At 40.1% G+C, this 57,671-nt stretch carries 57 protein-coding genes, 3 tRNA genes and 6 pseudogenes (2 of these 66 running past the window's edge); 15 read left to right on the top strand and 51 right to left on the bottom strand.

The window, feature by feature from the left end; translation table 11 throughout:
* The 11 genes from ACZ1G6_RS09785 to ACZ1G6_RS09835 all read right to left on the bottom strand — a co-directional run.
* On the bottom strand, nucleotides 1-411 hold the start of the coding sequence (locus ACZ1G6_RS09785; RefSeq protein ID WP_472616140.1) for an AAA family ATPase. The gene continues 855 nt to the left of window position 1, outside the view; only the first 411 of its 1,266 coding nucleotides appear in the window; the start codon lies at nucleotides 409-411; the stop codon falls past the left edge of the window.
* Between the two features lie 478 nt (nucleotides 412-889).
* Nucleotides 890-1,738 (bottom strand): helix-turn-helix transcriptional regulator, encoded by an 849-nt coding sequence (locus ACZ1G6_RS09790; protein WP_472616141.1) that lies wholly within the window; start codon nucleotides 1,736-1,738, stop codon nucleotides 890-892.
* Entirely contained in the window at nucleotides 1,731-2,465 is a 735-nt protein-coding gene (locus ACZ1G6_RS09795) for a DUF7281 domain-containing protein (RefSeq protein WP_472616142.1), read from the bottom strand. The genes ACZ1G6_RS09790 and ACZ1G6_RS09795 overlap by 8 nt, the downstream gene beginning before the upstream one ends.
* Nucleotides 2,466-2,605: 140 nt before the next feature.
* Nucleotides 2,606-3,859 carry a hypothetical protein gene (locus ACZ1G6_RS09800; protein WP_472616143.1) on the bottom strand — a complete coding sequence of 418 codons (1,254 nt, stop codon included), beginning with the start codon at nucleotides 3,857-3,859 and terminating at the stop codon, nucleotides 2,606-2,608.
* On the bottom strand, nucleotides 3,856-4,497 hold the full coding sequence (locus ACZ1G6_RS09805) for a condensin complex protein MksE (RefSeq protein ID WP_472616144.1): 642 nt from the start codon (nucleotides 4,495-4,497) through the stop codon (nucleotides 3,856-3,858). The genes ACZ1G6_RS09800 and ACZ1G6_RS09805 overlap by 4 nt, the downstream gene beginning before the upstream one ends.
* On the bottom strand, nucleotides 4,490-5,929 hold the full coding sequence (locus tag ACZ1G6_RS09810; RefSeq protein WP_472616145.1) for an ATP-binding protein: 1,440 nt from the start codon (nucleotides 5,927-5,929) through the stop codon (nucleotides 4,490-4,492). Before ACZ1G6_RS09810 ends, ACZ1G6_RS09805 begins: the two co-directional genes overlap by 8 nt.
* Nucleotides 5,926-8,142 carry an ATP-binding protein gene (locus tag ACZ1G6_RS09815; protein ID WP_472616146.1) on the bottom strand — a complete coding sequence of 739 codons (2,217 nt, stop codon included), beginning with the start codon at nucleotides 8,140-8,142 and terminating at the stop codon, nucleotides 5,926-5,928. Before ACZ1G6_RS09815 ends, ACZ1G6_RS09810 begins: the two co-directional genes overlap by 4 nt.
* A gap of 378 nt (nucleotides 8,143-8,520) precedes the next feature.
* A complete protein-coding gene (locus ACZ1G6_RS09820) occupies nucleotides 8,521-9,252 on the bottom strand; it encodes a hypothetical protein (RefSeq protein ID WP_472616147.1) in 732 nt (243 codons plus the stop codon).
* Between the two features lie 48 nt (nucleotides 9,253-9,300).
* Nucleotides 9,301-9,699 (bottom strand): hypothetical protein, encoded by a 399-nt coding sequence (locus ACZ1G6_RS09825; RefSeq protein WP_472616148.1) that lies wholly within the window; start codon nucleotides 9,697-9,699, stop codon nucleotides 9,301-9,303.
* A gap of 1,385 nt (nucleotides 9,700-11,084) precedes the next feature.
* The gene (locus ACZ1G6_RS09830; protein WP_472616149.1) at nucleotides 11,085-11,381 is read right to left on the bottom strand and encodes a hypothetical protein; all 297 of its coding nucleotides are present in this window, start codon (nucleotides 11,379-11,381) and stop codon (nucleotides 11,085-11,087) included.
* A gap of 117 nt (nucleotides 11,382-11,498) precedes the next feature.
* The gene (locus ACZ1G6_RS09835) at nucleotides 11,499-12,344 is read right to left on the bottom strand and encodes a hypothetical protein (protein WP_472616150.1); all 846 of its coding nucleotides are present in this window, start codon (nucleotides 12,342-12,344) and stop codon (nucleotides 11,499-11,501) included.
* Nucleotides 12,345-12,524: 180 nt separating this feature from the next.
* On the opposite strand from ACZ1G6_RS09835, the gene ACZ1G6_RS09840 reads away from it, so the two are divergent.
* From ACZ1G6_RS09840 to ACZ1G6_RS09850, 3 genes are all read left to right on the top strand, one after another.
* Nucleotides 12,525-12,764: a helix-turn-helix domain-containing protein gene (locus ACZ1G6_RS09840; protein WP_472616151.1), complete on the top strand. Its 240-nt coding sequence runs from the start codon at nucleotides 12,525-12,527 to the stop codon at nucleotides 12,762-12,764.
* A 193-nt stretch (nucleotides 12,765-12,957) separates the two neighbouring features.
* A complete protein-coding gene (locus ACZ1G6_RS09845) occupies nucleotides 12,958-13,743 on the top strand; it encodes a type IV toxin-antitoxin system AbiEi family antitoxin domain-containing protein (RefSeq protein WP_472616152.1) in 786 nt (261 codons plus the stop codon).
* Nucleotides 13,744-13,775: 32 nt separating this feature from the next.
* Complete coding sequence (locus ACZ1G6_RS09850; RefSeq protein WP_472618969.1) at nucleotides 13,776-14,702, top strand: nucleotidyl transferase AbiEii/AbiGii toxin family protein; 927 nt, start codon at nucleotides 13,776-13,778, stop codon at nucleotides 14,700-14,702.
* Nucleotides 14,703-15,176: 474 nt separating this feature from the next.
* On the opposite strand, the gene ACZ1G6_RS09855 is transcribed toward ACZ1G6_RS09850, so the two are convergent.
* The 23 genes and pseudogenes from ACZ1G6_RS09855 to ACZ1G6_RS09965 form a co-directional block, all read right to left on the bottom strand.
* Nucleotides 15,177-15,851 carry a site-specific integrase gene (locus ACZ1G6_RS09855; RefSeq protein WP_472616153.1) on the bottom strand — a complete coding sequence of 225 codons (675 nt, stop codon included), beginning with the start codon at nucleotides 15,849-15,851 and terminating at the stop codon, nucleotides 15,177-15,179.
* Nucleotides 15,841-16,392, bottom strand: coding sequence for a site-specific integrase (locus ACZ1G6_RS09860; protein ID WP_472616154.1), 552 nt, complete (start codon nucleotides 16,390-16,392; stop codon nucleotides 15,841-15,843). The genes ACZ1G6_RS09855 and ACZ1G6_RS09860 overlap by 11 nt, the downstream gene beginning before the upstream one ends.
* A gap of 29 nt (nucleotides 16,393-16,421) precedes the next feature.
* Nucleotides 16,422-17,312, bottom strand: a complete 891-nt coding sequence (locus ACZ1G6_RS09865) for a hypothetical protein (RefSeq protein ID WP_472616155.1) — start codon at nucleotides 17,310-17,312, stop codon at nucleotides 16,422-16,424.
* A gap of 112 nt (nucleotides 17,313-17,424) precedes the next feature.
* A tRNA-His gene (locus ACZ1G6_RS09870) sits at nucleotides 17,425-17,516 on the bottom strand.
* Nucleotides 17,517-17,645: 129 nt separating this feature from the next.
* A complete protein-coding gene (gene nadA, locus ACZ1G6_RS09875) occupies nucleotides 17,646-18,704 on the bottom strand; it encodes a quinolinate synthase NadA (protein ID WP_472616156.1) in 1,059 nt (352 codons plus the stop codon).
* A gap of 145 nt (nucleotides 18,705-18,849) precedes the next feature.
* Nucleotides 18,850-18,925, bottom strand: a tRNA-Lys gene (locus tag ACZ1G6_RS09880).
* Between the two features lie 26 nt (nucleotides 18,926-18,951).
* Nucleotides 18,952-19,027 (bottom strand) — tRNA-Lys (locus ACZ1G6_RS09885).
* A 166-nt stretch (nucleotides 19,028-19,193) separates the two neighbouring features.
* Nucleotides 19,194-19,961, bottom strand: coding sequence for a tol-pal system protein YbgF (ybgF, locus tag ACZ1G6_RS09890; RefSeq protein WP_472616157.1), 768 nt, complete (start codon nucleotides 19,959-19,961; stop codon nucleotides 19,194-19,196).
* Nucleotides 19,962-19,964: 3 nt separating this feature from the next.
* Nucleotides 19,965-20,543 (bottom strand): peptidoglycan-associated lipoprotein Pal, encoded by a 579-nt coding sequence (gene pal, locus ACZ1G6_RS09895; protein WP_472616158.1) that lies wholly within the window; start codon nucleotides 20,541-20,543, stop codon nucleotides 19,965-19,967.
* Between the two features lie 33 nt (nucleotides 20,544-20,576).
* Nucleotides 20,577-21,953, bottom strand: a complete 1,377-nt coding sequence (gene tolB / locus ACZ1G6_RS09900; RefSeq protein WP_472616159.1) for a Tol-Pal system beta propeller repeat protein TolB — start codon at nucleotides 21,951-21,953, stop codon at nucleotides 20,577-20,579.
* Complete coding sequence (tolA, locus tag ACZ1G6_RS09905) at nucleotides 21,953-22,891, bottom strand: cell envelope integrity protein TolA (protein WP_472616160.1); 939 nt, start codon at nucleotides 22,889-22,891, stop codon at nucleotides 21,953-21,955. The genes tolB and tolA overlap by 1 nt, the downstream gene beginning before the upstream one ends.
* A gap of 1 nt (nucleotide 22,892) precedes the next feature.
* On the bottom strand, nucleotides 22,893-23,315 hold the full coding sequence (tolR, locus tag ACZ1G6_RS09910) for a protein TolR (RefSeq protein WP_472616161.1): 423 nt from the start codon (nucleotides 23,313-23,315) through the stop codon (nucleotides 22,893-22,895).
* A gap of 5 nt (nucleotides 23,316-23,320) precedes the next feature.
* A complete protein-coding gene (gene tolQ / locus ACZ1G6_RS09915; RefSeq protein WP_472616162.1) occupies nucleotides 23,321-24,040 on the bottom strand; it encodes a protein TolQ in 720 nt (239 codons plus the stop codon).
* A gap of 4 nt (nucleotides 24,041-24,044) precedes the next feature.
* Nucleotides 24,045-24,434: a tol-pal system-associated acyl-CoA thioesterase gene (ybgC, locus tag ACZ1G6_RS09920; protein ID WP_472616163.1), complete on the bottom strand. Its 390-nt coding sequence runs from the start codon at nucleotides 24,432-24,434 to the stop codon at nucleotides 24,045-24,047.
* A gap of 401 nt (nucleotides 24,435-24,835) precedes the next feature.
* A pseudogene (ruvB, locus tag ACZ1G6_RS09925) lies at nucleotides 24,836-25,839 on the bottom strand (Holliday junction branch migration DNA helicase RuvB).
* A gap of 30 nt (nucleotides 25,840-25,869) precedes the next feature.
* Complete coding sequence (ruvA, locus tag ACZ1G6_RS09930; protein ID WP_472616164.1) at nucleotides 25,870-26,490, bottom strand: Holliday junction branch migration protein RuvA; 621 nt, start codon at nucleotides 26,488-26,490, stop codon at nucleotides 25,870-25,872.
* Nucleotides 26,491-26,529: 39 nt separating this feature from the next.
* On the bottom strand, nucleotides 26,530-27,051 hold the full coding sequence (gene ruvC, locus ACZ1G6_RS09935) for a crossover junction endodeoxyribonuclease RuvC (RefSeq protein WP_472616165.1): 522 nt from the start codon (nucleotides 27,049-27,051) through the stop codon (nucleotides 26,530-26,532).
* Nucleotides 27,048-27,488, bottom strand: a complete 441-nt coding sequence (gene nudB, locus ACZ1G6_RS09940; RefSeq protein ID WP_472616166.1) for a dihydroneopterin triphosphate diphosphatase — start codon at nucleotides 27,486-27,488, stop codon at nucleotides 27,048-27,050. Before nudB ends, ruvC begins: the two co-directional genes overlap by 4 nt.
* A 5-nt stretch (nucleotides 27,489-27,493) precedes the next feature.
* Nucleotides 27,494-29,261, bottom strand: a pseudogene (gene aspS, locus ACZ1G6_RS09945) (aspartate--tRNA ligase).
* Nucleotides 29,262-29,402: 141 nt separating this feature from the next.
* The gene (locus ACZ1G6_RS09950; RefSeq protein ID WP_472616167.1) at nucleotides 29,403-30,461 is read right to left on the bottom strand and encodes an ABC transporter ATP-binding protein; all 1,059 of its coding nucleotides are present in this window, start codon (nucleotides 30,459-30,461) and stop codon (nucleotides 29,403-29,405) included.
* Nucleotides 30,454-30,975, bottom strand: a complete 522-nt coding sequence (locus tag ACZ1G6_RS09955; RefSeq protein ID WP_472616168.1) for an ABC transporter permease — start codon at nucleotides 30,973-30,975, stop codon at nucleotides 30,454-30,456. The genes ACZ1G6_RS09950 and ACZ1G6_RS09955 overlap by 8 nt, the downstream gene beginning before the upstream one ends.
* A 240-nt stretch (nucleotides 30,976-31,215) precedes the next feature.
* Nucleotides 31,216-32,091, bottom strand: coding sequence for an ABC transporter permease (locus tag ACZ1G6_RS09960; protein ID WP_472616169.1), 876 nt, complete (start codon nucleotides 32,089-32,091; stop codon nucleotides 31,216-31,218).
* The gene (locus tag ACZ1G6_RS09965) at nucleotides 32,082-33,077 is read right to left on the bottom strand and encodes an extracellular solute-binding protein (RefSeq protein WP_472618970.1); all 996 of its coding nucleotides are present in this window, start codon (nucleotides 33,075-33,077) and stop codon (nucleotides 32,082-32,084) included. The genes ACZ1G6_RS09960 and ACZ1G6_RS09965 overlap by 10 nt, the downstream gene beginning before the upstream one ends.
* A gap of 254 nt (nucleotides 33,078-33,331) precedes the next feature.
* On the opposite strand from ACZ1G6_RS09965, the gene yciH reads away from it, so the two are divergent.
* The 4 genes and pseudogenes from yciH (at nucleotide 33,332) to ACZ1G6_RS09985 (ending at nucleotide 37,138) form a co-directional block, all read left to right on the top strand.
* The gene (gene yciH / locus ACZ1G6_RS09970; protein ID WP_472616170.1) at nucleotides 33,332-33,655 is read left to right on the top strand and encodes a stress response translation initiation inhibitor YciH; all 324 of its coding nucleotides are present in this window, start codon (nucleotides 33,332-33,334) and stop codon (nucleotides 33,653-33,655) included.
* A 46-nt stretch (nucleotides 33,656-33,701) separates the two neighbouring features.
* On the top strand, nucleotides 33,702-34,499 hold the full coding sequence (locus ACZ1G6_RS09975) for a response regulator (protein ID WP_472616171.1): 798 nt from the start codon (nucleotides 33,702-33,704) through the stop codon (nucleotides 34,497-34,499).
* Nucleotides 34,500-34,593: 94 nt separating this feature from the next.
* Nucleotides 34,594-35,776, top strand: a pseudogene (pheA, locus tag ACZ1G6_RS09980) (prephenate dehydratase).
* A gap of 123 nt (nucleotides 35,777-35,899) precedes the next feature.
* Nucleotides 35,900-37,138: a GGDEF domain-containing protein gene (locus ACZ1G6_RS09985; RefSeq protein WP_472616172.1), complete on the top strand. Its 1,239-nt coding sequence runs from the start codon at nucleotides 35,900-35,902 to the stop codon at nucleotides 37,136-37,138.
* 7 nt (nucleotides 37,139-37,145) lie between these two features.
* Here the strand turns inward: ACZ1G6_RS09985 and tyrA are convergent.
* From tyrA to rpsP, 11 genes and pseudogenes are all read right to left on the bottom strand, one after another.
* Nucleotides 37,146-38,292, bottom strand: a pseudogene (tyrA, locus tag ACZ1G6_RS09990) (bifunctional chorismate mutase/prephenate dehydrogenase).
* Nucleotides 38,293-38,298: 6 nt separating this feature from the next.
* Nucleotides 38,299-39,387, bottom strand: coding sequence for a 3-deoxy-7-phosphoheptulonate synthase (locus ACZ1G6_RS09995; protein WP_472616173.1), 1,089 nt, complete (start codon nucleotides 39,385-39,387; stop codon nucleotides 38,299-38,301).
* A gap of 311 nt (nucleotides 39,388-39,698) precedes the next feature.
* Nucleotides 39,699-41,238: pseudogene (locus tag ACZ1G6_RS10000) on the bottom strand (AbgT family transporter).
* A 142-nt stretch (nucleotides 41,239-41,380) separates the two neighbouring features.
* Nucleotides 41,381-42,526: an ATP-binding cassette domain-containing protein gene (locus tag ACZ1G6_RS10005; RefSeq protein ID WP_472616174.1), complete on the bottom strand. Its 1,146-nt coding sequence runs from the start codon at nucleotides 42,524-42,526 to the stop codon at nucleotides 41,381-41,383.
* Nucleotides 42,523-43,209 carry a molybdate ABC transporter permease subunit gene (gene modB / locus ACZ1G6_RS10010; RefSeq protein WP_472616175.1) on the bottom strand — a complete coding sequence of 229 codons (687 nt, stop codon included), beginning with the start codon at nucleotides 43,207-43,209 and terminating at the stop codon, nucleotides 42,523-42,525. Before modB ends, ACZ1G6_RS10005 begins: the two co-directional genes overlap by 4 nt.
* Nucleotides 43,206-44,096, bottom strand: coding sequence for a molybdate ABC transporter substrate-binding protein (gene modA, locus ACZ1G6_RS10015; protein WP_472616176.1), 891 nt, complete (start codon nucleotides 44,094-44,096; stop codon nucleotides 43,206-43,208). Before modA ends, modB begins: the two co-directional genes overlap by 4 nt.
* The gene (locus ACZ1G6_RS10020; protein ID WP_472616177.1) at nucleotides 44,089-44,610 is read right to left on the bottom strand and encodes a sugar O-acetyltransferase; all 522 of its coding nucleotides are present in this window, start codon (nucleotides 44,608-44,610) and stop codon (nucleotides 44,089-44,091) included. The genes modA and ACZ1G6_RS10020 overlap by 8 nt, the downstream gene beginning before the upstream one ends.
* Before the next feature lie 146 nt (nucleotides 44,611-44,756).
* Entirely contained in the window at nucleotides 44,757-45,116 is a 360-nt protein-coding gene (gene rplS, locus ACZ1G6_RS10025) for a 50S ribosomal protein L19 (RefSeq protein ID WP_472616178.1), read from the bottom strand.
* A 45-nt stretch (nucleotides 45,117-45,161) separates the two neighbouring features.
* Nucleotides 45,162-45,932, bottom strand: coding sequence for a tRNA (guanosine(37)-N1)-methyltransferase TrmD (trmD, locus tag ACZ1G6_RS10030; RefSeq protein ID WP_472616179.1), 771 nt, complete (start codon nucleotides 45,930-45,932; stop codon nucleotides 45,162-45,164).
* Between the two features lie 12 nt (nucleotides 45,933-45,944).
* Nucleotides 45,945-46,475, bottom strand: a complete 531-nt coding sequence (gene rimM, locus ACZ1G6_RS10035; protein WP_472616180.1) for a ribosome maturation factor RimM — start codon at nucleotides 46,473-46,475, stop codon at nucleotides 45,945-45,947.
* A 27-nt stretch (nucleotides 46,476-46,502) separates the two neighbouring features.
* Complete coding sequence (gene rpsP, locus ACZ1G6_RS10040) at nucleotides 46,503-46,751, bottom strand: 30S ribosomal protein S16 (protein WP_472616181.1); 249 nt, start codon at nucleotides 46,749-46,751, stop codon at nucleotides 46,503-46,505.
* Between the two features lie 272 nt (nucleotides 46,752-47,023).
* Here rpsP and ACZ1G6_RS10045 point away from each other — a divergent pair, with 272 nt between their 5' ends.
* Genes ACZ1G6_RS10045 through ACZ1G6_RS10065 form a run of 5 tightly spaced genes read left to right on the top strand, consistent with a single transcriptional unit; the run spans nucleotide 47,024 to nucleotide 48,995 of the window.
* Nucleotides 47,024-47,584 (top strand): TonB family protein, encoded by a 561-nt coding sequence (locus tag ACZ1G6_RS10045; protein ID WP_472616182.1) that lies wholly within the window; start codon nucleotides 47,024-47,026, stop codon nucleotides 47,582-47,584.
* A 19-nt stretch (nucleotides 47,585-47,603) separates the two neighbouring features.
* Nucleotides 47,604-47,699 (top strand): hypothetical protein, encoded by a 96-nt coding sequence (locus ACZ1G6_RS10050; protein ID WP_472618971.1) that lies wholly within the window; start codon nucleotides 47,604-47,606, stop codon nucleotides 47,697-47,699.
* Nucleotides 47,700-47,715: 16 nt separating this feature from the next.
* The gene (locus tag ACZ1G6_RS10055) at nucleotides 47,716-48,294 is read left to right on the top strand and encodes an RNA polymerase sigma factor (protein ID WP_472616183.1); all 579 of its coding nucleotides are present in this window, start codon (nucleotides 47,716-47,718) and stop codon (nucleotides 48,292-48,294) included.
* Nucleotides 48,287-48,409 (top strand): hypothetical protein, encoded by a 123-nt coding sequence (locus ACZ1G6_RS10060; protein WP_472616184.1) that lies wholly within the window; start codon nucleotides 48,287-48,289, stop codon nucleotides 48,407-48,409. The genes ACZ1G6_RS10055 and ACZ1G6_RS10060 overlap by 8 nt, the downstream gene beginning before the upstream one ends.
* Before the next feature lie 7 nt (nucleotides 48,410-48,416).
* Nucleotides 48,417-48,995 carry a hypothetical protein gene (locus ACZ1G6_RS10065; protein ID WP_472616185.1) on the top strand — a complete coding sequence of 193 codons (579 nt, stop codon included), beginning with the start codon at nucleotides 48,417-48,419 and terminating at the stop codon, nucleotides 48,993-48,995.
* 13 nt (nucleotides 48,996-49,008) lie between these two features.
* Here ACZ1G6_RS10065 and ACZ1G6_RS10070 read toward each other — a convergent pair whose 3' ends face one another.
* The 4 genes and pseudogenes from ACZ1G6_RS10070 to ffh form a co-directional block, all read right to left on the bottom strand.
* Nucleotides 49,009-50,025: a YncE family protein gene (locus ACZ1G6_RS10070; RefSeq protein WP_472616186.1), complete on the bottom strand. Its 1,017-nt coding sequence runs from the start codon at nucleotides 50,023-50,025 to the stop codon at nucleotides 49,009-49,011.
* A gap of 76 nt (nucleotides 50,026-50,101) precedes the next feature.
* Nucleotides 50,102-50,467 carry a 1-acyl-sn-glycerol-3-phosphate acyltransferase gene (locus ACZ1G6_RS10075; protein ID WP_472616187.1) on the bottom strand — a complete coding sequence of 122 codons (366 nt, stop codon included), beginning with the start codon at nucleotides 50,465-50,467 and terminating at the stop codon, nucleotides 50,102-50,104.
* Nucleotides 50,464-50,730 carry a lysophospholipid acyltransferase family protein gene (locus ACZ1G6_RS10080; RefSeq protein ID WP_472616188.1) on the bottom strand — a complete coding sequence of 89 codons (267 nt, stop codon included), beginning with the start codon at nucleotides 50,728-50,730 and terminating at the stop codon, nucleotides 50,464-50,466. Before ACZ1G6_RS10080 ends, ACZ1G6_RS10075 begins: the two co-directional genes overlap by 4 nt.
* Nucleotides 50,714-52,138: pseudogene (ffh, locus tag ACZ1G6_RS10085) on the bottom strand (signal recognition particle protein). Before ffh ends, ACZ1G6_RS10080 begins: the two are co-directional and overlap by 17 nt.
* 193 nt (nucleotides 52,139-52,331) lie before the next feature.
* On the opposite strand from ffh, the gene ACZ1G6_RS10090 reads away from it, so the two are divergent.
* Together ACZ1G6_RS10090 and ACZ1G6_RS10095 are read left to right on the top strand one after the other, a co-directional pair.
* Nucleotides 52,332-53,129, top strand: coding sequence for a cytochrome C assembly family protein (locus ACZ1G6_RS10090; protein WP_472616189.1), 798 nt, complete (start codon nucleotides 52,332-52,334; stop codon nucleotides 53,127-53,129).
* A 49-nt stretch (nucleotides 53,130-53,178) separates the two neighbouring features.
* Nucleotides 53,179-54,471 (top strand): HlyC/CorC family transporter, encoded by a 1,293-nt coding sequence (locus ACZ1G6_RS10095; protein ID WP_472616190.1) that lies wholly within the window; start codon nucleotides 53,179-53,181, stop codon nucleotides 54,469-54,471.
* Between the two features lie 12 nt (nucleotides 54,472-54,483).
* Here the strand turns inward: ACZ1G6_RS10095 and ACZ1G6_RS10100 are convergent, their stop codons facing one another.
* Nucleotides 54,484-54,660, bottom strand: coding sequence for a hypothetical protein (locus ACZ1G6_RS10100; RefSeq protein ID WP_472616191.1), 177 nt, complete (start codon nucleotides 54,658-54,660; stop codon nucleotides 54,484-54,486).
* 36 nt (nucleotides 54,661-54,696) lie between these two features.
* A complete protein-coding gene (gene sixA / locus ACZ1G6_RS10105; protein ID WP_472616192.1) occupies nucleotides 54,697-55,197 on the bottom strand; it encodes a phosphohistidine phosphatase SixA in 501 nt (166 codons plus the stop codon).
* A gap of 186 nt (nucleotides 55,198-55,383) precedes the next feature.
* Here sixA and ACZ1G6_RS10110 point away from each other — a divergent pair, with 186 nt between their 5' ends.
* A protein-coding gene (locus tag ACZ1G6_RS10110) for an insulinase family protein (RefSeq protein ID WP_472616193.1) crosses the window boundary here: on the top strand, nucleotides 55,384-57,671 show its 5' portion. It continues 571 nt past the right edge of the window; the window shows 2,288 of its 2,859 coding nt (coding positions 1-2,288); its start codon is at nucleotides 55,384-55,386; its stop codon lies off the right edge, out of view.

The raw sequence follows: 57,671 nt of genomic DNA on the forward strand, positions 1-57,671 counted from the left end.
TGTATACAAATTTCCAAACCGCTTCCCCGTGACGATGCACGCAGCGATTTCGACTATCGCAAATGTCTTAAGAGACTGGCTTGCACCAACTAATATGCCAACTGAACGCCGAAAGAAAAACTTATCAATAATCCAGTCCTGAGGCTTATCCCAGCCTTCGGTGCCGTATGAGCATGAAAAACTTCTTTGGCTGTCACTAGTTATTGCTGAAGCACTACCTTTATAAGCCTTTGTCGATACTACTTGTTTGTTTTTCGTGTTGATGGCGTCTTCTGAAGCTCGATTTAACGCTTCGTCGCGCACTTGTTCAACTTTATTGCCGGCAGGCTGGTCGAAGGCTCGCTCCTCCTGAACTTTTCGTTTAATCAGCAGATTAATGAATGTCATCAGTCGATTTATTAGCTTACTCATCGTTGACTCCTTGTTTGTCTTTACATTGCTTCATAACCTAGCGTGAATGACAAAGACACCAACAAGATCAGCAAAAATATATGGTGTAATAGCTCAAATAGGACAGGCAAGGTAAGGCCAAAAAGCCTTTAGATAGGGCCTCAGAGGCTAATGTGGGTGAGTAATTATTTTTTTAATTGGAGATATTTAGACTTGTTTGAGATTAGAGCTAGTTCAGCCCTTTTCTTATAAATTGACTTAAAATAGTGGAGTACGAAGACAAGTTATTTATCATATTGAGAAAGTTAAAGAAGCAATCTGCTCTTCAATTGTTGTGTTTTAATTCGTCGTCCATTTTGACATTGCCAATATGAAACCCCACGACAGTGACCCGACTGCTTGTTTTTAGAAGTGCGATTTTTGAACTTTGCAGATCATACAGAATGGTCCAACACAACCTTTTAATTGCGTATTCTGATGTTTTCATAATGCTCCCCAATTATTCAGCTTCAAACATCAATGACAAAATGGCTTCGTTCATTTCGACAACAAGAGGTTTTTCGACAGGATCATCAATTTCAGGTTTTGTGCCAATATGATGAAAATCTAAGAAATATGGTAATAAAGCTTGTCTAACCTCAACGGAAAAGTGCGTTTGTTGGCCATAATCCTTTAAGGTAAAAAACTGCAGTTCTTTAGAAAGTCTTTGGTTCGGTTTAATGGTGATCCTTATATAATCATGCCAACGCTTGTCAGCATTTGAGTCAATATTGGACGATTCAACATCAATAATGTGCTTGATCCTGTTGATATTAAAATCTCGAAACTCATTTGTACGCTCGCAAAACGCTCGACAGTGATAGCGATTGCCATTATCGGCGATGGCATGAGGATGAATAACTCTGATTTTGCCTTCTGGTTTTGATTTAGAGCGGTAATTTATAGTGAGTGCTGAGCGACTTTTTATAGCTTTGTAGACATCTTGAAAAATCGTCGGCTCAATCTGTTGCATAGGCGCTGTTATACTTGTATCAATTGAAAAATCTTCATAACTGCCATTCATTTGAGCTATTGAATTCTTAAACGATAAATAGTCGCTCCATTTATCAGTAATACAATGCCTTTTAAAACCTTTTCTCGGAACGTAGAGCTTTTCAGGCATTCTCGGTTGATACACCAAATTATCTGGATACACCGACAGATACTCTTTTAAAAACTTTCTGGCGGTTAATAAGGAAACATCAAGATGTTTGCAAAGCTTGTTGCTATTTACGCCACCTTCCCAGTACACAAGGTATTCAATTATCTGAAAGCGTACCAGCTTCTTTCTTTCGTCAGTTTCAACCATGGATAACCTGCCTGTTAGACTTGCATGTTAACTCAACCCTATGAGCGATTAGACGCTCTTGCGTATAACTGCCACCCATTTCAATAAACACATCAAGGTGGGGTTCTAACCATTTAGGAGAGCCCTGTGGAAATTTGCCAGTCAATTCCTTTTTCTGTTTTTGATAGTCTTCAAAGTTACCTCGAGGCTTGATATCCCGTAGCGAGGTTAAATCTGGCATAAGTAAGAAATCCCATCCCCACTCAGACTGTTTAATTAATCCAGAAATGTCATAGTCGTAAAAACCAAATACAGGAAGGCTAAACGCTGTCTGCCATTGCTTTACAATCTTTTCGTTATTGCCACCGAAATGCGGTGAGCCCCTAAACACAACCAGCGTATTATCTGGGATTAGCCCTGAAATTGCTTCGCTTTTGAAAGAAAACGTATCTAAGTTTTCGATTATGAGTAAAGCATCAGCTTGGATATGCGAGATATCATCTGGTCGTAATAAATGAAATCCCGAGGCGGGCATCGATAAGGCGATATCATTGATGACCACATGTCCAATGGCTTTTATCGGCACAAATTTATTGAACACAAAAATGCCACTGCCTTTCTCGCTCATTTCTTGAGTGGCTTTTTCATTGCGAGATGTTTGTTTGGGATCATAATTATTCGGATCAATGCCTAAGGTGTCACACCACTTTTTAGCCAGTGCCGCATCGTTGGCACTGTAATTAATCATCCTTGTACCTTGTGCGGTGCCTACGCTGTATTGTAAGCACAGTGAGCGTGCTGCTTGCGTAGTTGACGAACTTTTTTGAAGTTTGCTATATCAACCAGCAATTGTTTTTCAGTTGCAGAGAGTTTTTTCATGATAATTAATCAGCGTGTCTTTATGCTTGCATCAAATACGACATCTATGACTTCTCGATTGCCCGAATAGTTGGGATGCTTCGTAAAGCACAGATTGATGGAAAATTGCCTCAACAATCTTCGTTTAGTGGCTTCTTTCTTGAGAATCTGTGGTTGCCGGTGACAATAATGCAGCCAATAAGACATGCGTACATTGGAAGCGTCAGGGTATGCATTGTAAAAAGCCACTGCGCTTTGAGTTGACCGCTTTGTGATAATGTCCTTTAAGAGTTCATTGAACATCACTCTGACTTGCTTTGCTTCGCGTTTTCTTTGAAGTGGTGACGCGTTAATTTCACCAGAACGACCTCGATTGTATTTTTGTTTCTTCTGCGGCTTCTTCTGTGCCAAGGCATAGATCGTCTGACGATATTGGTCAAGCAATCGATTATCAAAACTATTGATATCTACATTCGATTTTACCTTTATGGGTGGTGCTTGATAAAAAAACGTCATGCTATACGCTCTGGCTCTAGCGTTATCAAACGGTGCACTTGGATCGTTTTTTAGATAATTGGCCAACTTCTGCAGTAACGTCGTTCTGACTTCTCGTTTTTTCCTCATGTGCAATACGGAACGAATTTCCTGACGAAGATTTTTTGCATGATCCAGATAATCTGTGATATCCAGAAAAAACCGTACCTTTAACGTGCCTAGAAACGAATACTCAGTGAATACCTCGTTATCAAAAAACAGTTCTAGCTTTTCTCTTGCCGCCATAAGCTGGTCGAGCTTACTGAGTAATATTTGAATGCGATCGAAGCGTTGTTGTCCATATTCGATGCTGCCCAGTGCTATTTTGGCTTGTTCATAAATGTTCTTTGCTTTATCTGAAATGAAATCTGTAATTTCAAAGCAAATGGATTTTAGCTCATCCTCTTCAAGTGCTAATCGGTCTTTGTCTTTTGTAGCGAATGCTTCTTGGTAATCTATTAGCGATAAATCTAGCGCGTCTACTTGCTCACCAATGTCTACACTTAAATCACGTAGATGGATGCGATTAAGGCCTTTATCTAACAATTGCCGGGTTTCTTTGGATAATCGATAGACGTGCTTGCTTACGGGTCGAACTGCGCCCATAGATTTGAGTACCTGCAGACTGTGCTCCTTGTTTTCAGAGAAAAAAGCCCCTGCTCTTTCGCCATAACATTTAGCCAACAGGTGACGATGCTTATATAGTCCTTCGAGGTATCTTGACGCTTCAAGCGTGTTATCTGTACTCATAATTTCATCGACATCTGTTCGTCGTTGACATCAAGTTCTGGTACGCTTAACTGTTCATTTTCTGCAATAAACAGCATGACTTCCTGAAGCACATCCATTTTGCCCGTCACCATGTATCGTTCAGTGACTTTATCTTGAAGCACCAATAATCCGTCCTTTTCGGCTTCTTTAAATAAGGCTTTTACTTTATCTGTGATAGCAGCATCCTTTCGTTTGACCCAATCAAGCTTTGTTAGAGCTTCCATGTATGCTTGATTGTGCTCTAAACCTGAAATGATTTCAGAGACTCTGAGTGTTTCACCCCCTTGCAAGAATACCTTCGTGTCTGATGAGGATGTCATTGCATTTGCCACGATGTCTAAAAACCCTAATGTAGGTCGGATGTTTTGTCTGATGTGGTTAAATTGTTTCTCTGCTTCGGACTTATGGTCGATGGTATCAATGTCATGCACCACGTAATATGTAGACTGCGTGTCATTTAATACAAGATGACGACCGAGAGAAGCAAGGCAGGTTTCCACTTTGGATTTAACCTCCAGGTTATCATTTAAGTAATTAAATGCAGAAGGGTCTGTGAACTGACACACAAATTCACCTTCAAGCAATTTCGTCATCATATGCTGTAATTGCTTATCCATACATTGTCTCCAACTCAGCTAGTGGATCAGCGTCGTGTTCATTGACGAGTACTTTGACGCCATTTTCAACTTCAAAGGTGTAGGTATTATCAAACCCGTTATAGACAGCATCATCAGTGACCGTGCATGCGGATACCAGATGGATATTATTGTCTTTTAGCAGTTTGAAAAGCGTGAGAATATTAGAAGGATCAATATCGGCTAATTCATCCAGACTCCAGTTAAAGTGAATGGCATGCTCGCCTCTTCGCATATTTAATATGCCAATAAAAATGGAGAGAATGATTAGGTTACTAACGCCGTTTGAGGAGACTTGCGTCTTGCTCGAATTAATTTTTTTGAGACTGTTAGCGCGTTTCGTCACGCCTTGATCGTCAATGGTAAATTCAAAATCAATGTGCTCATGCACATTTTCGATGCTTAGATCGCTTGTTCCTGGGAAGTCTAAGAATCGCTGTATTGCATTAATTAATTTATCATTAGGCAGCTTATCAACCGAATTTAAGTTGATTGAAATTCCGCCGACTTCGTATTGCCAAGCACTAAATGCCTCTTCAATGTCTTTGACAATCTTCCAGTTATCGCTGTCGGCATAGGTAAATTTCACACTGACTTCCAAGTTATTAATGGCTCCGAAACTGGATGCTTGGCTCATATGTGCATTAAGTCCCTTACTAAATTTATTGATCATCCGCCCGAACTGCTCGAAGTATTTCACGAATGTATCAATCTTTATGAGCTCTTCTGCTCCTCCCATGAATATCTTGTAGTCTTTTTCAAAGATTTTGTCATTGAAGTAACTGAGCATGTGTTTTGCTGCGACAACCGTGTCGTCCTTGAATCCACCCATGCCATGATAGTGGCGATAAGCTCCCGTTCCCGGTCGAGAAAAACCAAATCTAAGGTCTTTTTCTAATGAGAAAATATTTTTTAAGGCAATTTCCTTTCGTTCTTTAGCGTTATCAAATCCTTCTATGATGCTCTTTACACTGTATGATTTACGGTCAAGTGCTTTGTTTGTTTGTGTTATTTGCACTCCAGGTTGATTAAGCAGGCTGTTCAAGTCTCTTAATCCCTCCTCTCTTTGACGCAGACTGGCGTTGTAATTTTCTGTGAGTTTAGTGGATTTGCCTTCTAACTTTTGCTTTTCACTGCAGGCTGTTTGCAATCCATCTTTTGATTTATTTTGTGCAGTCTTAGTAATACTTATTTTTTCAAGTAGTTCTGGGTATTTGCAATATTCATTCTCAAGAAAGGTGTCTAGTTCCTCTTTATGTTGTTGCAGGAGCTGTACACGTCTTTCAAATGCTTCGATTCTCTTTATTTCTTCTTCAAGTGTTGTGATTTTTTTGGGATCGATGCCTTTTTGTGCCAATTCTTGTTGGTATTGCAATTGAGCGGTTTGGGTGCGCTTCTCGATGTCAGATGTCAATTCGGTTTCTTTTTTTCTATTGACTTGATGGTGTCAGTGTACTTGTCCTCAATAATCTGTTTCTCTGCCGTTAACGCATTTTCTGCGGCTTGTTCAATTGTCTCTATTACCTCAGCAAGCGAGTCTTTTTCTCCCTTTACTCTGATAATGTATTCTTCTAACGTTATGATTTCGTGTTTGAGTGTTTCTTTTTGTGTTTTCAGCAGAGCTTTGAGACGATTTTGTTCATCCTGAAGGGCAGTTTTAGCAAGTCTTATGGCGCTATCTGTGTCTTTTTCTTTCTGCTTCACTTTGCGAAGCTCTGTTTCTATTTCATCAAGTTCAATTGATAGCTTGTTAAGTGCTTTTTCAGATCCCTTAATATCTGAATCAATACGAGCCATACTAGTTCTGATGAACTGGATCCTTTCTTCTAATTCTGATTCGTCGTCAATTAGGTCTGTGTTTTGTCGCAAGTTATTAATGGCTATCTCAACGCCAAAAACGGTGTTTTCCATTTCGTTAATCGTTGATGGTGATAAGTCCTTCTGGAGCAAGACGTCCTTCCTCAATGCTCGCCCAAAGGTATGTGTCCAGTTTGGTTTGTGTTGCTTTAAGAATGACAACAACGAATTAGCTGGTGGTGATGAAAAGGGCGAAATTTCGAATAACTCATCCTCTAACTCATCACGTTCATTGAGCAGGCGATCAAACTTGGTTTTTTCTATAGTTTTGTTCGATGTTAATTTATTTACATCGTCATTGAGTTGTCGTTTTTTATTAAAAATGTCGTCTCTTAGACCTTTTAATTCATCCAGTCTAGCTCTTAACTCTTCTTCACCTACTTTCTCGTGCGATGGCAATTGGAAATCGGCCAATTTGGATTCTTTCACTTTTAGATCGGCATTTAATTCAATTAATTGTGCTTGAAGCGAGTCTAATTGGGCGGAAATAGGGGATAATTTTGCTTTCTTTTCTTGCTCTATTCGAGTGGTAACGGCCTTACTATCCTCCAATTCCGCGTTCTTAGCAGAGAGTTTGTCATTACTGAGTTGTTGTACTTTTTGAACACGCTCACTTTCGATGGAGTTTAAGAATGCGTCACGCTTATCTTCAGCACTTTTCTCTTCAGAAAGAAGGTTCTTTTTTTCCTTAATTTTGGACTGTTTAGTGATGCCATCTTGTATGCCTTGAGCAATGATTTCGTCGTAATTATTGGGCACTTGTTCAGAAAACTTTGTTTTAAGCTTATCCAATTGGGTTTTATCATACTCTAGGTCTTTGAGTACTGTAGTGTTTGTATCATTTATCCTTTGCAACTCCTCAATCTCATTACTCTTGTCTGTGACCTGAGTATTCAAAAGTATTTTTTGGGCTTTGTATGCGGTAAATGCTTCGGCTTTTTCTTGTTTGATGGCTTCATGTTTGTCGCTCGCGCACAGGAAGAAATCCTCCTGTGAGCGACAGGCGCTGTCATACTCAGATACCTCTTCTCTCAGTTTTTCTATCGATTCGGATTGTTGAGCAAGCCAATTCAGTGAGTGAAATTCGTTGAGCCACGTTTTAATGAATTCTTTTTCTACTATCCCATCTGGAAGGCGCTTTTCTCCCATATCGGTGTTGACCCAATCTTTTATGATGTGTGTCAGTTCAGTGTGCCCAGCGTTTTTGCTAAACATACTCGTCATGAGTTTTTTCATTCGTGCCATGTCAAGTCGAAGAGGGCCCATTCCGTAGTCGGGGTTTTTACCGCCTAACAAGGTTTCGGTATGGTCGATATCGGTACTGACGTTTTTGATTTGACCTGCAAATCTAAGCTTCATCTCGCCAAGCCATTGAGATGTATCTTTCGATGATGATGATGCTTCATCCCAATAATCGTCTAGCTGATATCCAGTGGGTAAAAAATGTCGATAATATTTATCTCTGTCATTAGGGTGAGGTGTGTAGACCAAAGATCTCAGCTTACCTCGAGATAAATATTCAAAAATCAAATAACTGCCCGAGCGCGGTAAATAACGCATCACGAAGCCATCATGACCGGATTGGATGTCTTCTTTTATGCCTAGTGTGATGGGGCTTTCACCATAAAACATAACGACGAGTTTAATTAATGAAGTTTTACCAGCAGCATTATTTCCAAGAATATTGGTATGTCCATCAAGCTTGACCTCATATATGTGCCCGGGAAGGTAGGAATCTACTAAGATAAGTCGAGTAAGGCCGTATTCCATGTAAGTCACCCTTTTTGGTGCGTATAATATTATATGTATAAAAATATACATACAGTGGGCGCATTAATCAAGTAAACTAAATAATTACAGATGGGCAGTAACTGAAATTAACCCATGGCTAATACAATGACTTAATTAAACTTTAATGCTTGCACGAACAGCAGACGAAAATCGCCAATTTTTAACGAAAGATAGGTTAATGTTGAGAATCTGCGAACAAAAGCGCTAGCTAAGTTTATCGTTTCTGCTTTGTCTCTATTTCCTACTTGTCGAGCCAAGTCGAAATTATCGATCAAATTTGTCAGATAAGACTTTACTTTAGATTGTTACACTTTAGATTTGTGAAAACGTTTAATATCTAGTCTCATACATAACTCGTTAACGACCTTTACTGAAATGATTCACTACTGCGATTAAACGTTTCTGTCCAGTTAATGGCTCCGCATTTCCATTGAAACCTGTCATAGAATAACCCTTTACCTCCCGGTTCCACCAAGATGTTCTAGGATGAGAAGTTACCGCCATCGCTATTTCTGTTTGCTCTCTTAGTCCTGACTTAGTGGCTGTACTCCAAGCCTTTTTGGATACAAAAATGACCAAATCTGGAATAAGAGTATTTATAACATCTAAGATAGTCGTGTATGCAACATCCTTATCTATTGGTGTCGGTTTGATTTCTTTGCCGAAGTTATTGGCAGGTCGTTGGAAGTAATTAATGTAGGCAATCGATTCAAACACGCTATTATTGTCAAGTCTACCTTTGAAGTAATCCGTTGAGTTCAAGGCTTTTGTAATATTCTGGTACATCAATGGACTCTTTCCAATAATGGCATCAATTGTTTTTGATATTTGATACCGAACTCTGTGACCTTCTCTTTGCTGAAGTTCTTTATCATCACCTCTTGCATACCATTTTTCAGCATCGTGGTGAAAATCAGTCTCTTTCGAAAAATAGTGGCTTTCACCAATTATCAATAATTTAAAGTCTTCTGACCTGTATTTATTCCCAACCCAAGGCAGCATATCCTGATATTTTTGGAAGTGTGAGCTTAAAGATAGCTTCTTATCAAAGTGTCGATCTCCAAGATATGTGTCAAATCTATTAGTCATATATTTCCTTGCTACAGAACTTATTTTTATTGGTTAGGTTCAAAGAAGTTAATCCTTACCAAGAATACTCCCGACTTTCTCTTTTAAGATTTTATCCAGCCGTTTCTCCATTACACTGACACTACAAGCGTGCAGATGAATGCCACTGCAATCATTTGCCCAAGCGGTTGGAGCAAACAGTAATACGCACCAGTCGTTCCGTTTGACCTCGTTAAGCGCTTCAAACATTTCAGATGCTTCAGTATCATTACCATAATGCAATGATACTGCGGTATCTGTGCAATCGGGCAGCACGCTTAATGCTGGCGCATAGATATCAAACGCGACTTGTGTTTCACCTTCATCAACTTTTTTACTTACACTAAGCACATTAGCCAAAACTTGAATTCCTTCATGATCAAGTAACTCTTCGAGCTGTTCAACGCTTAGCTTTTGGATATTCGACATCGTCCCCCCATTTTATTATGTGACTCAATCTTCCATGTTAACTCAATCTTCATTGCATTTTATCTCTAATTTGCAGGCATAAGCTTAAATTTGATACTCAATTAAATAGCTGAACATTACAACGAGTGAATACAAAATTTCATTCAATAAAAACTTCAAACACCTTGAGAAAAACCGATAAAAATAAAGGACAATTTGAATGAGATTTTACTCATTAAAAATGAACGGAAATCTGTCACGTCTCATGTGTAATTGAAAAGACTATTCAACAGAATAACTTTGCATCCTTGTCATTTAAATTTTCGACAATCACAACCCTTTTGCGGGTGTTAAGAATCGTAAAATTTTTCATCAGTAAAATTATTATTCGTTAACCCTCGATTCAGAAATTTGAGGAATTAGTATTTCGCGTTTGCGTTGGCATAAAATGATAACGATGCCTGTCAACACAACCTCAGAATTAGGGAGAAATAGCAAAGTTCCTAATGGCCAAAGTTTAAGGAAGAAGTCATCGTTTTACGCTCAATTCGCATATTTCAAAGCTCACAAATTCATCTCAATAATGAGACAAACTGGGACCCGTTCTGGAAATTTTCCTGATCCGTTACTGGAAAAAAAAGTTTTTTCCAGTAACGGGGGCATTAGGAGTAAAAAAATCGATTTAGTCTTTTTTCCAATTGGCATTTAGCGTTTCTCTATGCAACGCTCAAAACTCGGGTTTTTAACTCGCAATTTCAAGTCGAAAATTAGCAAAAGTTATTGAAGACGATTTGAGTGAAATCTGATTATATTTCGCACTTTATGCACTTCACAGTATTAGATATCGATAGTCAATGATGTAAGCAAGCGCGTTTGCATGTTTCGCTCGAAAACTAGGAAACACATGAAAAAGACAAAATAATCGAACAATAAAATAAACAAATGTAAACATTACTTTTGCCAAAAACGGCATCTTATTTTGCATAAAGCTAAGGATTTAAGAGCACTCTTTTAAACATTTTAATCGTTTTAAGTACAACAAAATAGTGCGTTTTTGTAACGACAATAGGCGTTAATATTTCAAATTTTTATGCGAAATTACTACTAAAAATTTGACTTGTCGCAACGAAAAAAGTACGTATTAGAACCTCAAAGGCGGTAGTTGAAAACACATGAATAATCAAAAATATTGGTGTTTTTTTTGGTGATTTTTTACTAACTTATGGATTGTAAAGTGACCATTTTATGACTGACTGACAAGTCAATTTACGCTAGCAAAAAGGCTTGGGATGACGTTGTAAACACCCCTTGTCGAGATACATTTCGCTCGAAATTATGGCTACATGTGCTGCATTGAAAGCCTCAAGCCATAGCAAAATAATAGATCAGATACTTACTCTGTTGTTTTAATTTGAACCGCAATTTCCGGTAAAAATCCTGTCCATAGTCAACTCGATTGCGTTGTCATTTATAATGATAGGCTTATAACTTTTTACTTTGTACACACTGTTTCTTGTCTCAAAATAATAGCTAGTTTGGTCTACTTCAACATTGACGATATAGCTTGATGCAAACCAGTCGCCCTCGACATATTTGTCACTGCTATGCATGACTACATCGCCATACAAGAAACAAATATCGGTATTTTCAATGTGACAAAGGCGCGCATTTGCAAGCTCGCCCGTGTAATATTTTTTATCCATCAACTCTGTTACCCCATCGATCCAGAGGCAACGTTAGTTGCCTCCAATCTAGTTATCCATATTATAAACACGAGTATTTTGCTAATAAACGTGATCTACATTTGAAGTGCACGTTCACTAGCAGCCAATGAATGAAGCATACTGCCGAGCTCTTTGCGCTTTCTCATCTAGTGCAGGTTGAAAGTGATGAAACAAATCCCACACTAACTGTGCCTCGATCGAAAACTCAGTGATGTCATGTCCCTTCCATAACGACGCAACATGACAATATTGTCTCAGTGTTTTGGCTAAGTAACCGTTCCGTTTTTCTAGTGACAACAACAAATGCTCGAGTTGACCGATGATAGCTCTATGCTCGTCCATTCGGAGCCGGGGCTCTTCGCAAAAACGAAAATAGGTGCGATAAATACAAAACAAATAGGCGCCCACCATAATACGTTGTTTTGCGATCATGTCGGTATGTGATAGCTGATTGACCGTACATAAAATTGCGTTGTAATCAGCCCAACAAGAAGCATCCAGAATACAATATTCCGCCTCAAAACTGTCATTCATCATTGTCGTCGCCCATCCATTTCTGAAAAATGACATCAGTTCTTTTAGCTCATGCGAGCTTATCTGTGACATATCTCGCTTCCAAGTTTCATATTCTTCTCGTTCACTTTCAAGCAGTGTAAAACCATAAAAGTTTGCGATTTGGTTTAAGTCGGGCATGTCATAGCTAAAGATAACTTTTGCCTCGTTTTGAACATGATAGTTCACGCGAAGTAAGTGATTCACCACAGGCACTTTTTGGCAGTTTGGACCGTAATCAAATCGCCGCAGACTATTCCCGTCATGCAGATAAATGGCGCTAGTAGCACCACCTAGCATTTCCTGTTGCTTGTAAACTGGGGCGGGCCTCAAAACAGCTTGTATGATTGATGCCTGACTTTGATTTTCATCTTTTTGTGATAGTTGCATAGACAATACTCCTGATTAATTAGTAAACAACGCTACAAAACAACTAGCGACCTCTGATAATCTTATTTGATTATTGTTAACCGCTAAGTTAATTAGATCATCATATGAGAGTACATGTCAAGTGATTGGTTAATCTTTTTTGATTATTATGGTAGAGTTCTGCGTGATTAAGAGTCTGAAGTGATTAAAGCTATGATAAGAATTTTGTTGATGCAACGTCTCGACGATAAGTCGTTTGAGCAAAAAAGGCGAATTACTCTCAATGAAGTTGCGAAAGAAACAGGCATTGGCCGTGCAACGCTTACCCGCATTGCAAACAGCCATGATTATAGTGCAGGGACAGATGTAATCGATAAGTTATGCGATTATTTTGACTGTGACATAGGTGATTTGTTACTGCGTGTACCTAATGAGAGATAGAGAATTAACAACAGTGCAGCTCGCCATTACAAGTTAAACCCTCCACACGGTAAAAAGTATTAACTCGAATGTGGCGTTTACTCAGCAACATAGTTTAATAAAAGCTATAATTTATCACCTTAGGTATTAATTATTTGACATGTATAAACCTATAGTTTAATTTATAATGATTGTTAATACCCAAGGCATTGTAATGTCTTCAAAGCTAAACTGGCTTGTAAATGAATTCCCTCCCGGTGCGGTCGTTTTACAGCATTGCTTGAAGCGACAAGGGATAAGTCACTCATTAACACAAAAGTATGTTCAAAATGGCTGGCTAAAGCGATTCGCCAGCGGTGTATTTTATCGCCCTCATAGCAGCACAAAGCCCCCACCAAACTGGCCTGCATTGCTTAGTGCATTGATATTTCAGACTGATAAAAATGTTTACCTTGCAGGGCTATCCAGCTTGCAGCATCAAGGACTATCCCATTATCTTCCTTTAAATCCAGATGGGGGCACGGCGAATGAAAAGGTATGGGTTGGTACAAACAATAAACAATCCTTACCTAAGTGGTTAAGAGAGTTAAGCAACGTAAACTGGGTATACTGTCAAAGCAAAGTAACTGCCCCAGTCGAGTCTTCCCACGTATCCATATTAATACAAGGCAGTGAGTTAAAGGCTAGTTCACCAGAGTTAGCCGCTTTAGAAGTGGCATCAGCCGTTGGTAAAGATATAAGTTTTGAACATCTTGCCGAACTTTTTCAAGGCTTGGTCAACCTCAGCCCCAAAAAACTCCAAACAATATTGGAAAGCAGCAAATCAGTTCAAACGAACAGGGTATTTTTATTTTTAAGCCATTACTATGATCATCAATGGGTAAAACGTCTTGATGAATCAAAAATACACTTGGGTGCAGGGAAAAGGCAGGTTGTTATTAATGGGCATTATGATAAGCGTTTTAAGATTACGGTGCCTTTGGCATTTAAAACAGCTTAAGAGTGACTAACAAGATGGAAATTTATAAGCCAATGGACACGAACAGCATATACTATCAACAAGTAAAAATGCTCATGAGCGTTTTACCAATAGTGGCTCAAGAAACTGATTTTGCGTTAAAAGGTGGCACTGCGATTAACCTGTTTATTCGTGACTTCCCAAGGTTATCTGTAGACATCGACTTGGCTTATTTACCGCTTGAAGACAGAGATAGTGCTCTTACCAATGCCAAAATAGCACTAAAACGCATCGCGGTTGCGATTAACAGTATTGGCAATAAGCGAGCAATACTACAAGACAATAAACCCGATGAGCTTAGGATAATAGTCAGTGATGCATCAGTCACAATTAAAATCGAAGTATCACCGGTTGCCAGAGGCACTCTGCATGTGCCTGAGTTAAAAATGGTACATGACAAGGTTGAAAGAGAATTTGGCTACGCTGAAATGCAAATAGTCAGCATGCCTGATCTATATGGTGGCAAGCTATGCGCGGCAATGGATAGACAGCATCCCAGAGATTTGTTTGATGTAAAGCTTTTATTGGAAAATGAAGGAATATCTAGGGAGATATTAGTAGGCTTTTTAACCTACGTGTTAAGTCATCCAAGGCCTATTCACGAAGTAATGAAGCCGAAGTGGAAAGACTTATCACATGTATTCAATACTGAGTTTAAAGGGATGACGTTAGCGCCTATCACCGATGATGAATTAAATCTGACCAGAACGAGTATGCTAATGGCACTCCAATCTCATTTTGATAATCGAGACGCAGAGTTTCTGCTCTCATTCAAGCGTGGGGCTCCTAAATGGGCTCTCTTTGACGAACCATCAATCGCAGATTTACCAGCAATTAAATGGAAGTTAAGGAATATTAAAAGACTTATGCAAGACCCTAATAAACATAGTGTCCTAGTGCGTAACTTAGAGATTGTCCTTGCCGATTGGTTAAATAAATAGCGCCCTATTGTCTCGATGCTTGATCAAAATGATAATTTATGTCGTTTCGTGAATTCGTCATCATTTGACCTGAAATTTTAAAAAAAGAACGCAATCAAAAGCTCTAGACCAAATATAAGCTCCTGCATCAACCCCAAAAAGCCGATATTTTATCATACGGTCACCGATTTCCATCAAGCCTACTGTGTTTTTCAGGCCTTTTTCTTAACAATTATTTTGAGACTAAGTAAATAATCAAGTTTATTTGATAATGGTATGAAAACCGCCAGATTGTATTGATCGCCACTTGGCTATTTTAAAGAATCAGCGTGGTTGACAAGTGTCATTGGCTCACTTGTTTCATACACACCACTAACGCTGAACTTTCTCAAAATGATAAATAGAACACAATTAATTCAGCTATTGAATGAAAATAAAACGAGGACATACCCTTCGTTTGCAGAAGGGCATGCTTAATTTCATGCTCATAACACTTTAACCAACAATGTGAATAAGTCCTACTACAGCTTGATGCGTCGCTTTTAAGCCTTCTAAACTGCTGCAAGCAAGCTCCATTGGTGTACTTCCCATGTATGGGTCGTTGCTTTTCACTCTGCTCATATATCCAGTTACACTTGCCGCATCAGAGTACTGCTCCTCAAGCTTAGCAAAAATATCGATAAGCAATATACATCGCTCTTTCAATTCGGGACTGAAAGCTAAAAATGCATCAGGCTCACATTTCAGCTTGTTGAGTGAAACTGAGTTTGGAACACCTAGCAGCAAACATCTTAGCTCCTCTTGAATGTCACAACTGTCAAAGTGACTGAGGGTAGACGCGACTGCATCTTTCATGGTTATTTCCTTCTTATGCCATGTGAGATTCCTGTCTATCACCTCCTTGAGCTTAGCTAGCGGGATCTGATCCATATCAGCATAAACACTCAGCGTAATATCATCGTCTACCGAATGCCCAACGATTCGTTTGATTAAATAGTGCTCCTCTCCTTTTGTCACACAAGTCGAAATAAGCGAACGTCGTAATGAATGGAAGCTAATTAACGCTCGTTTCTTTAACTCCGCATCAGAATCAATACCGATGTTTTTGAGTAGGGTTCTATTGAACCAACGAGAAATCGGGTCTCCCCAACCTGCGCTGCTAAGGCTCAATAACACCCTTGCGAATTTGAGGAAATATAAAGATTTCACCTTTTGCTCGTAAGCTATCGATGTACTGCAATATACCTAAGTCCAGCAAATATTGGGCGATTGGCACCGTTCTTTCGCTCGCCTCGTTTTTCACATCGAGTCCTCGTAAATCGAAGTACCAAATCCCGCCCTCATCCTGCTTGATGTGGCTCACGGGAAGTGCCGATATTTCATTAAGACGCATCCCAGAGTACAAGGCTAACTTGGGGAACCAGTATGCATCGCTACGAAATGCTTTTGCTTCGCTACCATGCCTAAAGTCGTACGAAAGTATATTTCGAACATCGCAGCGGGAAAAGGAGCGACGTTTTGGAGCATTTTTCTGCTTAGAAAAACTCACATTGCTGAAAGGATTCCGAATATCAATATCCGTATCATCTTCCAGCCAAGAGAAGAAAGAATGATAATTCGACAACATACCATTCTTGGTCTTAGAAGTGAGCCGGCCACCACGCTTACCGACGTTTTGATGCTTATCTAAACTGCTAAGCATGTCTTTCACTGATTGAGTCTGCACTTTTGTGAACTCTCTCAGATCAATACCTTGTGGAAAATGCGCCAATAGCAAGGAAAATGAGCGTTCGTACTTTTTGAACGTTTTTGCCGCAACCTCCCCCTTTTTTCATTGAGAAACAAAGGAACTTGGTAGGCTAGAGAAAAATACTCATCTTTCTTTAGTTTTTCAGTCTGCTGATGCTCATTAAAACTGCTGCTCATATTATCGAACAAATCAACGGCATCATTGACACCTCTTTGAGATTCCAACGTTGAGTTGTATTCAAGGTCCTCATTTAAAGCAAACTCATCATTCTGCGCTTTAAACTCACTGAGTTCACCAACGAGCTTGTTTAACATACTCAAGCACGCTGAAAATTGATTAGAGTTGTAATTATCATTTTGCAATGACGGCATCAACTCTTCCACAAACGCTTTTTGAGCCACCTTCGGTGTATTTTCTTCGCAGTACTGCTTAAATGCCTTGCGTTCGTCTTCCGCGACAGGCTTTGGCACCATAAACTCCCCATCTAGATCGCAATCAATCATCGCCTGCCCCGCTTTTAAAAGCGTTACAAACCTCTCTCGTAGCGCCCTTCTGAACAGCATCATGCCTCTTAGGCTTTGCTGCCTCTGCTTCATCAGCTCATGCTGTTTATCCTTTCCACTCTCAAGCCCAATTAAGGGCTCGTTATCATTTTGAAACGCATCTTTTGAAATGTCCATTTCGGTAGCCTCCGTCAACTTAGATTTAATAAATAAAGCTAGCCATCTTGCTTCTTCATAATCAGATGTCTGAAGTGAAGCCACGAAATAACCGCTTGATTTAACATATCCTGTTTGATCAAAAATTCCCTCGCGGATCCGAAAAAAGTAATTAGATGAGTTTTTGAATTTATATAGATAAGTAGAATGTGATTTTTGCATCTTGCTCTGCCAGCCTTATGTAAAGTTGTGACAGAGTTCTGTGACAGAGCTATTCTCTTTGATAAGATTTAGATACTAGAAAGCCCCTAAATACGGGGCTTTCAAGATTATCTGGCGGAGAGAGAGGGATTCGAACCCTCGAAGGGCTATAAACCCTTACACACTTTCACAGGCGTGCGCCTTCAGCCACTCAGCCATCTCTCCAAAACATGCGGTAAGCGGCGCGTATCTTAGGCAAAACAACTACGACTTGCAAGTAATATCGCACTTGTATCCTCTTCATTGACAAGCGCTTTTGACAAACGTTATCAACCTCCACTTACAAAACTCGGTTTATGCATTCCCTTTTATTTGTAGTTTTAAATCGGCAGCAAAATTGAGCATACGATCTAAGGGCAACATAGCTTGCTGTGCTAAAGCTTCGTCCACAAATATTTCTTTGCCGCGCTCGTCTAGCAAAGCATCTCTAAGCGCCTGTAATCCATTCATTGCCATCCAAGGACAGTTTGCACAGCTTTTGCAAGTAGCGCCCTCTCCTGCCGTCGGTGCTTCAATAAATGTCTTATTAGGTGCCATCTGTTGCATCTTATAAAAAATACCCTTGTCAGTCGCAACAATGAAGGTGTCATTTCCCATTTTTGAAGCGGCATTGATAAGCTGTGATGTTGACCCAACCGCATCTGCCATCTCTATCACACTAGCAGGCGATTCAGGATGCACAAGTACTGCCGCGTTAGGATGCAAATGCTTAGCTTTTTCAAGTGCTTTAGCCGAAAACTCATCATGAACAATACACTCACCGTTCCACATCAGCATATCTGCACCGGTTTGCTTCTGTATGTAAGCACCTAAATGACGATCAGGACCCCAAATAATCTTTTTGCCTTCGCTGTCTAAATGCTCGACGATTTCAAGTGCGATACTTGATGTTACCACCCAATCGGCCCTCGCTTTTACGGCCGCTGAGGTGTTTGCATATACCACAACAACACGATCGGGATGTTGGTCACAAAATGCACTAAACTCGTCAATTGGGCATCCTAAGTCCAGTGAACATGTTGCCTCTAAGGTTGGCATAATTACTTGCTTTTCAGGGCTAAGAATCTTAGAGGTCTCGCCCATAAACTTAACTCCCGCCACTACCAGTTTTTGAGCTTTGTCATCTCGGCCAAAACGTGCCATTTCAAGCGAGTCCGACACACATCCACCGGTTTCTTCAGCTAGGGCTTGAATGATTGGATCAGTATAATAATGAGCAACTAGCACTGCATTTTGAGCTTCTAACAAGGCTTTGATTTCGGTTTTAAGTGCAACTTGCTCAGCATCGGCAAGTTTGACAGGCATTTTTGGAAAGGGGTAATCAATAGGCGCTATTCTATTGGCTAATGTCATGGCAGATGTTCGTAAAAATTTAATGTCCGAGTATTATACTGCTTTAGCCATATAAGTGCATACAAAAACGCAATTAAATACTTTGAAAGTGTGTAAAAATCGTAGAATGAGAAAATAATGAATAATGGCAGTAAATTAGCTTGAGTGGTGGGTCGTGCTGGATTCGAACCAGCGACCAATTGATTAAAAGTCAACTGCTCTACCAACTGAGCTAACGACCCTCAAGATCTTACAGGTTTTGTGAAAGTGGTGGGTCGTGCTGGATTCGAACCAGCGACCAATTGATTAAAAGTCAACTGCTCTACCAACTGAGCTAACGACCCTTTCACAAGTGTTGAACATATGCTAACAGACCTAGTCGGTTACGTTACGTCACAACGGGCGCATATAATACTCAAAACCACACAAGGTGCAACCATTTAATATGATTTTTTGTAATTATTTACAGGAATTTTAGTTTTACGCTAGCCGTAAAATAACAACTGCCTACTAATTAGACAGTTGTTGATTAGCTAGTCTTGCTGAGGTGCTACTTGGGTATTCAGTAACCACTTGTTGGAAGAACCTACGAGCCGCATTAGCATTGCCAGCAGTTTGTTCTATCAAACCTAATTTGAGCAAAGAGTCTGCTCGTTTAGGCGAATCAACAAATTGATTAGCCACTTGCTCAAACTCTGACTTTGCTTCGTCAAAACGTTGTTGGTTGTACAACAATTGTCCCAACCAATAATGCGCATTTGCGGTAAGTTGTGAGTTTGGATAGCTTGTCAAAAACGCTCTAAACGCAGGTATTGCGCTATCGTAGTCTTTGTCTTGTAGTATCAAATTCACTGCAGATTGATACGAACTTTGCTCATTCGCTGGGTCTGCCACACTTACATTAGCTTGCTGCGTATTCGTGGTCACAGCTGTGCTATTCATATTGCCGATATTTGTTTGAACCTGACTTGCACTTTGCTGCAAATCTGCAAAACGTGTATCAAGCTCCAAAAACAGCTCGCGTTGACGTTCAAGTAGCTTTTCTAGTTGATGATTATGTAATTCAATTGTGCCTTTCATAAGGTCAATATCGTTTTGTAACTCATCAACTTGCTGTTGCATTCGTTGTTGCGAAGTTGTCCGCGAATCAACTATGCGCTCAAGCACAGCTAAGCGTTGTTCTAATTCGTCAGCGGTTAAATCAACAACAGGCGCCTGCGCAAGGCTGGCACCTGTATAAAAAACCGCGCTAAAACTTAAAGCGGTAAGTAATTTCATTGATTAATTATAAACCAATACACCACGACGGTTTTGAGCCATTGCGTAATCAGACGTACCCATTACTGCTAGCTTTTCTTCGCCGTAAGACACTACAGAAATTTGTGAACTGCTTACACCAGCATTTGTAAGGTAAGTTTCAACTGCTTTTGCTCTGCGCTCACCAAGTGCGATGTTATATTCTGGTGTACCGCTGCTGTCACAGTGACCTTCAATCACGATGCTTTGATCAGGGTTCTTGATTAAAAAGTCAGCATGCTTATCAAGCACTGCAGTAAAGTCAGCTTTTACCGTTGAACGATCAAAATCAAAATACACTACTGAATCATTCATTAGGCTTTGTAATTCAGCTGCAGCCATTTCTTTTTCTCTTTCAAGACGTTCGATACGAGCCGTCTCTACACGGGCAGCTTCTGCCGCTGCAGCTTCCTCAGCGCGTTGAGCTTCGATACGAGCTTGTTCTGCAGCTGCTGCGTTACGTTGTGCTTCAAGCTCTGCTTCTGTCGGTCCACTTTGACATGCCATTAATGAAGAGGCGGCTAGCGCAAGAACTGCTATTTTTAATTTATTGTTTGAAAGCATGATTAATCCTTAATTGTATAAAACTTACTATTATTATAATAAAAATGGAGACCAACTAGGCGACTTTACTTGCCCGTTTGCAGCGGGTAAAAGCGCTTTGAATCGCCCATCTAACGACACCAAAGACAGCACCTGTCTACCTTCATGAAGCGTGCTATAAATAATCATGCTTCCGTTAGGTGCTATACTTGGTGACTCATCTAAAAACGTCTTAGTCAATACTAACATATCTCCAGAAGATATGTGTTGTCTTGCTATATGATAATCCCCTGCTGTTCTATTTACGACAACTAAATGCGAATTATCGGGTGTAACTGACGCCGCTAAGTTCATATCACCATCAAAAGTGAGACGTCTAGTGCGCTTACTCTCTAAATTTACTGTATATACTTGCGGTTTTCCACCCCGTTCTGAGGTAAATATGATGCTTTTTCCATCAGGTGACCACGTTGGCTCTGTGTCAATGGCTCTATGGCGGGTAATCCGCTCAAGCTTTTTACTACTTAAGTCCATTACATAAATTTCAGGGTTACCGTCTTTAGACAGCACCATTGCAAGCTTTTTGCCATCAGGTGAAAACTCTGGCGAGCTATTTATCCCAGGGAAATCGGTAATACGCGTGCGTCGTTCAGAATAGATATTTTGGATAAATATTTGTGGGCGCTTTTGCTCAAAACTTACATAAGCGATTTCTTCACCGTTAGGTGACCAACTTGGCGACATTAAAGGCTCTGGAGAAGACAACAGTCTAATTTCATTTTCACCATCGTAGTCCGAGATCACTAATTGATATGGGCGTGGCGTGGTTTCTCGGTCGCGCACTACTATGTAAGCTAAGCGTGTTAAGAATGCCCCTTTTTCGCCTATGAGTTTTTCATAGACTATATCGCTCATAATATGAGCATATTGCCTAAATTCATCACCTGAAATTACTCTTTCGCGACTTTCAATGATGTGATCTTTGCTTGACATTAACTGACCATCTACAAGTGCTTTTGATTCACCACCAGTAATTTGCGCACGCAAAATATCAATCAACGCAAAACTTACTTTATATTGATCAACACCCACCGGTTCAACGCTACCCACCACAATCGTGTCGATGCCACTTTGGGCCCAAGCATCGTAATTAACTTCATCGTCACTTGCTGGATATTGAGGCATTTGTGAAATACTAGAAGGGCTAAATTTACCGCTACGCTGCAAGTTGTTGGTCATAACATCTGATAAATTTTCAGGCAATATGGTATCACCCGTCCACCTAAATGGCACAACCGCGATAGGGCGAGCGTTATTCATGCCCTCTGTTATCAATATTTCCATTGATTGAGAAAATACCAGCGAAGGTTTGATGATTATCAACGCTAACACGAATAAACGACACAAGTTATTTGCTGCTGGTTTTATCATTATAAATTTGGCCTCACCGTAAATGTTACACTTCTAAATTTATTGAAAATCTCTGGGTCTCTCGGGACAGGCAAAGTGTCAGGCCTTAGCACTGCACTTTGCGCCGCTCTACATAAAGCAGGGTCGCCATTTAATACTTCTACATTAAGCACTAATCCGTTAGAAGCAAGCTGAACTTTTACCCTGCACTCACGCCCATTGAACTCATCTCCAATATTCAAATTACGCAGCACTGTTTGCTGAATCAAGCCCCTATATTTTTCCACCTCAGACATAATACGCCGTTGGTTAGCTTGAGTCATCGCCGCTTGCTCTTGTTGTAGCTTTTGAGCTAATTCATCTTCGAGCTCTTGTTGCACACGCTCTTGCTCTTGCCTGACTCGTTCACGCTCTAATTCTTCTTGTCGCTGGCGCTCTAACTCATCTAAACGAGCTTGTTCTTCTTGCTGCTTGCGCTGTTCTTCTTGTTCTCGTTGCTGTTCTTGTTCACGCTTTTTACGAGCTTCATCAGCTCTGCGTTTTCGTTCTTGTTCTTGTTGCCTTGCTTGTTCTTGTTGCCTTGCTTGTTCTTCTTGTTGTTGGCGTCTTTTACGCTCTTGAGCTTGCCTTTGAGCGCGTTCGCGCGCTTGTACTTGTTCTTTTTCACGACGTTGTTGCGCAATAACATTACTATCAATAAAGGTGGCTTCCACAATATCGACTCGATTGGCGCTTGTTTGCTCAGGCATCTGTGCGGCAAACACTAATGGCTTAGTACTAAAATTGAAACTAAATAATAAACTGGCAACAATCAGGCCATGCAAAGCAAGCGAGCGAAACATAGCGCTGCGCATAAGCTCCTTTAGTTTTTGTAAAAAAACACCTTTTTGTACCGAATCATTTTGCTGAATTCCGCGTTCATCTGATGACCTGTCATTTGACTGCTGTTCAATCGGCATACTAAGGCTCGTTCGGATCCGTCATCAAACCAACGCTAGGTGCACCCGCTTGCTGCAGTAATACCATCAAATTGACCACTTTGGCATAATCTACTTTTCCATCACCATTCACTACCACCGGCGTTTCTGGAGATGCCGCTAATCGCGTTTTAACAATATCGGCAACCGCTTGCGCGCCAATTGGCGCTTTGGGATCATCCCCTACATTTATATAATATAAACCTTGAGCATCAACCGACACAATTAGCATGACCTCTTCTTCTGTCTCGATGGTCTGTGCTTCAGCCTTGGGCAAATCAACCTTTACTCCCTGTGTTACAAGAGGAGCAGTTGCCATAAAAATAACCAGTAACACCAGCATTACGTCAATGTACGGTACGACATTGATCTCTGAAACCTTTTTTCTACGCTTGCGCACATACATAAGTGCTAGCCTCTACCTAGCAAGTTTTGAGCGTTTGTTGTGCTTTGCTGCTGCGTCGCTAAAGTTTGACGATGCAAAATAGCAGAAAACTCTTCCATAAAGTTACCATAAGTGTTTTCTATTTTTTCAACTTGTGTACTAAAGCGGTTATATGCGATGTATGCAGGAATGGCAGCAAACAAACCAATTGCAGTTGCAATCAATGCTTCAGCGATTCCTAGCGCAACCATTTGTAAGGTAGCTTGTTTTGCCTGCCCTAAGGCAATAAACGCCGTCATGATGCCATAAACGGTACCTAACAAACCAATGTAAGGGGAAATAGAACCAACTGTCGCTAAAAAGGGTAAGCGCTGCTCAAGCTCATCGACTTCGCGTGACATTGCTACTCTCATTGCTCGATATGTGCCATCGGTAATAGAGCCAGGAATCGTGCTTGCTGTTTTACGTAATCGTACGTATTCCTTAAAGCCACTACAAAAGATTAATGCTGTGCCGTTTAAATCGGGTTTATCAGCTAGTTCAGAGTAGAGTTGATTTAGATCGGCGCCTGACCAAAATGACTCTTCAAATTGCTTGGCTTCCTGAGTAGCCCGTTTTAAAGCCGATGAACGTTGAAAAATATACATCCAACTCATCACTGACATGACTAATAGCATTAACATAATGAACTGCACAACAAAACTGGCTTGCAGTACGAGGTTCAAAACAGACATTTCACCGTTCAATGGCTTATTCCTTTATCATAATTTTTGTTCTTAATTCAGGTGTCATAGCAATCGGTTTAGAAGTACGAATATCCACCGATGCCACCTTTACTTTAGCGCTGATTAAAAGTGTATCATGCCGCCAAATTTCTTGCTCAAAAAACATGCTAGCACGCTTAATTTGTAACGCTCTACACGTAACCTTGAGCTGATCATCAAGTTTAGCACTACTTTTGAATGCAATATCCATGTGTATGACGACAAAACCAATAAATTGTTCCAATAATAATTGCTGCGAAACCCCTAAATTCCTCACCCACTCTGTTCGAGCTCGTTCTAGGTATTTTAGGTAATTGGCGTGATAGACAATACCGCCAGCATCAGTATCTTCGTAATACACTCTCACATCGATCATCTTTTTCGGTATCCCTCAATCTCACTTTCACGATAGATTGTTTTGTCATTTTTAATGTTGAGATTAATAACGCTTGAGTAACCTTTGACATTTTACATTAAATTAAGTACATCAAACCATTACATTTTATTTACAATTTCACACTTGAATCGCCTTACATGCTTGAATATAGCAAAATATTAAGCGATTCGGATTAAAAATATACACATTAGTTTTATTAATCCGAAAATAAAATTTTATTCAATTGTTGAGCGAATAAAAAATCCATATCATACGCGCCATTCGAGACACACAGTGTTTTGTTTTCATGGAATCCCTTCCGTTTATAGTTATTTTAGGCCCACAAATGTGGGCCTTTTTTTGTCTGATCATCAACGATGCGCTATTTTCAGAAGGTCACTTTATTTTTTGATATCAAAGCCCAAATGCATATAAGCACTTGGAGTTGCGACTCGTCCGCGCGGTGTACGCTGCAGGTAACCTTGCTGAATCAGGAACGGTTCAATCACATCTTCAATAGTTTCTTTTTCTTCGCCAATGGCAGCAGCAACGTTTTCTAAGCCAACTGGCCCACCGTCAAACTTTTCAATAATTGATAGCAACAATTTACGATCCATCAGATCAAAACCTAACTTATCGACATCAAGCATATTTAAAGCAAGCGACGCGATTTCGGCGCTGACTTTTCCATTAGCTTTTACTTGGGCATAATCTCTGACTCGGCGAAGTAAGCGATTAGCAATACGGGGGTACCTCGTGACCGCTTTGCAATTTCCAATGCACCGCTTTGTTCCATATCCATATTTAGATGCTCAGCACTGCGCAAAATGATATTGGTTAAGTCTTTGATTTTATAGAACTCTAAGCGCTGGGTAATGCCGAACCTATCGCGCAATGGCGAAGTCAACGATCCTGCTCTAGTAGTGGCGCCAATGAGTGTAAAAGGAGGTAGTTCTAGTTTAATCGAACGCGCTGCAGGTCCTTCACCAATCATAATATCTAATTGGTAGTCTTCCATCGCTGGATATAACACCTCTTCAACCACTGGGCTTAAACGATGAATTTCATCAATAAACAAGACATCGTTTTCTTCTAGATTAGTCAGTAAGGCCGCTAGATCACCCGCTTTTTCTAAGACTGGTCCTGATGTTGTTTTGATATTGACCTTCATTTCGTTAGCAACAATATTAGCTAAGGTAGTTTTACCTAAGCCTGGAGGGCCGAAAATCAATAAATGATCTAAGGCTTCGTCCCTAGCCCTTGCAGCCTCTATAAAAATTTCCATTTGATCACAAACTGCTTGTTGACCAGCGTAATCGGCAAGCAATTTAGGACGAATAGCCCTATCAACAGCAGCATCTTCAGATTGCTCTTGTGGTCGTAAAATACTATCTGCTTCAATCATGAGCTACCTCTTTTTTGGACATCTTCTTACCTACACCATCGATTTAAGAGCATCTCGAATTAGCTGTTCACTACTTGCATCATCGCTTGCCACTTGCTTAACGACCGACTCTGCTTGTGCTTTTTTATAGCCTAACGCTATTAGTGCACTAACGGCTTCTTCAGTATTGCTAGTTTGTGCTTTTAACAAACTCGGTCCATTTGCATTAGTGGTTTGGCTAGGAACACTAAAGCTAGGTAACGCGTCCAAATCATTTAGTTTGTCTTTAAGTTCAACCACCAGGCGTTCAGCAGTCTTTTTACCAACACCTGGCATTTTGACTAAGGCATTTATGTTTTCTTGCATCACTGCATCTACAAATTGCTCAGCCGACATGCCTGATAATATCGTACACGCTAACTTAGGCCCCACGCCATTTGCTTTGATCAATACTCTGAACAATGTACGTTCAAGCCTTTCTACAAAACCAAATAATAATTGCGCGTCTTCACGCACCACAAAATGAGTGTGCAAAGTAACAGGCTCACCTTCGTTGGGAAGTTGATAGAAGCTAGTCATGGGTAATTGAATTTCATACCCAACACCGTTCACATCAAGGACAATCTCTGGAGGGAGCTTTTCGATAATAATGCCGGATAAACGAGTGATCATATAGATTGTCTTTTGTTATTTTTATTATGCTTATAACGCCTATTGTAATCGGCGTCTGACCGTTTTTGTAGCGTTTCCTGCCATTTTTATTAAGCTTTGCTCTGTATGCAAATGACATAAAGCCACCGCTAGTGCATCAGCCGCATCTGCTTGTGGTGTTTTATTTAGCTTTAATAAGTGAGTAACCATATGCTGCACTTGTGTTTTTTCTGCACTTCCTTTGCCCACAACAGACTGTTTTATTTGTCTTGCTGAATATTCAAAAACAGGCAAATCAACATTGGTCGCTGCTACTATTGCAGCGCCTCTTGCTTGACCCAGCTTTAATGCCGAATCTGGGTTTTTGGCCATAAAAACTTGTTCTATCGCGAAATTTGTAGGGCTGAATTGCTGAATAATCTCTCCAACACCGTCAAATACATTTTTAAGGCGCTTAGACAAGTTATCATCCATCACTTTTATGCAGCCACTGCCTAAATACACGGTTGTATTACCTTTGACGCCAATCACGCCATATCCTGTGATGCGCGAACCTGGGTCAATGCCTAAAATAATGTTCACTGTGCCATTACCTCTGGTACATACCTAATGATAGCTTGCCTGTTTGTATCAGACCACACTTTAGCCGCGGCGTCTTGCTTATTTAACCATTGATATGATAAATGTTCAGTTAATATAATATGGCTCATACTTGGAATTTGCGCACAAAACACATATTCAAAATTGCGCGTTACGCCTTTTGGATACCTGTAGCGCCACTCTTGGCGAATAGAATATTGATTAACTCGACGACAATCTGCAATATCCATCAGTGATAAAGCAACACCGACTTCTTCGCTCACTTCTCGTAAAGCGGTTTGAATTGGGCTTTCGCCAAGCTCCATCGTGCCAGTAACAGACTGCCAAAATAAAGGGTCGTCATCCCGTTGCAAGACCAAAACCTGACCGAACTCATTAAACAGCACAACAAGTACAGATTCAGGTCTTTTGAATGGCATCGGATTTAGTCTTTATCAACCTTGGCGATTGTGGCGATTGAAAGCTCTTTTAATTGCTCAGGGTTAGCTTGGCTAAGGCGCACCGGTAAGTGGGCATGCCGCGGTAGTTGTTTTAGGAAAGGCCATTACATCTCTTATCGATTCTGCACCTACCATCAGCATGACTAATCTATCTAGACCAAAGGCAAGACCGGCATGAGGCGGGGTTCCATATTTTAGTGCTTCTAGTAAGAAACCAAACTTCTCTTGTGCTTCTTGCGCTTCAATCCCTAGTAAGTCAAACACGGTTGACTGCATATCCATATCGTGGATCCTGACAGAGCCACCACCTAATTCAACGCCATTTAACACCATGTCATAGGCGTTTGACAATGCACTTACTGGCGATGCTTTTAATGCTTCAACATCATTATTAACAGGCGCCGTGAAGGGGTGATGTAAAGCATGCAAACGACCATCAGCCTCTTCAAACATTGGAAAGTCTATTACCCACAGTGGCTTCCATTCACCGACTAACAAGTCAAAGTCTTCACCTAGTTTAAGCCGCAACGCACCTAAGGCTTCCGTTGTCGTTTGCCAGTCACCTGCACCAAACAACAAAATATCACCGGTTTTCGCCGATGATGCCTCTAAAATCGCCTCCACAGAAGATTCATCTAAAAACTTTAAAATCGGGCTTTGAAGCCCTTCTATGCCTTTGTCAACATCGTTTACTTTTATCCACGCTAAGCCTTTTGCACCATAAACGCTAACATACTCGGCATATTGGTCAATTTGCTTGCGTGAAAGCGACGCGCCACCTGGTACGCAGATAGTCGCCACACGACCATTTTCATCATTAGCTGGGCCACTAAAGACCTTAAACTCGATATTTTTAACAGCATCAGCAACATCGATTATCTCAAGTGGGTTACGCAAATCAGGCTTATCACTGCCAAAGCGAGACATGGCTTGGGCATAACTCATATGTGGAAAATCACCTAAATCTACATTTAATAAGTGCTTAAACAAATCCCTAATCAGCTTTTCGGTTACTTGCATGACGCCATTTGCGTCCAAAAATGTAGTCTCAATATCTATTTGAGTAAATTCGGGTTGGCGGTCGGCACGCAAATCTTCATCTCTAAAGCATTTGACAATCTGGTAATATTTGTCCATGCCACTCATCATCAACAATTGCTTAAATAACTGTGGTGATTGCGGCAACGCAAAAAATTCGCCTTTGTGCGTGCGGCTTGGCACTAAATAATCACGAGCACCTTCGGGTGTCGCTTTTGTTAAAATTGGCGTTTCTATATCAAGAAAGTCGTTGTCTTCTAAAAAGCGTCGAACAAATGCTGTTACTTTAGAGCGAAATACCAAACGCTCAGTCATCAGTGGACGACGTAAATCCAAATAACGGTATTTTAATCGTTGTTCTTCGGAGTTTTCTTGATTCCAATCTAAGGGTAGCGCTGGCGCTTTATTGATAATCTCTACGTCTTTGGCCAAGATTTCAATACCACCGGTCAGCATATCTTTATTTATCTGAGAATCGGGTCTTGCCCGCACACGCCCGGTAATGGCAATACAAAACTCATTTCGAAGTGAACTGGCAACTTCAAATGCGTCTTTTGTGTCAGGGTCAACAACAACTTGAACAATGCCTTCTCTATCACGTAAGTCAATAAACACTACGCCACCTAAATCGCGACGTTTGTTAACCCATCCATATAGGGTAACTGTTTGTTCAAGATAAGATGTGTCAATTCTTCCACAATAATTAGTGCGCATGCATAAAGCCTTTTGAGGTTAATACTTTTTTGTAATGCCGTACTGTATTTCAGCGACGGGAAATCGCGGCAGATTATAAACTAAAGTAAGCATAAGCTAAACGTTGCACTGGCACTTTTTAACAGTTAATTGCAAACTGACTTAGCTAAACCAGATGACGTGTTGCGCTTGTACTTTGATGCCAAACAATTCGTCAATTTCATGATTATGGTGACTAGGCGCAAAACAAAGCACGGTTTCTTGGCTTGATGGCAGCTCAAGCGTATAACGAATAAATGCGCCTCTAAACTGCTTGGCCACTATTTTTGCTTTTACGGGGCTACTGTCTTCATGAATGATGTCGTCTGGACGAAGCAAGATATCAATAGTATTTACGTTTTGATCGATAGGTACGTCACTTAACACTAGTTCGCCTAAGCCAGTTGACGCAGTAACTCTTTTTGAGTCATCGTTAATGTGCCCTTTGATAAAGGTCCCCTCACCGATAAAATTCGCCACAAAACGAGTATTGGGTTCATGATACAAATCATAAGCGCTTGAGAATTGCTGAAGAGATTGAGACGCCAAAACCGCAATTTTGTCGCAAAAAGCAAAGGCTTCACTTTGATCGTGAGTGACTAGTAATACCGTTAAGCCAAGTGTCTTGATGATGTTACGCAGGTCATAGGCCACTTGCTCTCGTAATACTGGGTCTAGCGCTGAGAAAGCCTCATCCATTAATAATAAGTCAGGTTGTGGTGCCATTGCTCTGGCCAAAGCCACTCGCTGTTGTTGGCCACCTGATAACTGAGATGGAAGTTGTTGAGCAAAGGCGCTTATTCCCGTTATCTCCATATAGTCATAAACACGTTGGTCGCGTTCTTGTTGGCTTAAGTCATCTAAACCAAAAGCGACATTTTCATATACTGTCATATGCGGAAATAACGCAAAATCTTGAAAAACCAAACCAATAGAACGTTTGCTTGGTTCTACAAGCATTTTCGATGAAGCCACTACATTCTGGTTAATGCTAATCGTGCCACTTACAGGTGACAAGAAGCCCGCAATAGCCCTAAGAACAGAGGTTTTGCCGCAACCCGAAGGACCTAATAAACATGCTATTTCGCCTTTATTTAATGACAAACTCATATCTGATAAGACGCGTTTATCACCATAAGCTAGGCTTAGTTTATCTATTTCTAATAATGCAGAATTACTCACGGTTTATCTTCTCAAGGCTACGGGTTAATAAAATGACAGGAATAATACCTGCTAAAACAATACTAACAGCCGGTAAAGCAGCGTCGATGAGTCGTTCGTCAGATGCCAACTCGTATGCGCGGACCGCCAGCGTATTCATATTAAAAGGACGTAAAATAAGCGTGGCTGGCAATTCTTTTAATACATCGACAAATACCAATATAAACGCGCTTAATAAACTGGCCTTTAGTAAAGGGGCATGAATACGCCCCAATAATTTAGCTTGACTAGCCCCTAGGGTAAATGCCACTTCGTCAACTTGAGGTTTAATTCTATCAAGGCCAGTATCAGTATTATGCAAAGCTACACTTAAATATCGAAGTGCATAGGCAAATACCAGTATTGCCATGCTGCCTGAAATCACAAGCCCTGGTTGATAATCAAATAGTGCTAACGTGATTTTGTTAATAAAAATATCTGCATCACCTGCCACTTGGATAACACCAACTGCGATAACAATGCCAAGGCAAAGCATATCCTAAACTAATGAACTGACTAGCCAGTTGTATTTTTTTGCTTGAATAAAGACGTTTACAATACGAAATAATCAAAGCCAAACACACTATGACAATGGCACTAAAAAACGCTAATTGTAATGATGTAAATAGCAATGGCCAAAACTCATCTAACACTGATATATCAAAATAAGATATTGACCACCAGAGTAGCTGTGCAAAGGGGATCACAAAACCAAAAATAGGTGGCAAAATACAAATCAATAGTAACAATCCACTACGGGTACCTTTGACCTTTCGCGCTTGTTTTTTTGTAAATTACGACTTTGGTAACTGGATTGATGTCTTCGACTTGTTTTTTCAAGCCACAATACAATGAAAACAAATAAACAAAGTAAGCTCGCTAGTTGGCTTGCTGCGGCGGCATCACCCATCCCAAACCATGTTCTAAAGATACCGGTTGTAAAGGTACTCACACCAAAATATGCAACAGTACCAAAATCAGATAATGCTTCCATCATCGCCAGCGCAGAGCCGGTCAGTATTGCGGGTCGAGCGAGCGGAAGAGCAACTTTTTGTAAATATTTTAGTTTTGTTACGCCACTTAAAGTAGCAACCTGTTCGTATTGAACAGATTGTTCACTAAATGCAGTGCGTGCTAACAAGTAAACATAGGGATAAAGCACTAAGATCATCATAATTGTTGCGCCCCATAAACTCCTAAAATCAGGGATAACGCGCGTATTAGATGCTAATTCAAAGGTCTCACGAATAAATAATTGGAATGGCCCAGCAAAATCAAACATACCAGTGTAGGTATAAGCGATAATATAGGCAGGCATTGCAAGTGGCAGCAAAATCAACCACTGCAGTAGTGATTTACCTACAAAGCGATAATTTACCATTATCCACGCGGTATAGGTGCCAAGAACCGCAGTCCCAGTTGCTACCCCAAGGGCCAACAAAATAGAATTAAGGACATAATCAGCTAAAACCGTATTGGCTAAATGTGCCCATGTATCTGTTTGAAGATTAAATACACTACCAAAGACAATCAATAACGGGACTGCAAAGAGTCCCGTTATTATCCATGTACTGATGCTTAAGGCGCTAAAGTGTCTGCGAATTACTTCCAACCAGCTTTATCCATAATCATTAAGGCTTTTGCATTATTACTGCCTATTATATCAAAAGATACTGTTTGTGCTTTAAATTCACCAAAACTTTGTAACTGCGAACTAATTTCTACACCCTCTATCACAGGGTATTCATGATTTACTTCGGCGTACCATTTTTGAGATTCACCACTTAACATAAACGCCAACAACTTTTCTGCATTCGCTTTGTTTTTTGCACTTGATGTAATTGCCGCACCAGAAATATTTATGTGTGTGCCGACCCCATCTTGATCTGGCCAAATCACACCTACTTGCTGGGCAATTTTTCGAGTGTCTTCGTCTTTTGAAGCCAACATACCACCTAAATAATAGGTATTTGCTACCGCAATTGCGCATTCTCCTGCGACCATCGCTTTTATTTGATCGCGATCACCGCCTTTAGGCGAACGCGCCATATTGCTAACAATACCTTCCGCCCATGCTAGACTCGCTTCTTCGCCATCTAGTTCTAGCATCGCTGACATCATTGATTGATTATAAATATTACTTGAAGACCGAATACAGATACTATTTTTCAACGCATCATTAGTTAAATCGTTGACGCTGCTGATGCTACTAGGGTCAAATTTGCCTTTCACATACATAATGGGACGAGCACGTTTTGTTAAGGCTACCCATTGCCCTTGCTCATCTACAAACTGCGGCTTAACAAGATCAAGTACGGATGTTTTGTCAATCGATTGAGTTAAGCCCATTTGTTTAGCTCTTACTAATCGTCCAGCGTCAGCCATAATCAATACATCAGCTGGCGTAAACTGCCCTTCAGATGCAATTCGACTTATCAGCGCATCCCCTTTGCCCGTAATCAAGTTGACAGTGATGCCAGTTTGCTGAGTAAAGTCATCTAACAGTGGCTTAATCAGCGCTTCTTGCCTGCCTGAATAAACGTTAACTTCATTCGCAACTGCATGCAGTGAAAATACTAAACTAAAGCCGATTAAGATTAACTTTTTGATAAATCACCCCTTGTAAATAACATGCCATAATTGTCTATTCATGGCTTGCTGAATATAATTATTTTTAAATATTGACTACACTAGTGGTAGCTGAGCAACACCAAATGATAATAAGTATCAATTGCATTGAAGGTTATCAAATATAATCTTCTCTCACAATGATTTTTAAAATAAATCATCTCTTGATAGATTTTGGCATTTATCTTGTATACATCAACAATCGAGCGAAAAGGATAGCAAGCATGAACGACAACAACTTGGTTTATAGTACTCAAACCGGTCGTATTACACCCAAGCAATCACAAAATCAAAATGTGCCACAAGGCGATGGAATCGTGCGCATAAAACGTATCACCAAAGGTAAAAAAGGGAAAGGTGTGAGTGCTATAGAAGGTCTTGGCTTAGACAAAACTGAGCTTAAGTCTTTGTGCTCTGAATTGAAAAAGCTATGTGGCTGCGGTGGCAGTGTAAAAGGCTTCGAGATAGAAATTCAAGGGGATGTAAGAGATAAACTTAAAGCGTATCTTGAGCAAAAAGGAATGAAGGTTAAGCTAGCTGGCGGCTAATTAAACCCAAGTGTTATTTATTATTTAACAATTTTGAGAGACATAAATGCAATTATTGATTTCTGATTTACACATCTTGTTGGTCGAACCTTCAGATACCCAAGCAAAAATTATTAAAGGTTTGTTGGGTCAAGAAGATGTCAATGGTGTGGATGTTGTCAAAAATGTGGCGCAGGCCAAAGCGGCAATTGATCAACATAACATCGATTTAGTCGTGAGCAGCATGTATTTGTCCGATGGGCATGCCTTAGAAATCATTACCTATTTGAAGGAAAATATTTCTACTGCCAGTATTCCATTTATGCTCGTTTCTAGCGAGACAAGTCTAGCTCGCTTAGATAAATTCAAGCAATCAGGCGTTGCTGCAATTTTACCTAAACCTTTTAAACCCATTCATTTACAACGAGGTCTTAACGCAAGTCTTCAGTTAATGAACACCCAAGAACTAGATTTAAGCATGTTTGATATTAAACATGTTCGTGTACTATTGGTCGACGATAGTCGATTGGCCCGAAATCATATCAAACGTGTCTTACAAAACATGGGCATTGAACTGATTACAGAAGCGGAAAATGGCGCTCACGCCTTAACATTTCTAAAAGATAATGAATACGATTTAGTGGTAACCGATTACAATATGCCCGAGATGGATGGTCGCGAGCTATCTGAATACATCAGGTTTAACCCGCAAACAACGCACATCCCTATTATTATGGTAAGTTCTGAGTCTGCTGACAGCCCGCATATGGCTAATATTCAACAAACGGGCGTGAACGCACTTTGTGATAAACCTTTCGAGTCTGATGAGGTTCGTGAAATATTATCGCGCCTTTTAGACCAATAAAGCGAATTTAAACTTCTTTTATCTCTTTTTTAGATTGAAAGTGTAAAGCGTAAGGCTTACTATCCAGTGATATATATTCACCTAGGAAAAAAGCGTGTCAACAGACGTTCTGAGCACTTTACGAGATCAAATAACTGCAGCCGACAGCGAACTACTTTCATTAATCGCAAAACGACAAAAGCTCACTGCCCAAGTTGCTGAAACCAAAGTTAAGCATAAGATTTCGGTACGTGATAAGCAGCGCGAAGAGCAACTGTTAATTCGCTTAATCAAGCAAGGCCAAACCGAGGGGCTCGATCCGCACTTTATTACTAAATTGTTTCAAGTCATTATCGAAGATTCAGTATTGCAACAACAATCTATTTTGCATGAATGGGCTAATCCAGATGCATTATTGCCTTTAAATCGTGTCGCCTTTTTAGGTGAAAAAGGCTCATACAGCTACCTTGCTACTCAAAAGTACTTTTCAAGACGTCCTGATGAGCTGGTTGAAATTGGTTGTAGAAGTTTTGGTCAAATCATTGAGAAAGTCGAAAAACATGAAGCCGACTATGCTGTTTTACCTATTGAAAACACAAGTTCAGGAAGTATTAATGAAGTATACGACCAACTTCAACATACTCGATTAAACATCGTTGGTGAACTTACTCACCCCATTGAACACGCGCTGCTTGTGCACGAATCTGTCGACGTAGCGCAAATTAAAACTATTTATGCACACCCGCAAGTATTTGCTCAGTGCAGCCACTTCTTGGCAGAATTTGGTAATGTTGAGGTTAAAACTTGTGATAGCAGCTCCGATGCAATGCTTCGCGTAAGCGAGCAAGCTACACCAACAGTAGCCGCGATTGGTTCGGCTCAAAGTGGCGGGTTTTATTCATTAAAAGCAATAAAGTCAAACCTTGCTAACCAAAAAGAAAATCATAGCCGTTTTATTGTTGTGGCTAGCCAGTCGATAAAAGTACCATTACAAGTACCTGCAAAAACAACGGTTATCATGTCAACGGTTCAAACACCAAGGTGCTTTATGTGATGCATTACTTGTCTTAAAAGAAAACAACATCAATTTAACTAAACTTGAATCTAGGCCCATCAATGGTAATCCTTGGGAAGAAATGTTTTATGTGGATGTTCAAGGAAATATCGAAGATGGTCCAGTACAACAAGCCTTTGATACATTGCGCTCGATGACCAGATATTTTAAGGTCTTAGGATGCTATCCAGTAGAAGAGATATCGCCAACACGCATAGCCGCTGTGAATGCTTTGAAAGACTAAATACGGACTAGTCAGCACGAGGAGTTGATGGCGCAAACGAAATAAACCTGGCTTTATCGCGGTCTTTTAAAAATATACTACACTTTTAACAGACCAATGCTTTAAATATAGCCGGGTAACGATATGCAAACTGCTTCAGTAGACATTCATAGTAACGTATTTGAAATAAGTGATTTGATCGCCAATGTGTCTGACGCTGTTGCGATAGTTAACTATGACGGCATGATACTCTCGCAAAATACGCATTTTGATAAGCTTCCAAAAGCCCTTCAGGAACGTTTATTGTTGTCGCTGAACAAGCGAGATAAAAATATAAACGAGTATCTTGTTTTAGGTTACCAAATAAAACTCGTAGATTTAAACGTCGCTACTGCACTCATTGTTGAGTCACGTGCAAACGAGATAAACTCCCGCATGTTACCAATAGCAGACTTGTCGAATCAATTTGACAGTAAAGAAGATATTTTTCACGCAGTAGGTTTGGCCATTCAAGAATCGTTACAGTGGAAATGGATTGCAATCACACGCTTTAGTGGCCGACAACGACTCGAAGTACTTACCTTTTTAGAAGATGGCAACAAACTAGAAAACTACGAATATGACATAATAGGTACACCTTGCAAAACGGTCATTGATACGGTTAAGTTCACGTTTTTTGAAAGTGTCGTATCAGCTTTTCCCAATTATCAAGCCTTGCAAGAATTGGGAGCGGTCACCTATGCTGGCTTGGTATTTAAAAATTCTGACGGTGAACCTATCGGCCATGTCATGGCAATGCACGATGATCCACAAGTCAATTTTGCACAAGCACAAAATGTGTTTGAAGTGGCAACGTTAACACTATCAGCTCATTTTAAACTAAACGATATTAGCTTAAAGCTAAAAGATGCCCAAAAGCTCGCCTTACAAGATAAACTTACCGGCGTAGGCAACCGTTTAAGCTTTGATATGAAACTTGAAGCAATCGCAAGTGTTTATAATCGTCGAAATTCTGATGATTACACTATCGCTATTATTGATTTGGATAACTTAAAACCTCTAAATGATAGTTTCGGCCATGAGGCGGGAGACTCTTTTATTCGGCTAATGGCTCAAGCATTGACAAAACTAGGTAGGCAAAGCGACGAGGTGTATCGTATCGGCGGAGACGAATTTGCCTTAATATTTAGCCAAAACGTCACAAGCTCAATACCATCCATACTAAAACGATTTAATGAAATCATGCGAATAATAAGCGAACAGTTGGGATATCAAATTGGCGCATGTATTGGATTTGCATCATTATCAGAAACTTCAGGTCAAATTAAACCTTGGGTTAAGCTTGCAGACCAACGTATGTATGAAAAGAAAAAGCAGCGTTAAAGCACAACTACAAGGGTTTTCTCAGTAAATGCCCATCATCCGCTTTTAGCAACATCTTTTTACTGTCTTTTAAACACTGCTGGGCATAGTCACCAAACCACGCCTCCACTTGAGTAAAACGTGCGACAAACCCTGCTTTGTCGTTATTTTTTAATAAGCTTAATGCTTCACCAAATCGAGCATGAAACCCTTCGAGTAAATTAATGTTTTCTTTATTATTAAAAATAATATCAGCATACAAGGACGGCGCTTGAGCAAATAGCCGTCCAACCATTGCCAGCTCAAGTCGATAAATCGGTGAGCTAAACGCGATAAGCTCTTCAAGATTGGGGTTTTCTTGTTCAAGATGCTGGCCATAAACAAAGGTGTTGAAATGGCGCATAACTTGTATAAAGGCCATTGCTTTATCATGCGTTTTCGCATGTGTTTCGTGAATTTGCGCGCCCCAAATAGTCATTTGTTCAATCAACCATTGATATTGACTGGCCATGCGCCCGTGGCAAACTACCACTACCTGCTTTATCATACCAAGGTGCATCGGGACCAAACATTGGATGTAAACCCAACACAGGACCACTGTGCGCCTTCATCATCGCATCCAAAGGTTCACTCTTTATGCTGGTAACATCTGCCAAAATACAGTGCTTGGGCAAAGTGGGTAATTCCGCAATAAGCCTTGTTGTCACGTTGATGGGAACAGCCATAATGACAAGATCCGCGTCGCAAAGAATCTCTTCTCGGTCATTCCACTGGTCTTTATCTAAAGACACACAATGATAAGCACTATTACAAAATAGTGCTTTGATAACGCTGCCTAAAGCACCCTGACCACCCACTATTACTATCTTATTGATATCACTATTGGCCCTTGCATAACTTGCATGTTGAGAATAATAAGAATCTCTCATCATTCGCCGCAAAACATCTTCGACTAAATCGCCTGACACTCCAAGCTCTTTTGCTTGCAGTCGACGAGACTCAATCATGCTTGATTCACGCTGTGGCACGTAAATAGGCATGCTATGGGCTCGCTTTACATCACCAACGCTTGCTGTGAGTTGCTGACGTTTTGCCAATAACTCTACAAGCTGAGTATCAATCTCATCAATACCCAAGCGAAGTTCACTCAATTTATCTTCGACGTCATTACTCATTAAGCACTAACCAGTATTACGCTTTTGTAATCGCATAGGCAATACGGTAATTAGTTTCTCGCGGGCATCATGCAACAATGTATTTGTTTCATCCCAACTGATACACCCATCGGTGATGGATACACCATAATCAAGCTCGTCGATGCTTTTTCCTGAAGAGCTTTGATTGCCGGCATTAAGGTGACTTTCTAGCATCACACCAATGATAGACTGATTACCTTCAAGAATTTGGTTGACGACGTTTTGTGCCACAAGTGGTTGACGCCTGTAGTCTTTAGCCGAATTAGCATGGCTACAATCCACGACTAAACTAGACAATATGCCCTTTTGTTCAAGCATTTTTTCACAATCTGATACACAAACCGAATCATAGTTTGGCTGTTTACCGCCTCGCAAAATAACATGCCCATCTGGATTGCCAGAGGTTTTAATAATGCTGACTTGCCCTTCACGGTTAATCCCCATAAAACTATGACCAGCTTCTGCAGATTTAAGTGCGTTGATAGCAATATCTAAACTACCGTCGGTCCCATTTTTAAAACCCACCGGCATAGATAAGCCGCTGGCCATTTCGCGATGCGTTTGTGACTCAGATGTTCTCGCACCGATTGCAGCCCAACTAAAAAATTCTGATAAATATTGAGGACTAATTGGGTCTAGTGCTTCGGTTGCAACTGGAATTTCAAGTTCAGCCAAAAAATTCAACAACTCTCTGGCTTTTTTTAAGCCCGCCTCTATATCAAAAGAATCGTTGATGAGAGGATCATTGATTAGTCCTTTCCAACCAGTTGTTGTGCGCGGTTTTTCAAAATAAACACGCATAACAATATATAAGGTATCTTTGCTTAGTTCATGAAGCTCTTTAAGTCGCAAGGCGTATTCTTTTGCCGCTTCAACATCATGAATTGAACAAGGTCCGCATACCACTAATAAACGGTGGTCTTTACGGTGAATAATGTCTGAAATAATGCGTCGAGCACTTTTCACATAATTTAGTGCCTTTTCGCTTGCTGGCATTTCTTGTGCAAGTTCTTGTGGAGTTATCAGGACTTGTTCGCCGCTGACGTGTAAATTATTAACGCTGTCTTTTTGCATGGGTATAGGTACTTCTCTTGGGTAAACTGGAAAACTATAAAACAGAGAAACCTTGTTATTATTATGCGTTTTTTAACGATCATTGCTATGCAAGTTGATGATAAAAAATCGTATCTGCCAATGTGGATCTCTAGCGCGGGAATGGCTTGGTATTGCAAAACCACCACTTGTTTGATGTTTTAACAAACTTACTGCCATTGAGCAAGCAAAAACCGATACAAGCGCATAATACTCGTTATAAGACACTTGTTGATAATACGCGCATAAAAAAAGACAGCCAAAGCTGTCTTTTTAATCTGTATTTTTCATACTTACATTGCTGGGTAAACGTAACTAGACTGAATCCCTAAAGGAATACCAATTGACCAATAAATAAGTAAGAAAATCGTCCAAGCGATAATAATACAAACACTATATGGCAGCATCATTGACAACAAAGTTCCAATCCCCGTACCTTTAACATAACGCTGGCAGTACAACACCACTAAGGGGAAATAAGGCATTAATGGCGTAATGATGTTACTTGAGGAGTCACCAATACGATAAGCAATTTGCGTCAAATCTGGTGAAATACCCAATTGCATTAGCATGGGTACAAAAATAGGCCCTAACAAAGCCCATTTAGCAGAAGAAGAACCCACAAATAAGTTAACAAAAGCGGTCAAAAAGATAATACCCACAATGGTTACCATCGAAGGAAGCGCTAAGGCTTGTAAAACTTGCGCACCCTCAATTGCTAACAAAGCACCTAAATTTGATTTGCCAAACGCATCGATGAACAATGCACAGAAAAACGCCATGACAATATAATAACTCATGCCTTGCATGGCTTTTGTCATACTATCTATCATGTCTTTTGTTGATTGATATACCCCTGAGACATAGCCATAAACCACGCTAAGGCAGCAAAAACAACAAGAAGATTATTGGCACGATTGATTGCATGACAGGTGCAGAGAAGCTTGTTAAAGATCCTTGGGCGTCTCGCATTGGTGAACTCTCAGGCACAAGCACTGCGATTAGCACAATAATACCCACAAGCATTGTCAGGCCGCCATAACGTAAGGCCTTCGTTTGTTGAGAACTTAATTCTTCAAATTTAGGGATTTCAGACGTATTACCGTCAACTTCAACACCTTTTAGTCTTGGCTCAACGACCTTATCCGTTAAATACCAAGCAATACCAATTATCAAAAGCGAAGAAGCTGAGTTAAATATCCAATTATTAAGTGGGTTTACTTGAATAGCAGGATCAATAATCCGAGCAGCTTCTTGCGTAAAGCTTTGTAACAAAGGGTCAATGGCAGAGGGAATAAAGTTTGCACAAAATCCGCCGCTCACCCCGGCAAAAGCCGCGGCAATACCGGCCAAAGGATGTCGGCCCATCGCATAGAAAATAACACCCGCTAGCGGTATGACAAGCACGTATCCAGCATCAGTGGCAGTATGGCTCACGATTGCTACCAAAACTACCATTGGCGTAAGTAAAGTACGAGGCGTCGAGTCAAGCATTCGCTTTAAGCCTGCACTAATAAAACCAGAATGTTCTGCCACACCAACACCAAGCATTGCCACTAGAACAACACCAAGGGGCGCAAACCCCGTAAATATAGTCACCATACGAGACAAGAAATCTGCCAATGCGTCACCCGTTAATAAATTAACGATTTCGATAGGTGCGTCTGTGCGTGGATCAATTGCTCCCCACGTGAATTGAGACATTATTGCCGAAAGTGTCCAGACTACGACTAAACATATAAAAAAAATGATTGCGGGGTCGGGTAGCTTATTCCCGACCACCTCAACTTTGTCGAGTGCGCGAGTCACCCAAGTTGATTTGGCCTGCTGCATGAAGTTTGCTCCTGCATGTTGTTATTGTTATTTAGGATAGATAAACAGAAATCTGTTTGTGTACTGATTATGCGAAATGTCACGAGAAATGCAACTTTTAAACATTAAAACACTACGGTAACGATAAAAATAGTCCTTATTGCTACAACGCCTTAAATAATAATTTAATCACCATGCCTCGTTTTATATTCAGCTTTTGTAAAGAATGATGGGAAATACTCGCTTTGATAGTTTGACCACTGACGTCACACTTTACCAAAAACCCATTTGAAGATGAGCTTATATCCAATACCAATCCAGTTAATTCATTTACCATGCTGGTATTATTCGGTTGAGTGCTTAATACAATATTATTGGCATCAATTAATATCGATGTGTTTCTAGCTGCGTCATGGTCATTTGCATGATTACCTGCGCGTAGATATATGCTTTGCTTATTATACGAGCCTTGGCTTGATTGTTTTTGCTCTACTAGGTGGTAATGATTTAAATATTCATCACTTTGCGTCGTGTTATATTTAACTTCGATTACATTAAAGACATCATTTTCACTTTGTAAAACATCAAGCATTTGTTGCTTAGGACCAAAGGAGGCCAAACAGCGCTGATTAAGCCATAAAATATGATCACATGCTAAGGATAATTCGTGCAAAGAGTGACTAATCAGAATGAAAAAAAGCTTATACTCCGCTTGAAGAAACACTATGGTTTTAATCATAGCGCAGCGAGTTGGCCAGTCTAGATGAGAAAATGCTTCATCCAAAATCACTATAGGTTTTTGACTAAGTAACCCACGAGCAAAATTAACACGTTGCTTCTGACCACTTGATAATTGGGCTGGGTATAAGTATAAAAGATCTTCAATCTGCGCCCACGAAATGACTTGTTCAATATTAAAACAAGGGAGTAATTGAGATGATGTTTTGTCTCTATGTTTTTGCACCAAGCTTAATGCGTCTTTTACCATAAGATGTTCAAACAATGGCGCGTGTTCACCTATATACACGCAAGGATTTAAGTGCTGTTTTGGATGCTTATGGGTAAACCTAATGGCTTGGTCACTGCCTTCAAGGCGATAGCTAATCTCATATTTTGCTTTTGGTATTAGGCCACTAATTCCTTTAACAAGTGTTGACTTGCCTTCTCCCGATGGACCAAAAATACCATAAATGCCCGATCTTAATTGGCTATCATGCGACAGCTCTATAAGATCATTAGGCTGCCCACTAATATGGTTTCGCTTGTGTTGGAAACGATGAAAGAATGAAAAAGAAAACGCTGCAATCATCTCTCAGAGCCCATAAAATAAGTATTTCGATTGAATTTATAGAGCAAAACAAGACTTATTAAACTACTTAGCAAAAGAAACAGCGCTAGCTGATGAGCGCTTTCGTATTGCAAGGATTCAACTTGGTTGAAAAGCGCGATAGAAACTACTTGGGTTTCACCTGGAATATTGCCTCCAATCATTAGGATAAGCCCGAACTCGCCTAGGGTATGTGCAAACCCAAGCGTTACTGCGGCAATAATTGCGCTTTTACTCATTGGCAAAATGACATAAATAAATCGCGCGAATGGCCCTATTCCCAAAGTCTTTGCACTAATGATTGTACTAGGCCCTAATTGTCTGAAACACGCTAGAAGTGGGTGAATAACAAAAGGCATAGAATAGACAATAGAGCCAAAAAGTATACCTGCAAAACTGAACACAAATTGCTCCCCAACAACCGTAATCCATAGTTGCCCCAACAAAGAGTCAGGTGAAAATGCACTTAATAAGTAAAAGCCCATTACTGTTGGCGGTAGCACCAAGGGCAATGCCACCAATGCTTCCATTAGAGGTGCAAATCGGCCTTGATACTGAGCAAGAAACCAAGCAAAAGGAAGCCCAATCATCAGTAATATAACTACGGTTAGAGATGCTAACTTAGCGGTCAAAAATAGCGCTTCCCAGTGCGGCGCAATACTCATTTTAATAGGCCTTGTGTATCGCTGATGTCTTCAACTTGTAAATACCCCAATGAACCAAATAGCGTTTGTACCTTATCACTAAGTAGGTAAGCTAAAAATTGATTTGCCACTTGTTGATTAGCACTGCGGCTTATCACAATCGCTTGTTGCTCAATCAAAGGGTGTAAATTGGGTGAAATCATGCCATAGCGCATGTATTTTTCTTTGTTGTCCCTTGTCTGACTAGCCTGTATTAATAAAGATTCTGCCAACAAACCCGCCTGAGCATTGCCCGAGTCAACAAACAAAAATGTTTGATTAATATTGTTGCCCATTACAATTTTAGGTAACTGCGCATTATCAATATCAAGTGACGCTAAAATGGCTGATGCCGAAACACCAAAAGGCGCTAGTGCCGGATTTGCAATTGCTAATGTTGCAGATGAATCATGTAACTGCGTTAAACAATCATATAGTGTGTCTTTTGCCATGTATTGAGATACCGTTTGCCCAATACTGTCGTGGCATTTATTCGATAATGGCCACAATACTAGTTTACCAATTGCGTAGCTTTTTCTGTTTTCGCCAAGCGACTTCTTTTCTAAGGCGATGGGCAATTTGCTATCTGCTGACAAAAACAAATCAAACGGTGCACCTCGTAAAACCTGAGCATACAAAGTGCCAGATGAGGCAGTTACTAGCCTAATATCAGATTCAGCCCATGCGGAATCAAGACTGATCGCTTTTTGTAAAGGGTAATAGAAGTTACTTGCGACCGCGATAGTAAGTTGTTTGTTATCTTGTTTATCAGCTTTGCTTGCGCTTGCAGCTTGTATCACTAATAACAAGCTCACCATGACAAGAATAGGCGCTAAATTGATGCGTGTTTGCGTAAGCATATTACGCATGCACTACACTATCAGCTGGAACATCTTGTTTAACAACGACACCAGCACCAATAACACTACGAGCGCCAATAGTGACTCCTAGCAATACAGTTACATTAGCACCTAACCAAACATGCTCTTCAAGTACAATGGGTTTGGAATAGCATAAACCTTTTGCTCTATGCTCAGCATCTACAGGGTGAGAGGTTGCAGCAAGAACACAATTTGGCCCAATTAAACAATGATCGCCTAGACTTACCCTAGCACCATCTAAAATAATAACATTGTGATTAACAAAAACTTGCTTGCTGGCATATATATTTTCACCATAATCGCATTGAAACGTTGGTTCAATCCAAATCCCTTTAGCGTTTGGTAGTAGTTGTTTAAGTATGCCTTTGCGAGTCTTATGAGCATCAGGCTCACATTGGTTATATCGATGGCATAAGGCTTTTGTTTTTTTACGCTGGTTAATAAGCGCCTTGTCGCTAGCGTTGTAAGTAGAAGATAGGAGTAGTGTTTGCCATGAACTCATTGCAAGAAACAGCTTTATGGTTAAAAACAGATACCTACCATCATGCCACTAGTGAACAAGTAAATAAAGGCCTATACAGATACAAAAAGCCCGCTGACATTGCTATCAGCGGGCTTTTGAATGTTAACGATAACGCGAAATTTAAATTAATTAAGCTTTTCTTTGATACGTGCAGATTTACCTGAACGCTCACGTAGATAATACAATTTAGCTCGACGTACGGCACCGCGACGCTTCACTTCAATTGAATCTATTGCAGGGCTATGAGTTTGGAAAACACGCTCTACACCTTCTCCGCTAGAAATTTTACGAACTGTAAAAGCAGAGTGTAAACCGCGGTTACGCTTTGCGATACATACACCTTCGTATGCCTGCAAACGTTCTTTGTCACCTTCTTTTACTTTAACGCGCACAATTACTGTGTCACCAGGGCCGAACTCAGGGAGATCGGTCTTGAGCTGTGCTTGCTCAATTTTCTTGATGATATCTTGATTGACTTTAGCCATCGAATCCTCACTTCCTAGAGATAACTGTCATATGCCACAACATGCTTACTTTAAGTCTTTTATGCTACTTAAAATTCGCTGTTGCTCCTCAGTCAGAGCTAGGTTATTTAATAAATCAGGGCGTCTTGTTTGCGTTCGTTTTAACGATTGCTCAAGTCGCCACTGCCTAATTTTTTTATGGTCGCCACTTATCAAAACTTCAGGTACGCTTTTACCTTGATATTTTTCAGGTCGAGTGTAGTGAGGACAATCCAATAAACCATCAGTGAACGAATCTTCTACTGCTGATTGTTTATGTCCTAATACATCAGGAATCATTCTTGATACTGCGTCCATTAGGACCATAGCAGGCAATTCGCCGCCACTAAGTACATAATCACCAATTGACCATTCTTCATCAATTAAGGTTTCGATTATGCGCTCGTCAATACCTTCATATCGTCCTGCAACTAAAACCAAATCTGTATAAGCACTTAGCTTTGTTACACCTTCAAAATCAAGCTTTCGCCCTTGAGGTGATAAATAAACCACTTTTACTTTATCGCTAGATGCACGTTTTGCATCTACGATTGCGTCTGCTAAAGGTTGCACCATCATCAACATTCCTGGGCCACCACCATATGGTCTATCATCGACCGTACGGTGTTTGTCGTGCGTATAATCCCGAGGGTTATATATACTCACGTCAATTAATCCTTTTTTAACCGCTCTGCCAATTACTCCTTCATTAAAGAAGCTAGCAAACATGTCTGGAAATAAAGTAATTACACTAAAACGTTGCTTTGGTGCTGTCGCTTTATCCTTAATGTTGCTCATAACAAAAGCTCATTAAAAAGCAGGATCCCAATCCACTGTGATTGTGTTTCCTTCTTTATTGACATCTTGTACAACATCATCATACAAAAAAGGCAATAAACGTTCTTTTTGGCCAAAAGCGTCATTAATATTTGCTTTGACTAGCATCACGTCATTTGCACCTGTTTCAAACATATCTTTTACCACACCCATGTCATAGCCTTGAGAGCTAATAACTTGCATGCCGATTAAATCTTTCCAGTAAAAGTCATTTTCTAATTCAGGCAACAAAGCAGCATCGATACTAATATCTGCATTCTTAATTGACTCAGCGCCGTCTCTGTCATCTACACCTTCAATCTTAGCAACAAGGCTATTAGAATGATGACGCCACTGTGTAACTTTCAACGACTGACTATCACCTAAACGCACCGAAGTAGTCCATGGTGTATAGTCAAAAATACTTTCTTTGTTTTGAGTAAAGCTGTTAATTTTGACCCAACCTTTCACACCATATGGTGCTCCGATTTTACCAACGATTAACTTGTCAGACGCAGAACTCATCTTTACTCCAAACCGCAAACACTGCTATTAAGCAGCAGCTTTTGCATCTTTTACCAAGCGTGTAACACGATCAGACAAACCAGCACCTTGTCCAACCCAATACTCAACACGTTCTAGATCTAAGCGAAGTTTTTCCGCTTGACCTTGTGCTGTTGGATTGAAAAAGCCGATGTTTTCAATAAATTTGCCATTACGTGCACGACGGCTGTCAGCAACAACCACTTGATAAAATGGGCGCTTTTTAGCACCACCACGCTGTAAACGAATAGTAACCATATATGCCTCAAACTCGTTGTAGCGTTACCGTTAACATACCCTTCCCCTACGCTACGTGGGAAAAAGAGTGCGCGAATTATACGTATTTTAAGGGTGAATGCAAGATATTATATGGCTTATAGGCATTTAAAAGTGTTTGAAATACTCATTTTTCAAATAAGTCATGGATTCACCAAAATCTATTTAAAAAAATAAATGAAAATTATTCACCCCTTTTCACTTTTAGTCACGTCTTGTTATTGATAGACACATAAACTGAACTGGAGAAAACCATGACATTACAACATACCATGGGTACAACAATGCCTAATATCACAAAACACAACACTGACAATAAACCCTTGACTGTTTCACCATTGAAATTGATTTTGAGCATATGCATGGGTGCAATCGTCACATTTTTTATCTTTGCCATGATGCATGAATTAATTAAACAAGAACCTCAAGCAAGAGTAGAACCAGAGCCAGTCTTTCATTTTTCATCTATTTTAGATGTACAAGAAAAAGAGCTTATTATAAAAAAGACCCTCCCAGAGCCGCCTAAAGTAATTGAACAACCTGAAAGAATTGCACCACCAAAGGTGACACCTAACGAAGGACCGGTCGTTCTAACGTCGAATTTTGTGCCAAAAGACATCGGCCCGGTGATAGATAATAGTGTTGGGCCACTTGATAGCCAGCCCCGCCCTCTAGTGCGTGTTGATCCTCGCTATCCGAACGTAGCTGCGACTAATGGTATTGAAGGTTATGTTACATTGTCGTTTTCTGTGTCATCATCAGGTAATGTAGAAAACATTAGTGTTATTAATTCAGAACTAAGGCAACACATTTGATCGCGCCGCTCGACAAGCGCTGCGCAAATGGCGTTATCAACCTAAAATTGTCAACGGTTCTCCTGTTGGGATGGATGGCTTGCAGGTTCGTTTAGACTTTAACTTAGAACAATAAATACAACAATATTCATATGTTTAGTTTTATCCCTGCACTATGGGGAAATCAAAAAGTTGCTGACAAGGTCTTTGGGGAAAAGTCTCCAGAGACCTTAATTGCAGATTACGTGATGTATCGCAACAAGCGTTCAATAGATGCGCTTTATCATATGTTTGCTAACGACATTTACCATTATCTAGCAAGCTTAAGCGATGAGACAAGCGCACAGGATATTAGCCAGAAGATATGGCTCAAAATAATCGAAAAACCTCAATTATTTGCAAACAAGAACAGCGTAAAAGCATGGATATACAGTAGCGCAAGAAACGCCTTATTTGATGACTATAGGTATAATAAGAAATTTACTGATATCGACAGTCAAGAAATTGCTTATGTGAATCCTGAGCATACCTATTCTTCAATACATGAAGCTTTTGAAGTGGCGCTATGTGCTCTACCGTTTGAACAAAAAGATGCATATTGCCTTCAACAAGAGGGTTTTAGTTTACATGATATCGCTAAGATTACAGGTGCAGGAACTCAAACAGTTAAAACACGCCTTCGCTATGCCAAACAAAAGTTAAAAACAGTGCTGGAGAAACACCATGAGTGAATTTGAGCCTAATGAACGCAAAGATGGCCAGCCAGAAGAAGATGCGCTAGGTAGATTATATCAATCACGCAAACTGCGCTATCGAGCACCTTGGTGCAATAAAAGAAAAACTTGATCAACAAATGGCGTCTGCTAAGAGTCCGTCAAAGCCGTGGTGGCACCTTGACCTAACGCAATATGTAAAGACCAGCGCGCTTGTTTGTAGTATCGCTTTGGCTATTGTGGTGATCAATTTTCAACTAATCAGCCAATACAATAGCGGTGACAAAACAATTGTTTATGACATTCAAGATTTAGTCAAAGTCGAATACCATGTACTCCAAGCGAGTACCAGTGATACAAATACAATAACAAAGAGTCAATTTGAGAAAGAAGCGGAGCTGGCAATTAATGATGCCAGAGAAAATCGAATTGCCTTAAAAGTAGAATATAACAAAGCGTATAACTCGTATATCGACATGCAACATAATCAAGTCAATTCAATCCAAGCATACGCAACTGTGCTTCGAAATAATTATGGTTTATCACTGCTAACGTGTGACAATACTTTATTGAAAGTATCGCCTGAAGTGATTGAGCTGTTGCCAAACAATCAAGCCTCTGACTACCAATTTAATCAAGGTCAGATGCTCGATTTGCGATTTGACAAACAAGGCCATTTACTCTCAATGTCAGATTTACCCAACAAACCACATTGCTAACAAAATAGGTAAATTATTGTTTAAGCCTAACAGGAGAATACCCCACGCCATCGGGATTATTGCCTGTTGGGTACTCTGCAATGACGATTTGAGTATTGACATTGATAGCTTGGACTTTGTTATGCAAATTAAGTGACAAAAACGCGATATCATGACTTGGGTGAAGCGTTATACCCTGTGGCCCTGACTCTGGGTCAAGCTCCAGCTTGTTGATAATAGTTTTATTTTTTGTATCGATGAACGTTAATGTATGGTCGGTAAAATCTGGAATAAGCGCGACTGATTCGTCATGAGAGAATAATACTCTATACGGAAATTTGAAACCAGAAAAACGAGACTTGACTTGATGAGTCTGTGCATCTAATACAATCACTTCACCATTTTTGTTAGCGCCATACCATAGCTCATTACGCTTAACTAAGAAATTAATCGCTTCAGGCATTTCACTTGTTGGAATTTGTTTGCGTAAAGTATTGGTATTTAAATCAATTTGAGAAATACTATTTGACCGAATGTTAGTTGTATATGCCGTATCTTGAGCCTTGTTCATCGCCAGCATATGTGTAGTATCTTGCTCAGTTGCAATAGCTGCTTGTATGTTACCTGTGAAAATATTAGCAATAACAAGGTGTTGACTTTTGCCTGACGTAAAAATGACTTCATTTTGATTTGCTAAAAACTGCAAGCCATGAGGACCCGGATAATCATTTAATGGAATGGTTCTTGCCACCTTTTGTGCGTGAATATCAAAAACAGTTAGGCTATCTCCCCCAACAAAATCTGAAGAGACAGCCCATTTACCATCATCTGAAACGACTAACTCATGGGGTCCTTTTCCTGTTGGCAAGGTATTCACGATCGATTGACTATTTAAGTCGATTAAACTAACCGAGTTATCGCTTTTGTTGACAACGACTAAAGTCCCCACTAAAGGCGAGTTACTATCATCAAACGCGGCATAAAGAGTAAATGACAGAGTAATTGCTATGCCTGTCATAATGATTTTTATTAGTGATTTTAGATTATTCATATAGCGCTCCATAAAAGTTGTTTGGTATTTAGAGGCTTGCTTGTTGGATGTATTTTAGCGTTTTGTTTTGCTTTGTTTAGCGTTTCATTTTGGGCGGTGCTAACACACAGTCTTGTGGGTATTTTGCTACCACCCGTGAAAAATATTCGTAAACCTTTGCCATATCAGTTTCCTTGTCACCTGTTGGTTCAAATGCCCGGGTAAACTCTACTGTTTTTGAAGCAAAATTGAATCCTACCAATACAATAGGTACTTTCGCCTGATGCGCAATTGACAAAAAACCAGACTTCCAAGGGAAGATTGGGGAACGGGTTCCCTCTGGCGACAAAGCTAAAATCATTTTTTCGTGCTGATTAAAGGCCTCAACAACTTGGCCAACTACTCCATGCGCACTTCGGCGATCAACAGGCATACCGCCAATTACTCTTAAAAACCAGCTCACACTACAGGCACGAAAATACTGTGTTTACCTAAAAATGTAATTTTTATTCTCAGTGCAAATAATACCGCTACACCTAAAAAGAAATCCCAATTTGAAGTATGAGGACCAACGGCGATCACGCACTTATTAGCTTTGGGTAGCTCACCTGAGATCTGCCAGCCCGTGACAGACAATAAGGTTTTGCCTAAGGCTTCGGTGAAGGCATTTCCGCCTTTAGGAAGCGATGGTTCGCCAAGCCGAGGTACGTTATTTTTTGCGTCCAAAACCGCCCATCCCCGGTGGTAGGCCGCCTGGAGGCATGCCGCCCATACCACCCATACCACCTGGAGGCATCATACCGCCCATGCCTCGCATCATCTTTTTCATATTACCGCCACCCATTTTTTTCATCATTTTCTGCATTTGGGTAAACTGTTTCAATAGACGATTTACATCTTGGATTTGAGTACCAGAACCCGCGGCAATACGACGTTTTCTTGAGCCTTTAATCACATCGGGTCGAGTGCGCTCACTAAGGCGTCATAGAATTAATAATCGCTTCCATTTGGGTAAATTGTTTGTCGTTTGCTTTGTCTTTAATTTTAGCGCTCATGCCTCCCATACCAGGCAGTTTGTCCATTAATGACATCATGCCGCCCATGTTACGCATCTGTTCTAACTGTTCTTTGAAGTCTTGTAAGTCAAAGCCTTGGCCTTTTTGAATTTTTTTGGCGACTCTTTGAGCTTTTTGCTTATCGACTTTACGCTCAACATCTTCTATCAGGCTAAGCACATCACCCATACCAAGAATTCGTGAAGCGATGCGCTGAGGATGGAAAGGTTCAAGTGCGTCTAATTTTTCACCCATCCCTAAAAATTTAATTGGTTTGCCAGTGATTTGTTTCACCGACAAGGCCGCACCACCACGAGCATCACCGTCTGCTTTGGTTAAAATCACACCGGTTAATGGAAGTGCTTCATTAAACGCTTTCGCTGTATTTGCCGCATCTTGCCCCGTCATTGCATCGACAACAAATAAAGTTTCAACCGGTGTAACAGCCGCATGCAAGGCTTTGATCTCGTCCATCATTTTTTCATCAACCGCTAGACGACCTGCGGTATCCACCAATAACACATCAAAAAATTGCATTTTTGCGTGATCAATCGCCGCTTTTACGATATCAACGGGCTTTTGCATGATACTAGAGGGATAGCATTCAACATCGACTTCTTCAGCAAGTGTTTGAAGTTGTTTTATTGCCGCTGGGCGATAAACATCAGCACTGACCACGATGACTTTTTTCTTTTCGCGTTCAGTTAAATACTTCGCTAGCTTACCAACGCTTGTCGTTTTACCAGCACCTTGTAAACCAGCCATCATAATAACCGCTGGAGGTGTGGCTGCTAAGTTTAAGCCTTCAGAGCCATCGCCCATTGCTTGTTCAAGTTCGCTTTGAACGATTTTTACGAACATCTGACTATAGGTTGAAGACTTTTAGCGACTTCTGTGCCCAAAGCTCTTGTTTTTACCTTATCTATAAAATCTTTTATAACCGGAAGTGCAACATCTGCCTCTAGTAAGGCCATGCGAACTTCTCGCAAGGTATCTTTTATATTATCTTCGGTTAATCGGCCCTTACCGCTTATGTTTTTGAGCGTCTGGCCAAGTCGGTCTGTTAAATTCTGAAACATAAATCAATAATTTATTATTTTCTAATGTGATAAAGAGTATACAATAAGAGAACAGGGATAGTAATAATCCCGATAATTTTAATCTCATCTTGGTGCTGATTTTTCAGCAAGTGTTGATTTTTTATACGAGTTAATCTTTTATACAAGTAGAAACATAGTGAGATAACACACTATAGTGTTGACAGGATAAAACATGCCGTTAGGAATTATTGCCTTTATTGTTGCTTTTGCGTGCTATGTAGCCGCGGGGACTTTTTATGTGCAACTATTTTTTAAAAAGCACGCACCCGCTGGCGTCGCCCAAACCTTATTAATGTTGGCATTGTTGGGGCATTTGGGGCTGTTAGTCGTATCATCTAGTGAGCATGGTGGTGAACAACTTAGTTTATCCTTTGTCAGCTCAATGCTGGCATGGTTAATCACCTTAACCATGCTAATTAGTAATCGCTTCATCAAAAATTTACTGTTTTTACCCGTCGTTTGTTTTGTATCGGCGTTTTTCGTTACCTTAGATGTGTTTTTACCATCAACCACAGGCATCAGTATTAATATGTCAATTGGCATGATTAGCCATATTTTGCTTAGTCTTGTAGCATTTGGTTTATTAAGTATTAGTGCTCTTTATGCATTTCAGCTTGCTTATATCAATTATCAGCTGAAGCACAAAAAGCAGGTAATGTTAACTGGCAACCTGCCGCCTCTTTTGTCGGTTGAGTCTATTTTGTATCAAATAATGACCTTAGGTGTAATAGTGCTTATAGTGGCTTTATTAAGTGGTTTCGTGTTTATTCCTAACATGTTTGCTGACGGTTATGGCCACAAAACAATGTTATCAAGCTTAGCATTGGCGATATACATTACTTGCATCATCATGCATCATACAATAGGACTAAAGGCCCGTGTTACAATTGTGTTTAACACGGTAGGCTTGGGCTTATTAAGCCTTGGGTACTTTGGTAGTCGTATTGTGAAAGAATTCCTTATCACGTAATTATGAATTATCCCAAAACCTACTTCATACATAGCAAAGGGTATTATTTTTGGACCAACTAGATACTGATACACTAAGCCTAATGCTTGGTGTTTTAATCATGATGTCAGCGTATTTTTCTAGCTCAGAAACGGGCTTGATGAGTATAAATCGCTATCGCTTAAAACATTTATCGAATGAAGGAGGCGCGGCCGCTAAGCGTGTCGAAGCTCTATTAGCTAGGCCAGACCGATTAATAGGGTTGATTCTAATAGGCAACAACTTAGTTAATATTGCCGCAACTGTAATTGCCACTAAAATTTGTGAGCGACTATTTGGTCCTTTTTATGGTCCAATTGCTGTCACAATAGGTTTAACGCTTATCATTTTGATATTTGCTGAAGTTACACCTAAAACGTTCGCTGCCTTGTATCCTGAAAAAATCGCTTTCCCTAGCTCGGTCATATTAGTTCCCTTACTTTATTTCTTAACGCCCGTTGTTATGTTAGTGAATTATTGCACCAATGGTGTGTTGATGCTTCTTCGGATAAATCCAAAAGGGAACAGTGATACAGCCCTTAGCCAAGAAGAGCTGCGAACAGTAGTGCATGAAGCTGGGACGCTTATTCCCCAAAAACACCAAGATATGCTCGTCAGTATTTTAGACTTAGAAAAAGTAACCGCTGAAGATATCATGGTACCGCGGAGCGAAATTCACGCAATAGATGTCAACGATGATTGGAAAGATATTCAAAAGCAACTAACAAACTCGCAACATACCCGAGTTTTATTATTTCGAGACAGTATTGATGATGCAGTAGGATTTATGCACGCTCGAGATGCGCTACGGCTCTTGTCAAAAGACCAGTTTACCAAAGCGACCATGTTACGAGCGGTGCGCGAAATTTTTTATACTCCTGATACTACCCCTTTACACACCCTCATGTATAAGATGCAAGCCGAGCGGGAACGTATTGGATTGGTTGTCGACGAGTATGGAGACATTCAAGGCTTATTCACTCTTGAAGATATCCTAGAGGAAATCATTGGTGATTTTACGACTTCTCAAATTCCAGATTACAGCAAAGAAGCAATATTGCAGCAAGATGGCAGTTATTTGGTTGATGGCAGTGCTAATATACGAGAACTAAATAAAGAATTAGATTGGCACTTCCCCACTGACGGGCCAAAGACATTAAATGGCTTAATTCTTGAGTACCTTGAGGATTTACCTGAAAATAATATTAGCCTAAGACTTGCTGGCTACCCTATTGAAGTCTTAGAGATAAGCGACAACATGGTTAAAACAGTCAGAGTGATACCAGAGTTTTACAAACGAAGTGATTCCAAATTAGAGGAATAAAAAGCAAGCGAGCTAATTAGAACCCGCTCTATTTAGCAGTGCTTTTTGCTTTAATAATTCTACCTTTTCGTTTAACTCAGATAAGTTCGACATAATCGTTTCGAGTTCTTCGTCGTTTTCAATATCTGAGGCAGCAGCATGTTGTTTCAACGATAGCTGCAACAAAACAGGCAATGATATTCTTCGCATGTCTGTAGTACCTATACAATCCTATGGTTACAACTATTAACGCCCTTGATAAAAGGCAAGTTGTTTGCCTATGCAGGTGTCAATATCATAATCGATAATCAAGGTATCGGCGGTTTCGAAAATTTTTGCATTAAATTGCGCGCACAATTTATCTGACAATAGGCTAACAAGGGGCATATGTGTCACTATTAATAGGGATTGTAGGGTTTGTTTGTCGTATGCATACCCATGTATTAAATCAGCGGTTTGTTGGGCATTTCCCATTGGTGTAATCGCGTCAATAGTTGTTTGAGTGCTTACTTTAATACCAGCAGCAACGTGTCTGAGCGTTTGCTGAGTACGCAGGTAAGGGCTCACGAGCGCATGGTCAATTATGCTCGATGGTGTTTTAGTCTCTTTAGTCAAACTAGCCAGATTGGTCGCTAACCATCGCCCAACGCTTTTGCATTGCCCTATTCCAATCGGAGTAAGTGCTCGAGAGTGATCAGGTTGCTGATGTGGCTCAGCTTGACCATGTCGCATTACAACTAAAATCATGCAGTTTTAAACCTAATTAATGCTGGTGTTTACTATCACCATAGCCATCTATTATTACAGTATTAGAAAATATTACCGTTACATAAAGTTAACGTCCAAGGACTTACTAACTTTATTGCAATACACTGCTAAACTTAAGACGTTATTGTCAATGATTAACAACAATTGTGTCCAAAGGATAAGCGCTTGCCACCATCACCGAGTAACTACAAAATATTAGATGTCATGACTATTAATGGTCATGCCAAGCTAATGTTAGTGTCGCAAAAAAACTCGAATAAAGCCGCTATCGCTTGTTCTATAGCGGCGGGGCATTTCCATACACAAGACTTATCTCCTAGTCTTGCTCACTTGCACGAACACTTATTATTTAACGCAAGTAAACATCACAGCGAATCAAACGCACTAGAAGATGTATTAAATGCACATCATGGACATGCTAATGGGTGGACTCAAGATACACATACTAATTTTCACATGCAATCAGATATTTCGGGATTTACTGCCGCATTACTGATTTTTTTAGATCGATTACTCCATCCTTTGTTCTTAGCTGATGACATTAAAAAGGAAATAAAAGCCGTCGAGGCCGAGTTTTGCACAAAAAGAAGCGACTTTTCTCGTCAATTGTTATCTGTGCAAAAAGCAACAGCCAACCCCAAACATCCTTTTGCTAATTTTAGTGCGGGTAACGCAAACGTGTTTAAGGACTTTACAATCGAACAGCTTAAAGAACAATTAGAAAGCTTTCATCAACTTTACATGGATGCATCGAATATTAGTATATGTATTAATATCCCAGAACATCACAACGAACCACAATGTAATCAAGCTAAGTTTTGTCAAGAAATAATAGCGATTATCAACAACAGATTTAACGATTCAAAACACTTTGCCCAAACCGACAAGGTCGAACTGCCAGCGGTATTTACACAAGCTGATATTGGTCAACTAGTTACGGCGCAAATAAAAGGGAGTGAAAACAGATTAATTATCACTTACCCTTTTGATTTAACTAAAGACCAAATAGATGCGAAACATTTAGAACCAACTTTATTAATATTAACGCATCTTTTTGAAAGTAAACATTATAATGGTTTATACGATAGCTTGTCTGGCTTGCAACTTACTACCGACATTAGAAGCTATTATAAAAACATTGATGACAACACATGGGAACTTTATATCGATCTTGCGCTATCTGAGCAAGGTCTAGCAAACAAATATACGCTCATAGGTATCATTCAACACTTTTGCGATTTTGTGAATGAAAAACAAATTGACCAATGGCGATTCAGAGAAAAATCGCGCCAATATGAGTTGCAAAAAATACTGCAAAGTGAACATGACCCGCTCAATACCGCTATTGAGTTATCGGTGCGCTTAAAAGACTGTCCAAGCGACATGTTAAGTGCACAAACTAAATCATCTACATCGCTAGCATTTAAAGATAAGCAAATTGATCAGCAACACTTTGACAACTTATCGCAAGAAGCATTAAACATTAACAAGGTCCTCGATTTTAACGATGCCTACATTTATTCGACAAAGCTAGTAAGCATGCTAACAAGTACTAGAATGCGAGCGTTCTTAATACAATCTGCAACACTTTCAAGCACGTCGGTATCACAAAGCGAACATTACCATACGCCCTATTTCTGCGAAAAACTCAACGATACTGAACTAAAACTAGATTCAAAAATAAAACAACAATGTCGATTTTTAATGCCCAGACAAAATCCCTACATGAGTCATCATTTTGTCAAAGTCATGCCACAAGTAACAAAAGATACCCCCGTTATATCAAAGTCTAAAAACTCATTATTGAAGTTTTATCAAAATGCAGATTTTGAACTGACTCGAGGCGAACATTATTTATCGATAAGAGATAAAGAAATGTTTGGTTCACCTATACGAAAAGCCATTAAGCAAATTTGGTTATATTCACTAAACGAACACTTAGCAAAGGTGTTTTTTGATGCCGAGTTAGCAGCATTACACTTTAGAGTATATGCCAATATTCATGGGATTACCTTGCACACAAGTGGACCTAGTGAGCGTTTGTTGTTATTAAGTATTGAAATTCTAAATACGATTATTAAATTTAGACCGTCAGTATCTGATTTAGAAAAAGCGCGTTTGAGGCAGCTAGAGAAATTTAACGGCATATTACTTAAAAAACCAATTAATCAACTGTTTACTCGCTTGAACCAAGTTTATAGTGTGCAAGAGGATACCCAAGAGGTCTCAAAAAATGCTTTTCTATCTCTTGAATCAGGCAATATACACGTAACACTCAATCAATATTTTAAAACTGTGTTTATTGAAGGCTTAGTTATTGGCAATTGGCAGTTAAGTGGTCTTCAACGTTACTTCATGCAAGTGCAATCTCGTTTTAATCATTCAAATACACTACAGATACCAGCTAAAAACCAAGCAAAAACAATGACTAATCATCATCAGCATATTCAAGA

The sequence above is a fragment of the Glaciecola sp. HA4-3 genome (assembly GCF_055693685.1).

Coding starts and splice junctions, on each gene's coding strand:
- ACZ1G6_RS09830 (WP_472616149.1), bottom strand. CDS start 11,381: ATGGATAAAAAATATTACACGGGCGAGCTTGCAAATGCGCGCCTTTGT.
- ACZ1G6_RS10020 (WP_472616177.1), bottom strand. CDS start 44,610: ATGAGTTCATGGCAAACACTACTCCTATCTTCTACTTACAACGCTAGC.
- ACZ1G6_RS09835 (WP_472616150.1), bottom strand. CDS start 12,344: ATGCAACTATCACAAAAAGATGAAAATCAAAGTCAGGCATCAATCATA.
- ybgC (WP_472616163.1), bottom strand. CDS start 24,434: ATGATCGATGTGAGAGTGTATTACGAAGATACTGATGCTGGCGGTATT.
- ACZ1G6_RS10090 (WP_472616189.1), top strand. CDS start 52,332: ATGCCGTTAGGAATTATTGCCTTTATTGTTGCTTTTGCGTGCTATGTA.
- ACZ1G6_RS09820 (WP_472616147.1), bottom strand. CDS start 9,252: ATGACTAATAGATTTGACACATATCTTGGAGATCGACACTTTGATAAG.
- ACZ1G6_RS09825 (WP_472616148.1), bottom strand. CDS start 9,699: ATGTCGAATATCCAAAAGCTAAGCGTTGAACAGCTCGAAGAGTTACTT.
- ACZ1G6_RS10005 (WP_472616174.1), bottom strand. CDS start 42,526: ATGATTGCAGCGTTTTCTTTTTCATTCTTTCATCGTTTCCAACACAAG.
- ACZ1G6_RS09805 (WP_472616144.1), bottom strand. CDS start 4,497: ATGGATAAGCAATTACAGCATATGATGACGAAATTGCTTGAAGGTGAA.
- ACZ1G6_RS09845 (WP_472616152.1), top strand. CDS start 12,958: ATGTCTTCAAAGCTAAACTGGCTTGTAAATGAATTCCCTCCCGGTGCG.
- rpsP (WP_472616181.1), bottom strand. CDS start 46,751: ATGGTTACTATTCGTTTACAGCGTGGTGGTGCTAAAAAGCGCCCATTT.
- ybgF (WP_472616157.1), bottom strand. CDS start 19,961: ATGAAATTACTTACCGCTTTAAGTTTTAGCGCGGTTTTTTATACAGGT.
- ACZ1G6_RS09865 (WP_472616155.1), bottom strand. CDS start 17,312: ATGCAAAAATCACATTCTACTTATCTATATAAATTCAAAAACTCATCT.
- ACZ1G6_RS09795 (WP_472616142.1), bottom strand. CDS start 2,465: ATGATTAATTACAGTGCCAACGATGCGGCACTGGCTAAAAAGTGGTGT.
- ACZ1G6_RS10070 (WP_472616186.1), bottom strand. CDS start 50,025: ATGAATAATCTAAAATCACTAATAAAAATCATTATGACAGGCATAGCA.
- tolA (WP_472616160.1), bottom strand. CDS start 22,891: ATGCCGATTGAACAGCAGTCAAATGACAGGTCATCAGATGAACGCGGA.
- ACZ1G6_RS09975 (WP_472616171.1), top strand. CDS start 33,702: ATGCAATTATTGATTTCTGATTTACACATCTTGTTGGTCGAACCTTCA.
- rimM (WP_472616180.1), bottom strand. CDS start 46,475: ATGAGTTCTGCGTCTGACAAGTTAATCGTTGGTAAAATCGGAGCACCA.
- nadA (WP_472616156.1), bottom strand. CDS start 18,704: ATGACATTAGCCAATAGAATAGCGCCTATTGATTACCCCTTTCCAAAA.
- pal (WP_472616158.1), bottom strand. CDS start 20,543: ATGCTTTCAAACAATAAATTAAAAATAGCAGTTCTTGCGCTAGCCGCC.
- ruvA (WP_472616164.1), bottom strand. CDS start 26,490: ATGATCACTCGTTTATCCGGCATTATTATCGAAAAGCTCCCTCCAGAG.
- ACZ1G6_RS10060 (WP_472616184.1), top strand. CDS start 48,287: ATGAGTGAATTTGAGCCTAATGAACGCAAAGATGGCCAGCCAGAAGAA.
- ACZ1G6_RS09955 (WP_472616168.1), bottom strand. CDS start 30,975: ATGCTTTGCCTTGGCATTGTTATCGCAGTTGGTGTTATCCAAGTGGCA.
- ACZ1G6_RS09995 (WP_472616173.1), bottom strand. CDS start 39,387: ATGCAAAAAGACAGCGTTAATAATTTACACGTCAGCGGCGAACAAGTC.
- ACZ1G6_RS09790 (WP_472616141.1), bottom strand. CDS start 1,738: ATGGTTGAAACTGACGAAAGAAAGAAGCTGGTACGCTTTCAGATAATT.
- modA (WP_472616176.1), bottom strand. CDS start 44,096: ATGCGTAATATGCTTACGCAAACACGCATCAATTTAGCGCCTATTCTT.
- ACZ1G6_RS09985 (WP_472616172.1), top strand. CDS start 35,900: ATGCAAACTGCTTCAGTAGACATTCATAGTAACGTATTTGAAATAAGT.
- ACZ1G6_RS10065 (WP_472616185.1), top strand. CDS start 48,417: ATGGCGTCTGCTAAGAGTCCGTCAAAGCCGTGGTGGCACCTTGACCTA.
- ACZ1G6_RS10045 (WP_472616182.1), top strand. CDS start 47,024: ATGACATTACAACATACCATGGGTACAACAATGCCTAATATCACAAAA.
- tolB (WP_472616159.1), bottom strand. CDS start 21,953: ATGATAAAACCAGCAGCAAATAACTTGTGTCGTTTATTCGTGTTAGCG.
- sixA (WP_472616192.1), bottom strand. CDS start 55,197: ATGATTTTAGTTGTAATGCGACATGGTCAAGCTGAGCCACATCAGCAA.
- ACZ1G6_RS09850 (WP_472618969.1), top strand. CDS start 13,776: ATGGACACGAACAGCATATACTATCAACAAGTAAAAATGCTCATGAGC.
- ACZ1G6_RS10100 (WP_472616191.1), bottom strand. CDS start 54,660: ATGCGAAGAATATCATTGCCTGTTTTGTTGCAGCTATCGTTGAAACAA.
- tolR (WP_472616161.1), bottom strand. CDS start 23,315: ATGTATGTGCGCAAGCGTAGAAAAAAGGTTTCAGAGATCAATGTCGTA.
- ACZ1G6_RS09800 (WP_472616143.1), bottom strand. CDS start 3,859: ATGAGTACAGATAACACGCTTGAAGCGTCAAGATACCTCGAAGGACTA.
- trmD (WP_472616179.1), bottom strand. CDS start 45,932: ATGAGCAACATTAAGGATAAAGCGACAGCACCAAAGCAACGTTTTAGT.
- ACZ1G6_RS10055 (WP_472616183.1), top strand. CDS start 47,716: ATGTTTAGTTTTATCCCTGCACTATGGGGAAATCAAAAAGTTGCTGAC.
- yciH (WP_472616170.1), top strand. CDS start 33,332: ATGAACGACAACAACTTGGTTTATAGTACTCAAACCGGTCGTATTACA.
- nudB (WP_472616166.1), bottom strand. CDS start 27,488: ATGCCATTCAAAAGACCTGAATCTGTACTTGTTGTGCTGTTTAATGAG.
- modB (WP_472616175.1), bottom strand. CDS start 43,209: ATGAGTATTGCGCCGCACTGGGAAGCGCTATTTTTGACCGCTAAGTTA.
- rplS (WP_472616178.1), bottom strand. CDS start 45,116: ATGGCTAAAGTCAATCAAGATATCATCAAGAAAATTGAGCAAGCACAG.
- ACZ1G6_RS09815 (WP_472616146.1), bottom strand. CDS start 8,142: ATGGAATACGGCCTTACTCGACTTATCTTAGTAGATTCCTACCTTCCC.